This is a genomic window from Flindersiella endophytica (genome assembly GCF_054779015.1).
Genome location: NZ_BAAGYY010000024.1, coordinates 1 through 57,671, shown reverse-complemented (window position 1 = coordinate 57,671; position 57,671 = coordinate 1). Strand labels below are relative to the sequence as shown.

Here is a 57,671-nt window from a genome sequence, read left to right as displayed (position 1 = left end):
GTCTCGTCGTGGCCGAGGCCGTTGAGGAATGTCGACTTGGTGCCGTCAGAGCCGGTTTGGCCGATCAACTCGTCACCGTCGAAGCGGAAGCCCGTGGTCAGGCCGGCGACTGTTGTGGTTGTGCGGCGGCCGAGCGGGTCGTAGCGCAACGTCGAGGTGGATGCTCCTTCGTCGACTGCGACGAGTTGGCTGCGGGCGTCCCATTGGTAGGTGTTGGTGCCGTCGGAGGTGAGGTTGCCAGCCTCGTCGTAGCCTAGGGTTTGTCCGCCGAAGGTAGTGAGGCGGTTGGCGGCGTCGTAGATCATCCCGGATGCTGGTTGCGGAAGGGTCGCTTCGGCGAGTGTGCCGGCGACCTTGGTACGGCGGTCGAGCTTGTCGAAGGTGTAGGTGACGTTGCCCGTGAACGCCGCGCTCTGTTGGTAGGTGACCTCCTTCAATTGGCTGGCGTCGTCGTAGCTGGTGGTTTCGGTGACCCCGCCGGGCAGGGTCTTGGTGACCAGGCGTCCGTCAGGGTCATAGGTGTATTCGGCAGTGACGGCGCCGCGGTTGACCTTCCACAGCAGGTCGTTCGGGTAGTAGTCGAATGTGACGGGTTCTTCGCCGGACGCTGCCATGGACTTCAGGCGGCCGCCGTCGTCGTAGTCGTAGGTGATGTCGCCTTGCGGGCCGGACTCCTTGGTGACTCGGTCGAGGTCGTCGTACTCGTAGGTGATCGAACCGGCACCGGGTGTGGAGTCGGCCACGGTCTTCAGCCGGCCACGGGTGTCGTAGCCGTAGGTGAGCGTGGACTCGAAGACCTCGGGGCCGGTCTTGCCGAAACCGACGAGTTTGGTGCGTCCGAGTTCGTCGTATCGGTATTCGGTGACCTTGCCGCGGCGATCGGTGTGCAGCTTGAGCCGGCCCATGGCGTCGTACTCGTACGTCTCGTACGCGCCGAGTGGGTCGGTGCGTTTGACCAGGCGGTCGGCGTCGTCGTACTCGAAGTGTGCGGTGTGGCTGCGGGCGTCGGTGACCGACAGGACGTTGCCGTTCTCGTCGTGGTCGAAGACGAGGCTGTTGCCTTCGGCGTCGGTCGTCGACTTGACGACGTTGGCGGCGTCGTAGGTGGTTTTGGTGGAGGTGCCGTCGGGTGCGATGGTCTCGACCACGCGGCCTGCGGCGTCGTGGATGTACTTGGTTTTGCGACCCATCGGGTCGGTCGTGGCCGTGAGCTGGCCGTCGACGTAGTCGCTCTTGGTGATCAGTCCGATCGGTGTCTTCGTCTCGGTGACCTTGCCCTGGGTGTTGTACTTGGCGGTCCAGGCACTGTTCCTGGGGTCCGTCAGCTTGGTGACGTTGCCGGCGTCGTCGTACTCGAGCAGGGTGGTGTTGTTGTTGGCGTCGGTCACGGTGTCTGGGAGACCGTACGGCGTGTTGTTGTACGTCGCCCGCGCCGAGACCGACTTCGTGCCGGCGGTCGCGCCGAAGCTTTCGGGATTGCCGGCGGGGTCGTAGTCGATGCTGGTGGTCCGGCCGAAGCCGTCGGTCGCCTGCTTCGGCAGGTCGGTCGCGGGATCCCTGTTGACGGAGATGGTGTATTCGTTGGCCGTGCCGAGGGCGCGGGTGTCGGTTACGAGGTAGCCCTGGTCGTCGTAGCTGGTCTTACGTTTCACACCATCGGGTTCGGTGACGGTGGTGGACAGGACGCGTTTGCCGTCGGTGCTGAGCTGGTAGTCGAAGGTGTAGGTGCCCTCGCCCAGCAAGGTCTGCGTATGCACGCGACCGTTCGCGTCGTAGGCATTGGTGAGGTAGGTCTTGCGGCGGGCGTCGGTGATGGTGGTGATGCGGCCGGCGGTGTCGTAGCCGTACTCGGTGACTTCGCCGTGGGGGTCGGTGACGGTCTTCAGGCGGTCGCCGTCGTAGGTGTAGGACACCGAGCGGCCGATGTTGTCCTCGACCTTGAGGATCTTGGGCATGCAGTTGGTGCTGCCGCAGGATTCGTAGGTGTAGTGCAGCCAGGCGCCGTTGGTGGAGCGTACTTCGGTGATCGGGCCGTAGTAGCTGCCGTAGGTGTTCTTGTACTTGCGGATGATCTGGACACGGTTGCCCTGTGGGTCGTAGATCTCCTGCAGGGGTGCGATGTCACCGAACACGTAGGTGAAGCCGTTGCGCAGCTTGAGGTGCCATTTGCCGCCGGCGTTGCACTTGCCGACCATGGAGAACCTGGCCTTGTAGAACTCCGGCGACGCGCTCCGGGCTTCGAAGGTGGCGTCGCAGAAGCCAGTGCCGGGCGAGATGCGGACGAAGTGCACTTGGCCGCCGTCGGGGAAGTTCAGGTCGGCTTCCTGGTATTGCTGGCGTGAGGACAGGAACATGTTGTAGAAGTCGTTGCTTCCCATGCCCAGTGGGCGTTTGCGGCCGTCGCCGGAGTTGTAGCCGCGGGTGAGCTCGAGCGGGATGACGTCGTCGACGGCCAGGTCGGTCTGCTTCGTCGTGAACAGGCCGCTGGACAACTCGACTGGGTCGCCGGCCATGTTGAGGAACTTCAGCAGAAACGTGGCGAGCCCTTCGGCCATGCCTTCGACGTTGATCATCGCGCCGTCGAAGTCGTAGATGGCCGTGGAGGTGTCGGGCTTGATCTGGCGGCCGGCCTGGTCGACCTGGCCGCCGCCGTAGATGCCCCAGCCGGCGTCGTTCTTGTCGTAGTGCCAGAAGTTGACCCGCTGCCCGGCCTGCAGCTTCAGGTAGTTCGGGTACACGAGGCGGGCCGCGCCACCGACCAGTTTCCCGCCGGCGGGCTGGACGGTGAAGTACGTCGGCACCTGAACCCCGTCCGGCATCGGGATCGGTGTCCGGTTGACCGGGATCTGGGTGATGCCAACCCTCTTGGCCGGTTTGCCATCGGCATCCAGCACCGTCACGCCGGCCGGGATATGCAACTCCAGCCCGGGGATCGCTGGGTTGGTCAACACCACCGGATGCTTGGTCGGCGACTCGATGGCGACCTCATACTCGGTGTCCAGCGCCGGCAGGTACGGGGTGTAGTGCAGCCGGTTCTTCCCGGACCGCAGCCTCACCTGCACGTCGAAGACACCGTAGGTCTTCTGCTTGGTCGACGCGCTCCGGCCGTCCAGCCGCAGCACCTGCATGCCCTGCTGCAGTCCACTGAGGCTGAAGGCGCCACTGGAATCGGTACGCGTGCGCCGCGGCCCGACGCCGACCGTCACACCACTTAGCGGTTCACCGTCGGTCCGGCGCACGACACCGGTCAGTCCGGCTGTCGCCCGCTTCGGCGCCCTATACGTCGTTGCCGGCGCCCCGTGCGGGAGCTTCTTCAGCGTGGCCTTGTCGATCGACGCCTGTGAGGGCATCGGGCCTTTGCGGAACGGGTTTCCGACCATCGGCTTCTCAACCGGCGGTCGCTTCGCCGCGAGCGCGGCTTGCGTCAGCTGGAGCGTCGTGTTGCCGATGTCGTCCTGCTGCGGGTCGATCTTGATCGTGTACGTGCCGGACGCATTGAGGGTGACAGTCCTGTTCGGGGTTCCCGAGACGTTGAACAGGTAGGTACACGCACCGGAGGGCGGGCAGAGGTTCGCGATCGGTGTCGCGGTGTTTGTATAGGTCTCCGCCGTCACGGTGAACGTGACGTTCTGGCCGGCCGTGCCGGTGAACGTGATCGCGGAGTTCTGCCCAGGCCTTGTCGTGCTCACCGTCACAGGCGAGCCGCCGATGCTCGCCGAGACTGTCGAGTCCGCAGGGACACTGGTGATCGTGACCTTGAACGTGCCGACTAGTTCGGCCTTCGGGTCAAGCACCACCCGATAGGTCCCCGCCTGCGTGAGCGTCTGCGTGTCGAGGAACCCGGTCGCCGAGGTCAGACAGGTAAGTCCGACAACACGACGGTCGTCAGGAGCGAACAGGGTCGCGTCCAAGCAGACTGTTCCGGCCGTCCGCTCCACCTTGGTGAAGATCCGCTGGTTCGCCGTCGCGGTGAACGACACGATCCCGTTCTGGCCCGCCTTGGTCGTGGTGACCTGGCCGGCCGCGCCGTCGATGATCGCCGTCGCCGTCGCATCGGCTGGAACACTGGTGACAGCGATCGTGAACGTGTTGGTCTCCACATCGTTCGGGTCGACAACGAGGCGGTAGGTGCCGGCTGCTGGAAGTGTCACCGGATCGACGTAGGTCGGGCTGCTGTTGGCACAGGAGACATCGGCCAGTTCGCTGCCGTCGGGTGCGTGGAGCACCAGGCTGACGCAGCGGCTCGATGTCGTGGACTTGGTGACCTTGGTGTAGACCCGCTGGCCGGCGCTGCCGGTGAACGACACGGCTCCGTTCTGGCCTGGTTTGGTGATCGCCAGCACGCCGGTCGCGCCGTCCACCACGGCGGTCGCTGTGGCGTCGGCGGGCACAGAGTTGATCGTCGCCTTGTACGTGCCCAGGTTCAGGGCTTGGGGATCGATCAGGAGGGTGTAGGTCCCTTTCCGGGGCAGCGTCAGGGTGTCCAGCCTTCCGTCACCACTGAAGAACTGTTCGTTCACCGGTCGCCCGTCGGGAAAGAGCACCGTCACCCCGTCTGGACCGAACAAGCTGACCTCGTACGCGCCGCCGGTTCCGGTCAGCTGGGTGTAGATGCGGTCGCCCTCGTTCGCCTCGAACGTGAACCGGGCCTGCTGGCCCGGTGCCGTGGTCGTCAGCGACGCCTGTGCACCGTCCACCAGGATCGGTGTGGACAGGTCGGAGAAGACCGACGCGAGCACCTTGACACTTCCGGTACGGGAAGGCGGGCTCTGCGTGTCGACGGGATCGATGACCACCGCATACGTGCCTGGTGGGGAGCCGGCTGGCAGGTCCCAGTAACTGTTCGCACCGACCTTGGTGTCCACCGCCGCCTGCTTGGGCCCGTAGACCTTGATGTTGTAGCCATCGAGCCCGAACGTTTGGTCGGAGACGCTGACCTGGGCACGTTTGCCGGCGGGCAGGTCGAACAACGCCACGGCGATGTGCCCGGCCGTGTTGACCGGCACCGTCGTCACGGTGCCGGGTGTCAGGCGCAGGGCCTCGCCGGTGCCGATGTTGGCGGCCAGGAACTCATCCGGCGGCACGATCACATCACCCGTCGACTCGGCGGACACACCTCCCGGTGTGGTGACCTTGACGTGCCCGAATAGCGGGTCCGGTGGCAGCTTCACCGTCAGCTGGCTAGCCGTGGCGGCTGTCACCTGGACGCGTTTGCCGTTGACCGACACAAGGTTGCGGGTCTTGTCGGCGTCGAACCCGCTGCCGTTCAACGTGAACGAGCCGGCCCGGTCGAGCACGGCCAGACCCGTGTGGCTCACCGTCGGCGCGAGCGGGACGGCGGTGACGCGGAAGTCGGCCCAGCTCTTGGAGACACCCGCAACCGTGACATTCACGTTGCCGGTGGCCGCACCGGCTGGTACGGCGACGGTGATCAGGTTACGGTCGACGGAGATCGGCGTCGCGGAGACACCGTTGAACGACACCGACACCGCGCTCTTGTCGGTGCCGAAACCGGTGCCGTAGATCGACACCGTTTCACCAGTCGTGGTGCCGGCGGGCGAGACCTGAGCGACCGCCAGCGCCGTCGCGGGCATCGCGGCGACCTCGGTGATGTTGCCGGCCGGGTCGTAGCTGATCTTCGAACCGGCACCGGAGCCGTCGAAGACCGCGGTGACGCGGCCGTTGTTGTCGTGCGCGTACATCGCCCCTGGAGCCAGCGGCACGACCGGGCTGGATGCCGCCGAGGCTGCGCCTTCGCCGACGGCGTTCTTGGCTTTGACGGTGAACGTGTAGGCGGTGTTGTTGGTCAGCCCGGTCACGGTCGCCGTGGTCTGGTCGCCGTCCACGGTTGCGGTCTTGCCGCCCGGCGAGGAAGTGACGGTGTAGGAGGTGATCGGGGCGCCGCCGTCCGACGCCGGTGCGGTCCAGGTCACCGAGGCTTCGCCGTCGCTGCCACTGGCCTGGACGCTCGTCGGTGCGGCAGGTGCGGTCGGCGCTTTGAAGTAGCCGAACACGTCGACCCAGATCTTGACCGGGGCCGCCGTCGCCACGGCGCGGTTGGAAATCGAGACCTTGCCATCGCTGCCCAGCCGCGCGGTCACCGGCCCGTTGAAATACCCCTGATTCGCCTCGTAGGCGACATTCCACGGCGCTGTAGGCGCGGCCGTCCCCGACGGGTGCACAACCAGGAACGACGTCGCCGCGGTCTGTGTCCCGGAATCGGCGGAGTTCGCCGTCACCGTCATCGCCACCGCCGACACTCCGGTGTCCGGGATCTCGCTGAGGCCGAGCGGTGAAACCGTCGCCGTGGCCTGTCCTGCCAGCGAAGCGCCCGACGTGACGCGTGCCGATGTGATCGGAACGAACGTCGCGCCCGCGTTGACGGTGTTTACCGGTGTGGTGAAGTAGCCGACGACCTCGGCGACCACCGTCGCGGCCGGTGGTGTGGTCGAGGTCGAGGTGTGGTTGTGGTAGATCCGCACCTTGCCGTTGCTTCCGACCTTGCTGACCACGAGATTCGACTTGTACACGTTCGCCGTCTCGTACTGCACCATCGGCGCGGCGGGCGGGGTCGTGGTGTCGTCGGCGTACGCGGTCAGGTAGCCAGGCGCCACAGATGCCCGGCCGGACACGTTCAACACCACAGCCGACACACCACTGTCGGGGATGCCACCAACACCCAGCACGTTGAACGCGGTCGAGTTATTGTCCGGGATCGTCGCGAACTGGTTGCTGGAGTTTGGGTCGAGGTCCAGCCGCGTGGTCGTCAACGGCACGAACGTCGACTGGGCAGTGCTCGCCGCCGACGACAGCCAGTACCCCTCGACCGCCACGTCAACTGTCGCCGCCGCGGACGTCAGGTTGTAGATATCCAGTTCGCCGTTCGCGTTGGTCTTCACCACCGAGAAGGCGCGGTTGAGCTTGTTCGCCCGAAAGTGCAGGTTGGCCGTCGTCGGCCGGGTCGTCCCTGTCGGATAGGCGACAAGCTGGCCCGCCACCGTGCTCGAAGCAGACAGACTCAAGGCCACCGCGGCGACGTCCGCATCGCCCGGGATGCCACTAACGCCTCCACGAACCGACACCTTGCTCGCCTGGTTCGTCGGAATCGACCGCCCGGTCACGATCTGAGCCGGTGTCAACGGAACGAACTGCCCCGCCGACGGCATCAACCCCACCGCGGCCGGGCGAACTGGAGGCGGCGCCTCAGCCTGCGCCTGTCTTGGTGCCAGCGGTGCCGGACCATTGCTCGGCGAGACCGCCAACGCCAACGACGTGATCAAAACGATGGAGAGCAGCCAGGCAACACGACGCGATACGCGCACAGAACCCCCACTCGACGAAGACCCTCCCACAAGCCGCGCCGTGCCTCCCTGCACGCGTGACTCTCTTCGACTAGTAGAACTATCACACCGTCCGTGGACGCCGCGTGGATTCTTGACAACTTGCAGCCATCGGCCACACTTCGCTCGTGACCAACCTGAACCGACGCAGGCTCCTCGGACTCACAGGGCTCGCCACCGCCGCCGGTGCGGCAGGAGCCGCGGGCGGGTACGGCCTCGCCACCAACGCCGACCGTCAACCCACCGTTTCCACGCAAGATCCGCCCGTGCGGGACAACCCGGTCGATCAGGACGTCATACCGTTCCACGGCGTGCACCAGGCCGGCATCGCCACCCCGGTTCAGGACCGCCTGCACTTCACGGCCTTCGACGTCACCACCGACTCACGCGACCAGCTCATCACCATGCTGAAGAACTGGACCAACGCGGCCGCCTTGATGACCACCGGCAAACCAGCCGGCGAACCGCTACCCCGCAACGTCGCGGCTGCACCAGACGACGGCGGCGAAACACTCGACCTCTCACCCGCCCGGCTGACCATCACCATCGGCTTCGGACCCACGCTCTTCGAAAAGTTCGGCCGCGACCGATTCGGCATCGCCAAAGGCAAACCAGAAGCCCTTGCCGAGCTGCCCAAGTTCCCCGGCGACCACCTCAGCCCGGAACGCGGCGGCGGCGACATCGCAATCCAGGCCTGCGCCGACGACCCCCAAGTCGCCACCCACGCCATCCGCCAACTCACCCGGCTCGCCCTCGGCACTGCCATGGTCCGCTGGACCCAACTCGGCTTCGGCAAAACAGCCTCCACCACACCAGCCGAACAGACACCACGCAACCTGATGGGCTTCAAAGACGGCACCAACAACATCAACGGAACAGACACCACCGCACTGAACCGCCACGTCTGGGTCTCGAACTCCGACGGGCCGGACTGGCTGGTGGGAGGAAGCTACATCGTCGCCCGACGCATCCGCATCCACCTCGAAGCCTGGGACCAAGCCAGCATCGAAGACCAACACAACACCATCGGCCGGCTCAAAGGCACCGGCGCACCACTCGGCCGACGTGCAGAACGTGACGCCCTCAACCTGGCCGCCCTCCCCACCGACTCACACGTCCGACTCGCCCACCCAGACACCAACAACGGCACCCGCATCCTGCGCCGCAGCTACTCCTACATCGACGGCAGCGACCAACAAGGACGCCTCGACGCCGGCATCTTCTTCCTCGCCTACCAACGCGACCCCCGCACCGGCTTCATCCCACTCCAAACCAAACTCGCCACCAACGACCGGCTCAACACCTACATCCGCCACACCGCATCCGGCATCTGGGCCTGCCCACCCGGACCAAAACCCGGCCACTACTGGGGCCAAGAACTCCTGGCGTGAGAAACCGGTACATGACATGCACAAGGCCCTCACCCGACACCACGGGTAAGGGCCTCTGACCTGGTTGTGGAGCTGAGGGGATTCGAACCCCTGACCCCCTCCATGCCATTAACGGGCGTGTAGGTCGGGAACAGTCGTCCGTGCAGGTCAGGCGGCTGGCGAGGATCATCAGAGGGGTATGGAGGTCGGGCCGGTTGCTGTACTTCTGTGCTGTACTGCCGTGCCTCCTGGTGTGGCGCGTGCCGCGCGGCGGTGAGGGTTTGGCCGGTGTCCTGGCTTGGTCTGGGAGGACGGGCGCCCGTAGCCTCGACCGGCGCGGCGGGCACCTTGGTGCCTGCCGCCAACCATCCGCCGTGGGCGCTCGTCCTTCGGGTCCCAGACCAAGCGAGGTGGCTAAAGCCTCACCGCCGCCCCAGCCACCGGCGACCCAGTTTGAACCGCGGCTCGCAGAGTGTGCGACCCTGGAGATCGAACATGCGTTCGATCTCCAGGAGGTGTGGGAGGTCATGGTGGTTGCGGATGGCCGGTACGTGATGCGGGACGACCCGCCGTGGCAGATGATCTGGGACCGGATGTTGCGGCGGCCGGAGTCGAAGGGTCTGGGCAAGTGGGCGGCCGAGAAGCGGGTTGAGCAGGTCAACCGGGACAACCGCTACTACGACCCACCCAAGCGGGTCGTGATCCGCTCAGGCGACAGCTGGTGGCCGGGCACGCTGGATGCCTGGCACCGCGACAACGAGGACGCCGAGTGGTTCGGCCACGTCACCTTCGACAAGACCGGTGCCTCGAGTTGGTACCCGCCGTCTGAGCTGAGACCGGATGACAGGGCCGTTTCAACCGGCTAGCCGGCCGATTGGCCAAGCGCACCCTGTGAGGTCGTCAGAGCGTCTGCTGGCGGCCTCCACTGCTATCTATGCGCCCGTGCCGCGCCGCCGACCGGGCGCCCCTCAGGCGCCAAGGGAGAGCGGCGCCGTGATGGCCGGGCGCGCGGCCCGTGGCGGGCCGCCTTGAAGACGTAAAGAAAGTTCTCACAGGGTTGGCCGTGTAACCGTCGGAGGCGCCGTACGACATGCATGCACGTACAGCCAGAACGACGGAACGACGGAAGGCATGCGTGTCATGAAGGTGTTTATTAGTTGGTCGCAAACACGTAGTCATCAGGTAGCGATAGCCATCAGAAGTTGGCTTCCGCAGGTTCTGCAGAGCGTTGAGCCGTTTGTCTCATCGGAGGACCTTCGTACTGGAGGGCGCTGGTTAATTGAGTTGGCAGGCGGATTGGAGTCATATAGCTTTGGAATTATCTGTGTTACGCGGTCTAATCAAACATCTCCGTGGTTAAACTTTGAGGCGGGAGCCTTAGCGAAGCATGTGAGTAGTAGTCATGTAATTCCTTTGGCCATTGATTTGGACCTAGCCGATATCAGTCTTCCTTTGGCGCAGTTTCAGGCACAACGTGGCGATAGGGAAGGAATCTACAAGATTGTTGAGGCAGTGAACTCAGCGAACGATCTGCCGCTAGCGAAGGACGCTCTTGAGAGAAGCTTTGCGAAGTGGTGGCCTGATCTAGACCAAGAGCTTACCAACATACGATCCTCTGATACTAATACCGCGAACCCAAAACCACGCTCCGACCGGGACCTTTTAGAGGAGTTGCTAGGCTTAACTAGATCGTTTGCAAGGTCCAGTAGCCTTCAGCTTTCAAACGCCCGAACGATATCCGCCGACCAGGTAATGGCCCAGGTGTATGAAATACTACATCGCACGTTCGACTTTCAGTCAAGAGTCCAATATGGGCGTCAGCTCTACTTAGTCAAACTGGATACGCTCGCCAAGTCCGAAAGGGATAGGCTCTATGAACTCTCAGAGAGCATCGGAGTTCCCATAGTGGTTGAGTTGACGGATGAGAAGTATCTATCGGCGCATACGCATCATATTGACCTCATACCACTTGAGGATGCTCCTCCTTCCGAACGGGACCTGGTGTGACTTCGAGGCATAGGGGGAAGTCGGAGGAGGTGTTTAAAGTCGCATGTTGTTAGCGCTCATCATCAAGGAGATTTGGAACCTCTTAAAGATGATCGGCCATGCCTTCTTCGGTGGACAGATCACGGTCATTCAAGCAGTCGCAAAGGCAATGGCACCCATACTCGGCTACGAGCTCAAGGGTAATGATAAGCATGCACTGACGTATGATGAAAGACTGGAGGAGTTGGCATCCAAGTTGCGTCATTCGGCGGGCGAGGCCCAGTCGTTGCTCGTCGAGATGGAGCGTGACTTCAGCGAACGTGTCCGTGTATTGGCGGACGTTGAGGCGAAGGTCGCTGAGCTTGAAGACGAAGAACGTGACCTAGCGGAGCGGTTAGAGATCCTGCGTACTGTAAGGCCTGATGTAGGTGAAGCGTTGGCCTCCATCGTTGACCAATCGCTTGACAGGCGCGAGAAGGCGAGCAGCAGGCGGGATTATGTTATCTTCTTGATCGGAGTGGTCATCACTGCCGTCACGTTTATCCTCGGCATCTGGTTGACCTAGCCATCCGGTTCTAGATTCCCATCGTTTTCGGACTCTGACGTGCCGAGGTCATCTCGCATGGCTCTCTCAAGTTTATCGAGTGCTTGAAATGTGAGGTTGATTGTTGGATCGAGTTCGTTATCTGGTGTCGACGAGTCTTCCTGGAGAATTCTTTGCCATTGATGCAGAAGTTTATTGAGGGGCGTGATTAGGTGAGTGATCTTCGGGTTTAGGATGATGGTTTCTGAATAAAGATGGTCGACGTCTTCGAAGAATTCGTTGAGGGTCGAGTAATCGACGGCTTCGTCGAATTCGTCGGTAGCTTGTCGAGGGTGGTTGAGCAAAAAGCGAAGAGCCGTATTAATAGTCATAAGTAGGCGTGCGTAGATTTCACGCTTGGCGACGACGAACTGCCGCTCACGTTCCACCTGACGCCGTTCCTGTTCGAGCTTCTCATCCCACGCTAACTTTTTGTTCTCGCGCCTCGCAGTAAAAATAGCGCTTACAACTTGCGCGGCAACCGCACCTCCGGCTCCAACTGCGCCGCTGATGACTGGTATCCACATTGGGTTCACTTGGCCAGTGCCGCCTTTCCTGACAGTCGTCGTATTGCTCGATTGGTCGCACGAGAGGGCTCGACGGTTACGCCGGATTCAGCTTCTGAAGTAGGTAGACATGTGCCGGTGAGAACAAGCTGGGGTGTAGGTTCCCGGGCTTTGCCTAGGCGCCAAGGCAAGGACGAACGACGCGAACCGAAGCGGCGGCGCTGCTGTGGCATCGGCCGTTGTTGCGACCAGCGGTTGTCCCGGACCAGTATCGAAAGTACACGAGCCGTACTCCGACGTGCGCTCAACAACGCCATCGCTGACGAACTGATCAGCAAGAACCCGGTAGCACTTGTCCGGGTACCCTCTGCGGCCGCCAGGAGGAAGCGCAAGGTCAAGCCATGGTCGGTTGAAGAGGCACGGCGCTTCTTGGAGTCCGCCAAGGCCGATCGTGACCCGATGTACGCGGCCTACGTCCTTGTCCTGATCACCGGCCTTCGACGCGGTGAGGTGCTCGGCATGACGTGGGATCGTGTGGACTTCGACCGCCAGGAGATGACACCTTCCATGGCACTCCAGCGAGTCAACCGGAGACTCATCCTCGACGAAGCCAAGACAGAGGCATCCGAGGAACCCGTTCCGCTCCCGGATATCTGCGCCACGGCGCTCCAGTCCCGGCAGGTCGAACAGGACAGGCACAAGAAGGCACTCAAGGGGCGCTGGCCAGACCGCGCGAACCTTGTGTTCACCAGCCGCTACGGCAAACCGATCGAACCCCGCAACTTCAACCGAAGCTTCTCGGCGCGCTGCGAGAAAGCCGGCGTTCGCCGGATCCGGCTCCATGACACACGTCACACCTGCGGTTCGATGCTTGCTGCGCTCGACGTGCACCCACGCGTTGCTATGCAGATTCTTCGGCATAGCAAGATCAACGTCACGATGGAGATCTACACCCATGTCCCGGATGCAGTGACCCGAGACGCGCTCAAGAAACTCGCCGACAGTATCCAGGGTGAGGGGCAGGCGTGACCGAGCAACTGCTGTACTTCGCTGCTGTACTGAGTCAGAAAGGGCCCCTCGCTTACTGGAGCGAAGGGCCTTTGACCTGGGGTGGAGCTGAGGGGATTCGAACCCCTGACCCCCTCCATGCCATGGAGGTGCGCTACCAACTGCGCTACAGCCCCTACACACGCCTCCCGCCTGCATCAAGCAGGAAGCGCAGCGAGTGTATCGGGTGGCCGGCATCGGGTCCAACAGTGGGGTCAGGTGTTCCATTCCGTGATGGTCCAGCCGCGCCGGCGTTGTTCCAGGGTGATCCAGCCGCAGTTGCGGAGACCGCCGAAGATGCCCCATTGCTCGTACGGGAGGCCCAGGAAGCGAGCCACACCGATCCGGCCCGCGAGGCCGTGCGAGGTGGCCACGACGGTTTCGTTGTCGGCTACGAGGTCGAGGGCGCGGCGGAGGGCTTTCTCCGTGCGCTCGGCGACCTCGAGGAGCGTCTCCCCGTCGCCGCCGCGGCGGAAGTTGGGGTCGGTCTCGAGCTTGACTTGGATGCCGGGGTGCTGGGCGTGGATCTCCGACACCAACAGCCCCGCCCACGAGCCCACGTCGATCTCGCGGAGGTCGGGGTCGTATGTCACGGACAGGCCGGTCAGCGAGGCCAGCGCATCGGCCGTTTGCGATGCTCGTGAGAGGTCGCTGGCCACGATCGCGGTGGGGGAGTACGAGGCAAGTCGCGCGGCAGCCTCGGCTGCCTGGGCGACGCCTACCTCGTCGAGCGGGATGTCGGTTTGGCCCTGGAACCGTTCTTCGTGGTTCCAGGTCGTCCGACCGTGCCGCCACACCACCAAGCGGGTGCCGGTCATGCCTCCGGCTCCGCCGGCTCGCCCTGGCCATGGTGTACGGCCGCCGGCAGCGGAATCTCAGGACAGTCCCGCCACAGCCGTTCCAGCGCGTAGAACTCGCGCTCCTCGGTGTGCTGGACGTGCACGATCAGGTCGCCGTAGTCGATCAGGACCCACCGGTTTTCGCGGTCGCCCTCGCGACGGACCGGTTTCTCGCCGGAAGCGGCGAGCCGGTCCTGGATCTCGTCGACGATCGAGCCGACTTGGCGTTCGTTGGGTGCTGAGCACAGCAGGAACGCATCCGCGATGGCGAGCCGCTCGGAGACGTCGTACGCCACGATGTCTCGGGCCAGTTTGTCGGACGCGGCCAGTGCGGCGAGCTCGGCCAGTTCGACGGCGTGAGATGTTGCGGGCACCCAGGCCCCTTCTCCTCGGGGACAACTTCTGCTACCCCCATAGTCTCACGCCGCGCGATACATGTCCCTCTTGTTGATGTACTGCACGATTCCGTCGGGCACGAGGTACCAGATCGGCTTGCCCTCGAGCACCCGCTGGCGGCACTCGGTCGAGGAGATCGCCAGCGCCGGAACCTCCAGCAGCTTCACCGAGCCGTTGGGCAGGTGATCAGTACGAATCCGGTGGCCAGGGCGAGTGCATCCCACGAAGTGGGCAAGCGCGAACAGCTCGTCGACGTCGCGCCAGGTGAGGATCTGCTCCAGTGCGTCGGCACCGGTGATGAAGTAGAAGTCGGCGTCTTCGCCATACTCTTTGCGCAGGTCGGCCAGCGTGTCGACGGTGTACGTCGGCCCGTCGCGGTCGATGTCGACGCGGCTCACCGAGAACCGGGGGTTGGAGGCGGTGGCGATCACCGTCATGAGGTAGCGGTCCTCGGCTCGTGACACCACGCGCTCGGTCTTCTGCCACGGCTGGCCCGTGGGTACGAAGACGACTTCGTCGAGGTCGAACTCCGCCTGTGCCTCACTGGCCGCGACCAGGTGGCCGTGGTGAATGGGGTCGAACGTGCCGCCCATCACTCCGACACGTCGTTTGGCAACCATCGTTCAGCAGTTCGCGCAGCAGGCCGGTCAGGCGTGCGGGCGGCCCTTGCCGAAGGCGAGTGTGAAGGCGAGCAGCAGGAGCAGGAGGATGAACGCGCCGATGCCGATGACGATCGGCGGGACCGGCAGCTCAGTGTGCTCGGCCTGCGCAAGTACGACGAACGTGCCCATGGGCGAAGAGCCTACCGGTCCGTACCAGCCCGGCGACGGCGGCGGCCGTCACTCCGGTTCGAACGAGGGCGGCAGCTGCGGCGAGCCGAGGATTTCCGCGTGCGGCAGCTGCGCCAGCGTGCCGATCGCTCGCAGGAAGGCCGCCCGGTCGGCCGGCGGCAGTTCGGCCAGCAGGCGTTCCTCGTTCGCCTGGATCTCCGTCTGTACGGCCCGCCGCATCCGGCGGCCGGCCTCGGTGATCGACAGCACGCGGGCCCGGCGGTCGTCGGGGTCGGGGGTGCGGGTGATCAGCCCGTCCTCCTGCAGGCGGTCGAGCGTGCTGATGATCCGGGTCTTGTCGGCGCCGATCGCCTCGGCGAGGGCGGCCTGGGTGCGGATCGGACGGTCGTCGAGCGTGCACAGGACGGAGTAACCCCACATCGAGACGCCGTGCTCGTCGAGGATCGGCAGCTCGGCCGCCATCAGCGAACGCATCAACGGGTACAGCATCGCCGCGAGATCCGCGCGCTCGCCGTCCCGTTCTGTCACGAGCCAGAAGATACCAGTTGACAAATCATAAGCTCAAGTAGATGATATGCGTATGCCTACTAATTATCCGGCAAGCCAGGACCTCGTAGACCTCGATGCCAAGGCCGTCCGCACCAGCGTCGACCTGGTGGCCAAGATCACCGACCAGGACCTCGACCGGCTGACGCCGTGCCGCGGCTGGACGCTGTACGGACTGCTCGCCCACATGACGACCCAGCACCACGGCTTCGCGTCGTCGGCTCGCGGCGAGGCGGACCTGGCGCTGTGGCGGACGCGCTCCCTCGGCGACGATCCGGTGGCGACCTACCGCGCCGCGGCCCACGACGTGCTGGCCGCCTTCGCCGCCGACGACCTGGCCGATCGCAAGGTCGTGTTGCCGGAGTTCAGCCTCACGATGACGTTGCCGGCGCTGCAGGCGGTCGGCTTCCATCTCGTCGACTACGTGGTGCACGCCTGGGACGTCGCGCGGGCGCTCGACCTTCCAGTGGACTTCGACGACGACGTACTCGAGGCCGCGCTCGGCATCGCCAAAGCCGTCCCCAACGACGACGCGAGCCGGCTCGCTCCAGGCGCGGCGTTCGCGCCGGCGGTCGAGTCGTCCGGCGGTTCGACGCTCGACGAGATCGTGGCGCTGCTGGGGCGGTCGCCGGCCTGGCCGCGCTGAGGTCCGGACCAGACCCACATGCCGTCCGGGCCGATCACCCGTGCCGGAGAAACACTCGATCGCGGCCGTTCCAGGGTTGGATGAGGTCCGGTACGAGGGTGTAGTCGTGGCGGCGGTACAGCGCGATCGCCGGAGCGTTGGACGCCAGCGTGCGTACGACGCAGGCCGTCGTCTGCGGGGGCAGGCCGGCGTGGACGTCCTCCAGCAGTCGCCTGGCGATGCCGAGCCTGCGCGCGTGGGCGGCCACTCCGAGCTCGGCGACGTACGTCGTGGTCGCGGGGTCGACGCCGAGTCGGTGATCTCGCCTGGAGCGGGCACTGGCCGTCAACACACACGCTCATGCCAACTGGGCGTTCGAGGCCGCGGGCACCTACGCCGCGGTCTTCCAAGCCACGGCCACCAAGGCCGACGGCACCGCGGTGACCACTGGGCAGCAGACCTACACCTTCACCGTCCAGTCCTGATCCGGTGAACGCCGGGCGGCACGCTGCGTTCGTACGTGCGTCGTGCCGCCCGGCGGCTGATCGTCTAGGCGGCGTCGCCGAACCAGGTGGGCAGGTGGGCGAGCAGGTCCTGCTGGTCGTCGCCGACCCAGGCGACGTGGCCGTCAGGGCGGAGCAAAATCGCGGGCACGTCGAGCTCGTCGCTTTCGTCGACGACGTGATCGATCCGGTCGGCCCAGCCGTCGATCGAGAGCCGGCCGGTCTGGTCGAGCAGCAGCCCGCGACCCTTGTGCAGCAAGGCGTAGAGGCGGCCCTGCTTCAGCTCGACGTCCCGCAACCGCCGGCCGAGGAGCTCATGGCCTTCGCCGAAGTCGTAACGGATGCTGACCGCGGTGATCTTCTCGATCAGGTAGCGGTTCACCTCCGGGAAGTCCATCAGCTCGGCCAGGAGCCCGCGCACGGCGTCCGGGCCCGGCGCGTGGGTCAGCAGCTCGCCCTGCGCACGGGTGTTGTTCAGGACGTCGGCCGCCACCGGGTGCCGTTCGGTGAAGTAGCTGTCCAGCAGGCCTTCCGGTGCCCAGCCGGCGACCTCGGCGGCGAGCTTCCAGCCGAGGTTGAACGCGTCCTGGATGCCGAGGTTGAGCCCCTGTCCGCCCAGCGGCGGATGGACGTGTGCGGCGTCGCCGGCCAGCACGACCCGGCCGACGCGGTACTGGTCGGCCAGCCGGGTGGCGTCGCCGAAGCGGGACAGCCAGCGCGGCGAGTGCACGCCGAAGTCGGTGCCGCCGAACGCTCGCAGCTGTTGCCTGACCTCCTCGATCGTCACCGGCACGGCACGGTCGTCGGCCACTCCGGCGGCGGGCACGACGACGCGGTACAGCCCGTTCCCGATCGGACCGGCCCCGAACCCGTGCTGGGTCTTGGCGACCTCGGTCATCACGGCGACGAGCTCCTCCTGCGTCGCGGTGAGCTCCAGCTCGCCCAGCAGCCACTCGTTCCTGCTCGGTTCGCCGGGGAAGCCGACGCCGAGCAGCTTGCGTACCGTGCTGCGTCCGCCGTCACAGCCGGCGAGATAACGCGAGCGCAGCTGGGTGCCGTCGGCCAGTTCGACGGTCACGCCGTCGTCGTCCTGGCTCAGCCCGACCAGCTCGGTGCCGAGCCGGATCTCGGCGCCGAGCTCGGCCGCGTGCTCGGCCAGCAGGCGATCGGTGACGGTCTGCGGAATGCCGAGGGTGTAGCCGTGCGCGGTGTCGATGGTCTCCGGCCACCCCTTCTGGATGCCGGCGAAGGAGCTGGGACGCCTGTCGTACTTCGTGCCAAGCTCGAGGAAACGCTCCAGCAGGCCGCGCTGGTCCATCACCTCGACGCTGCGAATGTGCAACCCCAGCGAGCGGACCAGTCCGGCCGGCTCGGCGTCTTTTTCCAATACCAGCACGTCTACGCCGTGCAGCCGGAGCTCGCTCGCCAGCATCATCCCGGTCGGCCCGCCCCCGGCGATGATCACGTCAGTCATGCGGCCCCCAGTTCGTCGACGACACACACATTTCGGCAACCCTCTTTCGGTGGGGTTCTGGTGTCGGACGGTAATTCTGCAACACGGGCAGGGCCTTCGAAGCCACCCCGGTGGTGCATCTGGCCGAGGGTGCTGTTATATAGATTGACAGTGGAGGAGCGATGGACGGGCTCGCACGACGAGCTTGCCGCTCCCAAGCCGGTGCCGATGGCTCGAGAAGCGGCAAGCTCGCGTTGACGTCCGGGTCTACTCGATCGCGGCGAGGTCGATCAGCTCGTAGCGGTCGTTCTTGACGTAGCTGTAGTGCAGCCGATCGTCGTTCGGTATCCGGAAACCCTCTTCCTTGTCGTGCGAAAGGCGGCCGGTCTTCCCGGTGTGCACGTCGGAGATCGTCAGCCCGTCGACGTAGAACCGGTCCCGTAGCGGCATCGGCCGCATGGCGAAGAGATCCATGAAAGCGCCGGCACCGGTGCTCTTGCGGCCGCTGCCGTCGCGTTGCTGGGCGTACATCTTGTCGTCCGAGGCGCCCACACACCATGTGAGGCCACAACTCCAGAGGCCCTTCAGATCGACCGTGGTCCGGCTCTCGCCGGTCTCGACGTTTCGCAACGTGCTGTAGAGCACCTGCTGTTCAGGGATCGGGCCGCTCTTCTGCTCGTCACCGGGCGAGCCGATCCACGGCCACGACACGATGTGGTAGCCCTTGGAACCGGGGATCGCCCGTGGCTTTCCATCGCCGGTCAGCGGCGCGGAGTAGACCTCGTTCTTGTTTCCGCGGTACGACCAGTGCACCTCGCCGCCACCGACCGCCAGGAAGTCGATCCCGGCGCCCGGAGCGACCACCAGGCGGCGTGCCTGTCCGCCGGCGACAGGGACGCCCCAGATCTCGGTGCCGGGTTGCTTGGACTTCTCGTCGTATGCCGACCACACGACCCAGCCGTCGCTGAGCGTGATGTTGTTGGCGTATCCCGGCGAGTCGACCTTCGCGACTTCCTCCGTGGCCTGGGTCTTCAGGTCGTACCGCACCAACGCGTCGGTCTTCTCGAAGCTCGACTGCGTGGTGATGAGGAGCGTGTCGGCGTCGAGGAACGTCAGCGGGAAGATCGTCCGGCCGTCCGGCAGCTTCCGTGGAATCTGGTGGACCGCCTGCGGCCAGAGGCTCTTGGCGAGAGGGACACTCGTCTTCTTCGCGGGCTTCTCCTGCTTCTGCTTCGGCAGCGGCGCTGTCTCGATGGTGGTGCCGTCGGCGGGGGCGAACGTGCCGGGGCGGATGGCGTCGACGGCCAGCCCGACGACGCCGACGGTCACGATCGCCGTCCCGCACGCCACCACGGTGCGTACCTGGTTGCGGCGACGCCGGCGGCCGCGCTCGCCGATCTGGTCCACCAGGTTCAGCTCCGGCCGCGGTGCGGACTCGCCCGCGGAGCGCAGCACGCGCTCGAGCTCTTCCTCCAGATTGTGGCTCACAATGTCTTCCCTTTCACCGCGATGTCGGCAGGAACCGGCTCGTTCGTGGTCGACCACGCGCCGCGTAGTTTCTCCAGCGCACGTGAAGCCTGGCTGCGTACGGTGCCGCGTGAGATGCCGAGGACGTCGGCGATCTCGTCGTCGCTCAGCGACTCGTAGTAGCGCAGCACCAGCACCGCACGCTGGCGGCGCGGCAACGTCTCCAGCAACCGCCACAGCCCCTGCTCCGACTCGACGCGAGTCAGCGAGTCGTCCGGCGCTGCGTGGTCGGGCACCGCCGAGACCAGCCGTTCGCGTCTTCGCCGGCGCCAGACACTGATGTGCAGGCGAGCCATGGTGGTGCGGGCGTACGCCTCGGGTGCCTCCTGTGCGACGCGAGCCCACACGTTCCGCAGCTTGAGCAGGGCTTCCTGCATCAGGTCGGCGGCGTCGTGTGGATTGCCGGTCAGTACGTAGCCGTAGCGCAGCAGCGCCTGCGCGCGGGACGCGACGAACTCCTCGAAGCTGACGCTGCTGCTCAAGGCTCCCCCTCAGCCGTCCGGTTCTCCCAGTTGTCTTTCTCTCGCCCCCTGAACGCGGTTACCCGCCCAACTGTTGCATGGGCCGGCTTGCCGGCTCGGGCGGCTGGTGCTATTAATAGATTGACAGTCGGTCTATTAATTGGAGGTGGCCGTGGCGAGGACGGTCGACCCGGCGGCGCATGCCGCGCGGCGGGCCGAGTTTCTCGACGGGTTCCAGCGGCTGCTGGCGACCAAGGGGTACGAGCAGCTGAGCACGCAGGACGTCCTGGACGAGGTAGGTGTGTCCAGGGGCCTGCTCTACCACTACTTCGGGTCGAAGCGAGGGCTGCTGGAAGCGCTCGCGGAGCGCAGCGTCGCCGTGTCGGTCGCGCAGCTGGAGGCGCTGGCCGCCGAGACCGGACCGGCCGCGATCGACAAGCTGAACGGCTTCTTCCGTTCGCTGGCGGAGTGGAAGACCCTGCGCCGCGACGCGGTGGTGGAGGCCATGCGGATCCGCGCGTCCGACGACAACGCGCTGGTCAGTCAGGTGATGCGAAGCATGGTCGTCGAGCGGGTCGCGCCGTTGCTGGGCCGGCTCGTCGCGCAGGGGGTACGCGAGCAGGCGCTCGGCTGCCCGTATCCCGCGCAGGCCGGGCGGATCCTGGTCGCGCTGATCGGCGACCTCGACACCGCCTTGTTCGACCTGTTCTTCGCGGTGGAGTCGGGTACGGCGCGGCCGGAGGAGGCGGAGGCGACCGTCGCCGCGTACACCGGCGCGATCGAACGCGTTCTCGGAGCGGACGAAGGGGCGATCACGCTCGTCACCCCGGCTGTGCTTCGGGCTTGGTTCGATCCGAAGCCGGATGCGGATTCACGTACAGACACAGATTCGGATTCAGGAAGGTGAGTCGTGGTGAGTGAGTCGATGCTCGACGGGCAACAGTTCGTCTACCCACCTGGCGTACGCGTCGAGCAGGTGGCGTTCCCGGCCGGCGGCGCGGAAGGCGGGATGGCGGAGTGCGCCGGCACGCTGTACTTCTCCGATGCGATCGACGATCCCGCGCCGCGGCCGGGCATCGTGCTCGCGTGGAGCGGGATCACGCCCAAGGAGGCCAACACCGGCGTCGCGTGGTACCTCGCGCGGGCAGGGTACGTCTGCCTGGCGTTCGACTACCGCACGTCGGGCGCGAGTACGGGAAAGCCGCGCGGGCAGGTCTACTTCGCCAACAACGTGCAGGACATGCGCAGCGCTCTGCTCTACCTGCGTTCGCGTCCCGAGGTCGACCCGGAGGCGATCGGCCTGCACGGCGTGAGCCCCAGCGGCGCGATCGCGATGCGTCTGGCCGCCCGGGACCGGCGGGTGAAGTGCGTGTCGGCGCTCTACCCGAGCACGCTGTTCGGCTACGGCGACCTGCTGCCCCAGAGCCTCATCGAAGCCGACTTCGACCGGCGGTTCGCCACCGGCGAAGGGGCGACCATGCCGTACCTCAACGTCGACGGCTGGCCCGAGCCCGGCAAGGGCTACGCCCGGCTGAGCCTCGAGATGTACCCGGGTTTCGACAACCAGATGCTGGTCGAGTCTCTGGAGAAGTTCGACGACTGGTACCCCGCGCGGTTCGCCGAGTGGGTGTCGCCCACGCCGCTGCAGTTCGTCGGCGCCAACGGCTCGGACATCTACCACGACCTGGAGCAGATGACCCGGGCGATGGAGCTGGTCAAGGAGCCGAAGCGGCTCGTCGTCCTTGGGTACGACGGCATGGGCATGTACGTCGAACCCGGCCTCGGCGACGCCATGCGCGCGACGATCGGCTGGTTCGACCACCACCTCCGCGGCCGGTCACTGGAACCCGTACCCCCACCGGGCGAAACGGTCACCACGCCGCTGGCACCCGAAGCCGTACGGGCCGGCATCGTCCCCGGAACGTCCAACTGGCAACCCAGCTGGGATCCGGGTGCCTAGTCCGCCTTCGACGGTGGACGGCACAGGCCGGGTCGGGAGGTTTCCTCCCGGACCCGGCCCTTGCCCGCACACGCCGGACAGGCCGCCGTCGTCATCGTTCGAGCGGATCACGGCAGCCGGTCGTCGATCAGAGCCGGCGCAGGTTCCACAGCTGGAGCGCCGCGGCCGCGCTGCCCTCGTTCGTCGCCTTGGTCGAGCTCAGTACCGGAACGGCGCTGCCGAAGATCGGCGCCCGGCTCAGCACGCGCCCGGAGTTTCGGTTGAACAGGAACTGGTACGCATTCCCGTTCACCGTCCGGTCGATCGCGGTGTGGTGCTGCCAGAGCTGTGCCGACTTCGGAGCCGGGTTGGCCAGGCAGGTCACCTCGACGACCTGCTGGTCCTTGCCGGCGTCCTGCACGCACTTCTGCGTGGCGCGGTTCTTCAGCTGGAACGCCGACCCGAAGCTCGGCTCGCTGCTTCCCGCGCTGCCGGGGAAGAGCAGCTCCCACTGCTGCAGTGTGCTGCCCGTCGGGTTGACGACGACGATCCCCCCGCTGAGGTTGGAGGCCAGGGCCTGCCCGCCGTTGAGCACGGTGAGCTCCCTGAACTGGGGCGCCGCCTCCGCCGGAGCAGCGACGGCAGCAGCGCCCACCGCCAGGGTGGCGGCAGCCAGCAGGCTCCCCGCGATCGTTCGGGCCGAGCTGGAAAGAGTACGCATGAAAGGGTTCCTCCCGTGGATTCGAAAAGGCGCCGAGCTTCGGCGCCCTGACAAAGAATCCGCGGAAACCAGCCGTACGGAATCGGCAAGTGCTGCCTAGATCACGGTCCGGGCCTGCCCATCCGGCCGCCGGAGCTACGTGCGCGGCGCGGCCGGCAGCGCGCCGCTGAGCAGACCTCGGACGGTGTGGGTGGCCGCGGTGAGCCAGGCGGCCACGAGCACCAGGTACAACGCGATCGCCAGCCCGTCGTACGCCACGAGCCCGGTGTGCCGCGCCAGCGCCTCGGCACCGGTGACGCATGTGCCGACGGGGAACGTGAACGCCCACCAGGTCATCGCGAAACCCATTCCCTGCCGCCGCGCCCGCACCACGTACGCCGTCGCCAGCGCGAACCACAGCAGCGCGAAGCCCATGACCGGTACGCCGTAGAGCACGGCGAGCACGCCGAAGCCCTCGCTGTACGGCGCCGGCACGACTCCGGGCGCGACGTCCGCGAACTTGCCGACCGCGGTGGTCGACTGGCCGAGCGGCCCCAGCACCAGGAACAGCGACGGCGCGAGCGCGAGGGGCAGCGGTCCGCCGGTCACGAGCCGGGCGAAGATGACCGGCAGCATGACGAGCGTGGCGAGCAGGCTCACCCCGAACATCGCCACGCTCGCGAGCAGCAGCGTCTCCTGCGCCTGGCCCGCCGGAACGTACGGCACGAGGAGCGGCCCGAGTGCCGCCGACACCATCGGCGCGACGACCGGCAGCAGCCACACCGGCGTCGCCTGGCCGGGCGAGATCTCGTGGCGTACCGCCATGAGGTACGGAATCGCGACCGCCGCGACCAACCCGACGACGGTGCCGACGGTGAACAGCACGGCGTCGAGTACGACGGCCGCCTCCAGCCCGATCCAGTCCTGGCCCACGGTCAGCGCGCCGCCGCCCACGGCCAGCAAGGCCATCGCCAGGCAACCGTAGAAGGGCGCGGCCGCCGCATCGAGCAGGTGCGCTCGCGCCTGGTCGCGGTGGTACATCCAGTGCAGCGCGCGAGCACCGAGCAGGACCACCAGCGCCAGCAGGGAGAGCGCCCACACGCCCGTACACAAGGCCCGCGGCAGGTGTACGGGCAGCGCGGCACCGGCGGTGCCCACGATCGCGGTGCCCATGACGGCCGCGTACCAGTTCGGACCGAGGTGGCGGACGGCGGCGGCGCGCGGCGATCGGCCGGAGGCGGCAAGGGGCAGGGAGTCCGCGGCGGTGACCATGCCTCCACCGTCCACCCGCGGTTGCGCCGCGACCAGGGAGGTCGTTTCTATGGGGGCATAAGCTGGACTTATGGCATCGCGTGCGGAGGAAGGCGGGTCGCTGACCCACCGCGTACCCGACCTCGGTGCCCTGGAGCTCCTCCTCGCCGTCGCCCGGCTCGGCAGCCTGGGCGCGGCGGCCAGGGAGCTCGGCATCACGCAGCCGGCCGCCAGCAGCCGGATCCGTTCGATGGAACGCCAGTTGGGCGTCGCGCTGGTCGACCGGTCACCGCGCGGCTCCCGGCTCACCGACGCCGGTGCGCTGGTCACCGACTGGGCCCGCCGGGTCGTGGAGGCCGCCGAGGTGTTCGACGCCGGGGCCAAGGCGTTACGCGTCCGGCGCGACTCGCGGCTACGAATCGCGGCGAGCATGACGATCGCGGAATACCTCCTGCCGGGCTGGCTGCTCGCCCTGCGGGCGCGGCGCCCCGACACGGCGGTGTCGCTGCACGCCGGCAACTCCACGGCCGTCGCCGAGTCGCTCCTAGCGGACGAGGCGGACCTCGGCTTCGTCGAGGGGCTCAACGTGCCGGCGGGCCTCGACTCCGTCGTCATCGCCCACGACCGCCTGATCGTCGTCACCGCACCCACCCATCCGTGGGCCCGCCGCCGGAGGTCGCTGTCCGCGGTGGAGCTGTCGGAGACCCCGCTCGTCCTTCGCGAAGAGGGTTCGGGCACCCGCCAGGTACTCGACGCGGCCCTCGGCGACCTGGCCCGACCACTGTTCGAGCTCTCCTCGACCACAGCGGTGAAAGCCGCGGCCGTCAGCGGTGCGGGCCCGGCCGTACTCAGCGAACTGGCAGTCCGCGACGAACTCGCCATGCGCCGCCTGGTGCAGGTCCCCGTCGACGCCCTGGAGCTGAAGCGCGACCTCCGCGCGATCTGGCCCACCGGCCACCGGCCGGCCGGTCCCGCCCGCGACCTGCTGTCGTTGACGCGGAGCTAGCAGGAGGGACCTGGGCCCGGCTGGGGCGCGAGATCGCTCCTGGCGACTGTGCCGCAGCCCCTGGCCAAGTACGCCGAGATCCGTGGCAACGAGGCCGCCGCCGCGGCTGGTTGCGCAAGGCTCGGGCGTGTCACCAGCCCGCCGGCCTCGCCGCCTGCGGCCGAGCCAGGCCCCGACCAGGGCTTTCCGTGACATTCTTGGCTTCGGAGGGGTGTGGGGGTGAGATGCAGCATCACGATCGACTGCCGCTGCTGCGTGGCGCCGCGGCCGGGCTCGTCGTGCTGGGGGCGGGAGTCCTGCTGGCCGCGGGACTGTTGCCGGCCCGTCCGGCCGTTCCGGAGCCGCCGGCATGGGCCGGCTGGACGTGGTGGGTGCTGCCCGTCCTGCTGGTGTGGCTGGCGGTGCTGGCGATCAGTGCCTTCTCCGGAGCGAGCCGGGCCGCGGTCGCCTTCCGGGTCAGCTGCTTCTTGCTCGCCGTGCTCGCCGCCTGGCCGGCGTGGTGGTCGGTGCCGTACGCCGAAGCCGCCTTGCGTGGTGGGGCTCCCGCGGTCGGGCCGGCGTTGTTCGCGGTCGGATTCGGGGGCGTTCTCGTCGGAGCGGTGGGCCTGGCGGCCGTCGGCGCGATCGTGTGGCCGTTGCACCAACCCGATCTGCGGTGGCGTCCACTCCGATCCGTCGCCGGGGTCGCGGCCAGCGCGCTCCTCGTGGGCGCCGCGGTCGCGGGCCTGGTCTGGTGGGTCGGATCCGGCTCGGTGGAGGCGACGACCACCACCCGGGCTGCCCGGCCGGCGGTGCCGGCGGAGGTCGGCGCTGTGCGCTGGACCTGGAAGCCGGCGCCGGGGCGGGCGGTACGCGACGCGGTGGCCGCGGGTCCGGGTGTCGTGGTGCGCGTGGACGACGGCATCGTGGCGCTGGACGGGCGTACCGGCAAGGAACGCTGGCACTACCGCTGGCGCGGCGCCAACGCCTCGGAGCTGGTCGCGAGCCCTGACGGCGGACGGATCGCGGTCCGGTTCGCGTCCACCCAGCCGCGAGTCGTCGGGGTACGCGTGGTCGGGTTCGACGCGATGACCGGCGCGGTCGGCTTCGACGACGTACTCGATCTGGTCGCGTCCGACGACCCTCGCCTGCTCCTCACCGACCACGTTCTGCTGGTCGACCACGAGGACGAGTACGTGGGATACGACGTCCGCACCGGCAAGCGGTTGTGGACCTACGACAAGCCCGGCAGGTGCTGGCGGATCGGCGAAGCGGACGCGCCCGTACCCGCCCACGACGCGGTCCTGCTCCGCCAGCCGTGCGGGCCGGCGCAGTCGTCCCGCCGGGATGTCGTGCTCACGGGAGGCTTGCTGGCGCTGGACGACCGGACCGGCAAGGTGCGCTGGCGGCTGGGGCGGACCGTTCCCGCCCTCGGCAGCCAGTACGTCTGGGCGGATGCCGGCGGTCACGTGACCTGGGTGGGCCGGGACGCCACGGACACCGACACCCGATGGTCGTACGCCCTGGCCGCCAAGGACGGAACGGTGCTCGCCGAGCGCAGGCCGCGTTCCGGAACGGTCGCGGACGTCAGCGCCACGTTGCCGCCGGTGTGCGACCGGCACGAGCCCGGCGAGCTCTACGAGGCGCTGGCCCTGGACACCGCGTCGACGGGTGCCCGGCTCGCGCGCAGCTGGATCTGCCTTACCGGAAAGGCGTTGATCGGTCTCGACGCACCACGCGACTCCGGACCCGATGGCCGCGGGACGGTGACGGTGCTGCCGCGCGACGGTGCTTCGGCGCGTACGTTCGAGGTCGATCCTGGCGCCGGCCTGGTGCTCGCGCCCGGCGCGGTCGTCGCGTGGGGGCAGGCGGGGGTTGCGGGCCTGGCCTGAGCGGGTCAGGTCGCGGGGATGATCGGGAGCGTGACGTGCGAGGGGTGGGTCGCGTTGTGGTGGATGGTGTTGTGTGCGATGCGCAGGCACCGGTGCGTCCACAGCGGGTCGCCGGTGTTGGGGTTGACGTCGAAGCGCGGGAAGTTGGAGCTGGACACGTCGAGCCGGATCCGGTGGCCGGCTGCGAACAGGTTGCTGGTGGGGTAGAGCGTGATCCGCACCGGCACGATCGTGCCGGGCTCGTAGGGCTGTGCGGTGTCGGAGTCGCGATAGCGCAACCGGACGATCGAGTCGGTGAGGTTGAGGGCGTAGCTGTGGGGATACCACGGGCTCGGCGGATAGACGTCGATCAGCTTCGCGGTGAAGTCGGTGTCGGGCGCGTCCGACGACACCCACAGCTCTACAGTGATCGGACCGGTCACCTCCACGGGCTCTTCCAGTGCAGGCGTTTCGAACACGACCACGTCGGCGCGGGTGCGCAGCGGGAGGTACGGCTCCCGCGCTCCGAAGACCTCGGGCCGCTCGGACTGGTTCCACCCGCCGGCCTCGACGATCGGCGCCAGCCGCTCGCCGAACGGCTCGTACTCGACGCCGGCCACGCCCGAGTCCATCGGCAACAGCTCGGTGAGCGACGACAGGTTGCCGCCGATCGTCGGCACCGGCCGCGCCGGGTCGAAGTCGTAACTGGTACGTGAGCCGGTCTCGGCCGGTGGGTCGGCGCTCAGCGTGCCGCCGCCGTGGAGGTACATCGGCGTGAACCGCGTGCGGGCCGGCGGCCACTCGTGCTCGTCGCGCCACCGGCCGCCGTGGTCGAGCCTCCCGGCCGCGGTCTTGCGGCCGCTGCCGCCGCCCATCACGAACAGCCGGATCGGCGCGGCGGATCGTAGCCCGCGCTCCTCGTGCCGGACGAACTCGTCGTACCAGTCGAGGTGGAGTCGCGCGAACGACGGCAACGCCGCGTCCGGACCGAACTCCACGTCGCCCGCGAAGGTCGTCTCCGGCTGCGCGGTGCCGTGCGTCCACGGCCCCATCAGCACGCGGGTCAGGCCGTACGCGGCGAGTCCTTCGTAGAGCTGGAAGGTCGCCCGGGCGTAGGAGTCGTACCACCCGCCGACGAGGAGGGTCGCGGCTCCGGCGAACCGGTCGGCGTAGTCGATCGGGTTCACGCTCGGATGCGCCCAGCGTTCGTCGAAGTCCGAACGCGTGGCGAGGTCGAGCAGCCAGCGCTCGTACGGCTCGATCAGCTGGAGCTGGCTGTCGCCGCGGCGCAGCGGGAGCGCGCCCAGCCAGTCGGTGACCGACGGGCTCGCGCTGTTGAGCGCCGCGTCGACCCACGGCGGCTTGCGGCTCGGCCCGGCATGCAGCGCCGAGTGCCAGAACGCCCATGCCATGAACCGCAGCTCGAGGGCGCCGTGATGGCGTACGGAGGTCTGGTGCGCCCGCGCGCCACTCATCGTCACGACCATCGCCGTCATGCCCTCGGCGCCACCCGCGGCCGCCGCGGTCTGGGTCCAGCCACACCACGACGTGCCGTGCGTCGCGACCCGGCCGTCGCACCACTCCTGCGACCGGATCCACGCGATCGTGTCGACACCGTCGTCGGACTCCGGCCATAGGAAGTCGACCTCACCCTCCGAGCGGTGGCAGCCGCGGCAGTCCTGGACCACGGCGGCGTAACCATGCGAGGCGAAGTAGGACGACCACCGGTTGCTCTCCTCGGTGAGGTGCTTGCCGTACGGCGTGCGCAACAGCACGACGGGCAGGGGTTCGGCAAGGTTCGAAGGTTGGTAGATGTCGGTGGCCAGGGACACGCCGTCTCGCATCGGCACCATTACGTCCGCTGTCACTGTTACGTCATGAGGTCCGCGCTCCATACCAGAACGCTACCGGGAACATTGTTCCCTGGAAGGACCGAAGACGGCAGCAAACCGCCGGGCGTATCCCCAAGCCAGCCTGCACATGTTCGACCGCGGTGGCCAGTTCCCTATGTGGAGGAACCCGACGCCTTCGCCAAACGTGCTTGACGTGGCGGCTCTGGTCGGGAGTGTCATGGCGCTCGGCTGAACTCAGCCTTCTGAAATGACTTCGTAGATCCCGGGGTGTGCCGTGATCCCGTTCATTTCGGGCCGGGTTACCAGCTCCCGGAAGTGCTCATCGTGAGCAGCCTCGATGTGCTCGGCTGATTCCCACAAGGTGACGTTGACGAAGCGGAACCGCGCATCGGCTGAGGCGGCTCGGTGCATCCTGTAGCTCAGAAAGCCTGGCTTCGCACTGAAATGTGGGGCGAAGACCTCGTGCCAGATGGTGGAGAACTCGTCCTCACGGTCTGCGGGTACGTCGAAGACGTTGATCCAGGTCACGGGCTGCATCGTCGGCCTTTCCTGTTGGGTCGTGCCTTCGGTTGACGGAGGTGCGGGGACACGGCACCAGCCCTTGACGGGGAGGCGATCTCCGCCCCAATGGCGCGGGCTCGCCGGCGTACATATCTGAGCTCATGCCGTGGGTGGGATCGTCGCCGGCGTGGGCCGCAGCGTGCGCGGGTGTTCGGCCAGGGCCCAGATGCTGGCCAGGAGAGCGAGAGCACCCAGTGCACCACGGATGTAGAGGCCCCAGAAGGTGAACTGCTCGAACGCGTTCTGCAGGGCGGTCGGGTCGTTCGCGTCGAGCTGGTTGAGACTCAGCATGAACGGTGCAGCCTTGATGGTGGTCACGACAACGCCGAGCGCGCCCAGGGCCGCGAGGTAGACCGGCAGGCCGGCAGCGCGAGGAGCGTCAGGGTCGAGGCGGTAGCTGATGGCTGCGGCGATCGCCAGGAGGACGAGGCCGATGCCGTAGATCGGGTAGACGATCAGCCCGTTGCCGAGGTCGGCGTGGCGACTGTAGGTGGCCCAGGCGGCAGCCCCGATCTGGTTCCAGGCCGGCGTGGCAACCACAGCGCGGTCGAGGGTGGCGGCGCCGAACGAGCCCACCACAACCGTCCCGATGAGGAGTGCGCGGGTGATCGTCCCATGAGATCTCGCTGAGAGCGGCGGCATGTCGGCCTCCTTGTCGCGCGGATCCTGGCACCCGCCCCAGCCACCGCGATCACAGTGAGCCCGGGTCGGGAGTGTAGTTGGTGATCAGCCGTTGCACGATCCATCCCAGCTGGGCAGCAACCTCGTCCGGGGATGCGGAGGCAAGCGGCTCCAGCCGGAGCACGTAGCGAGTGACGGCGATGCCGAGCAGCTGACTGCCGACCAGGCCGATCCGCTGGCTGGGCGCGGGGTCACCCAGCATCTGTGAAAGTGCGCCGCCCACGGTTTGCTGGAGGTATTCGCGCAACGCGGCAGCCCCCGCCGGATCACTGGTGGCCAGCCGGAGCAATCCGGCAAACGAAGCACCCTGCAACGGGGCGAGGTCCCACAGGTCGACAAACGCGCGTACGACCCGCTCGCCCACACCCGCGGCATCGCCGGGTAGGGCGACGGCGAGCACGTCGGTCAGGTCACGCGGCAGACCCACAGCGGCCAGGAACAACGCCTGCTTGGTGCCGAAATGCCGATGCACCATCGCTGCGTCGACGCCGGCCGCGGCCGCCACCTGCCGCATCGTCGTGCCGTCGTAGCCGGCGCCTGCGAAGCACTGCCGCGCCGCAGCCAGAACCTCCGCCCGGGTGTCGTGCTTGCCCGGCCGTCGCCCCGTTCGGGCCGCTGGCTGACCTGCCATGGAATCACCGTAGGCCGGTCCCGCCAAGAAAGTCAACAACGATGACTTTTTCCCGGATCGCTCGATGGCCCGCTAATGGCTGGGACTCGCCTGCGCCAGCAGGTCACCCTGGGCGGGACGGCAGGCCGGCGACGTCAGCGGGTCGGAGCTTCCGGTCGCGACCGCCAGTTTGTGCAGCTGATCCGTTGCCTGGTTGAGCTCCTGGCACAGCTCGTACTGCGAGCTCCCCGACAGCGTCCAGCCGGTCGGCGCGAGCACGCCGGGATGTGGAGCGTTGGCGATGCGCAGGTACGACTCCGCGCCGAAGGTCTCGTACGACCACTGCCGCGCCGCCGGCTCGAGCGCACCGGCGACGGCCAGTCTGGTGCGGGGTGGAACCAGCAGTTCGTACGGCCGGTCCGGGTTGACGCCCTGCGCGACGGCCGGGTAGCCGTTGTCGATCTGGACGAAGAGCGGCTTGATCGGACGACCGGCGCCCTTGCTCGCCTCGGCGTTGTGCGCGTCGATGTACGGCCGTACGCGCTGGTACATGTCGGTCGCCGTCATCGAGCCGCTGTTGTCCAGGTAGCCGCCGTCGACGATGTACGTCCGAGACTCCTGCCCGCACTGGGTGAGCTGGCCCGACGGTGTGACGTAGGGGAACCGCGCGGACAGCAGCGCGGCGGTGGAGCTCGCGATGTCCTGCTTGGGACACAGGAAGAGCGGCGCGAGATCGTACAGGCCGGTCGCGTCGTAGTGCGGGCCGTCGGTCTGGGTGCCGGCGGGCCGGCTGCTGGACTGGCTGTCGGGCAGCCGGCGGCATCCGAGGCTTCCTGGGCCTCTGCTGTCCAGGGCGGTGAGCTCGACGGGCGACACCAGGGCGCGGCAGCCGCTCTCGACGGCGGCGGCGTTGAGCAGCCCGATCGGCCGCCAGCTGCCGTCGCGAGGGTGGTCGTAGCTCCCGAGATAGCCGTTCGCCAACGCGGGCTGGCTGCTCTCCCAGGACTCCTCCAGCACAGCCGCCCGATCGGCGAACGGATAGCCGAACAGGTAGCGCGGCAGGTCGACGTACAGCAGGCGTGCGACCAGCGGGCTGAGGAAGTCCGCGGTGAGGGCCTTGTCGTACCACAGGCGCCGGCTGCCTTCGGCCGCGGTGCGCTGGTACGCGGGCTCGGCGGAGTTCGGCGCGTTCAGCCAGAACATGATGCCGACGCTGCCGCCGGACGCACCGCTCAGCGCGAACACCTGCTCGCGGCGTTGCACGGTGCACGTGCCGGTCGTCATCGTGGCGCCGAGCGGGAACACCGTGTCGAGTACGCCGGCGGTCCAGTACGCGGCGCGGATCCCGCCGCCCTCGGCCGCGACGAACACCATGGGGACGGCCTCCCGGCTGCTGGAGTCGTCCGCGCAGTTTTGTTTCGCCCAGGCGTCGAAGGCCTGCTGTAGCTGCATCGGTTCGCGCTCCGTGGCGGCCTGCTGGGTGCGGATGGTGTACGGCCCGGCCGTGTCGAACAACCGGCCGAGCACCAGCCAGACCAGAACCAGCAGCAGCATCGGGTTGCGGGTCGCGCCGATTCGCTGCAAGCCCGGCAACGGCGATGTCAACTCGACCTGGCGCTGTACCTCGTTGCCGACGACCAGGACCACTGACAGGAAGATCGCGACCAGGCTGATCGGCCCGAGGATCACCGGCACCGCCTGCCTGGTCGGCGGCAGGACGACCAGCACGTAAACGGCAGCGAGGAAAGCGGCGAGCACCCAGTAGACCCGATGCGACCTCTCCGGCCTGCCACCACGCCGCCCCAGGAACAGGACGAGGCCGACACCCACGCCCAGCATCGCCAGGCCGACGATCCAGGTGGTCAGCAGGCGCCCGCCGGGCCGGTCGGAGGTGTCGAGTGCCAGCCACGGCGGCAACGCGGCGCGGACCATCGCCACGCCGAACGCGAAGATCGGAGCCGCCGCCAGCCAGCGTGCGGCGCGGAGCGCCACGTTCCGCAGAGCCTCCGGATTCGTCGGCCCGGCACTGGGCATCCACGGCCGCAGCGGCGGAAGTGCGTTGCCCAGTTTCGCTACGACACAGATGGCGAGCAGGACTGCTGCGAGTCCCCAGAGGTTCCGCAACCACCAGCCCGCGACGGCGAAGACCCCGGCCAGGGCCAGAAAGACCCACAACGGCGGAGGCCGCCACCGGCTCTTGCCGGCGGCCTTGAACTCCAACCGGAACGCGCTCAGCCAGGTCAGCAGCGCCAGGCAACCCATCGCGACCAGGGTGGCGGCGATCTGGGCCGCGCCGAGCCACCAGCGGTTGTCGAGGTCGACCAGCCGTAGCAGTGCGTCCGCGACCTGGTTCTGCCCGATGCCGGCCATGATCAGAACGAACACGGCCACGACCACGAGTTGAATCCGCAGCGCGCTCACGAGCTGCCTGAGACTGACTCCTGCCGGCAACCGCCTGCGCACTTCGTCCAGGAGCAGGCGAAGGACGACAAGTCCCGCAACGCCGAGACCGATCAGCTGCAGGACCGGCGCGATCGCCAGCACCCGTCCAACGGCATCGACCTGACTCGCGTTCGCACCCGGCCAGGCCAGCATCCAGTAGCCGGCATCCTTCGCACCGGCGGCGAGCAGGCCGAGAACGAGGCTCGTTCCGAGAACCACGCCGACCCATCCGTCGGCCTGCTTGTCGCACATGCGACGGAAGCAGTACCAACTCAGGACGAGATAGAGAAGCACGAACCCGAGGTCGATTCCGGTGTACGCGCGGACGATCCACTTCGTCGCCGAGCTACCGGAGACCGGCAGCTGGTCGCCGGTTCCGAACGCACGCACGCAGGTGAGCGCCTTGCTCCCCGACGGCGCCGCTGTGTTTGGTTCCTGGTTTGGATCCTGGCCGTAGGCCGGCAGCAGCGTCTGGGTGGGCTCGGCCTGGATCGGCCCGCTGTCGTAGGTGTTCCAGAGACACCACGCCTCACGGGCCTGGCCGACCGCCTTGCCGACGTCGAACGTGCTGCGCGTGGAGTCGATCGAGCGGGCCGGCAGATCCGACACCTGGATGCGGCCGAGGCTGTTACTCAGGTCGCCGAGCACCAGAAAGGCCAGAACGAGCAGGAGGGCGGGCACCAGCAGGCGCCCGAGCCAGACCCTTTTGGCAGCCACCAGATCCCCCTGGAGGTACTTCGGAGCAAACCAACAGCATCCCGCGCCGGCTCCGATGTGAGAACGCCTTCCGGGGCAGCCTCACGTGACCATCCGGATGCCCGAACAGGCAAGCCATCGGCCCAGGCACATGGCCCGGGCCGAAACGTCAGCCCTGCATGCCCTGCTCGATCGCCTTGATGATCCGGGGACGCATCTCGGCGGCGCTGATGATGGCGTCGACCGACCCGACCTCCACCGCGCGCTCGATGCTGTGCACCTGGTCGAACTCGGCGGCGACCTCGCCGACCTTCTCCGCGCGGACGGCCGACTGTACCTCCGCCAGCTGGATGTTCAGGGCCGCTCGTTCGGCACCGCTGGCCGCCGTCACCCGGGCTTGCAGCTCGGCCACCCGCGGATCGGTCGTCGTGCGGTTGTTGACCTCGCTGGAGAACACCACGGCGGCGGCCGGCGCGCCACCGAGTACCGAGGCGTACGACCCCTCCAGTGCGAGCACCGTCAAGTTGGGGTTGAGCGCCTTGGAGAACACCACGAACGCGCCGCCGTGATAGCGCGAGATCACGCAGAACACGATCGGCCCCTCGAAGTTGACGATCGCCCGCCCGATCTCCGCGCCGTACTCCAGCTGCAGGTTGCGCAGCGACTCCGGCGACCCGTCGAAGCCGGACAGGTTGGCCAGGATCACCAGTGGCCGGTTGCCCGACGCCGCGTTGATGGCCCGCGCGGTCTTCTTCGACGAACGGGGAAAGAGCGTCCCGGCGGTGAACGTGTCGGGCCCGTCGGTGGGCGGGTAACCCTTCCGCGGCACCGACCGCGACTCGATCCCCACCAGGCAGACCGGCCAGCCGCCGATTCGCGCGTCCTGTACGACCGAGGTGTCGGCGTTCGCCATGCCCGCCCAGCGTTCGAGCACCGGGAAGTCCTGGTCGGACAGGGCGCGCATCACCGTACGAATGTCGAACGGCTTCTTCCGGTCGGGGTTGTGCGCGGAGGTGAAGATCTGGCCGACAGTGGTGAACTCGGTGCCGGCGACCACGTGCGGGAAGTCGGAGACGTCACGGTCGGCCGGGTCGGTCGTCGGCGCGACCCGTGGCGCGCGTTCGCCCGGTGCGACGTAGGTGTTGTCGTAGTGCGCCATGAGCACGTTGATGGCGGCCGGCAGGTCGGGCGCCCAGTACTGCGCCTCGCCGTTGGGTCCCATCACGCGTTCGTAGCCGCCGATGCCGAAGTTGTCCTCGGCCGACACGCCACCGGAGAAGTCCAGCGCCTGCTTGCCGGTGAGCACCATCGCGGAGTCCGGCGTCATCACCAGGATGCCCTTGGTGTGCATGAGCATCGTGGCCTCGGCGTTCCAGTAGGGCTGGGCGCCGACGTTGATGCCGGCGACCACGACGTTGATCTCGCCGCCGTCCTGGGTGAACTGGACGATCCGCTTGAGCGCGGCCGCCACCCAGTCCATGTTCTCGGTGCCGGACGTCATCGAGATCTTCGCGCCCGCCGACAGCGCGAACCACTCCACCGGCACCCGCAGGCGATCGGCGAGGTCGAGGGCGGCGATCACCCGTGAGCACTCCGGCTCCGCCAGCGAGCCGAGCGCCTTCGTCGGGTCGCCGAGCAGCACGACGCGCTGGATGCCCTCGGGATACAGGGCCGTCGGTGTCGTGACCACGCCGGCCACGATCGCCGCGGTGTTCTTGCCCTTCGGCCGATCCACCGGCGCGAACGTGCCCTGCGCGTCGAGGTCGTACTCGACGAAGCTGCCGTTCGACCCGGCGAGCCGGCTCGTCAGCTCGTACGGATAGACGGTGCCGCGCCGGGCCGCGCGCAGCACCTTCTGGCGATAGTCGTCGATCGGGCGGACAGGCTCGGTCGACGGCGCGCCGACGTGCAACCGGGCGCCGTGGCCGGGGTCGAACGTGATTCGTGCGGAGACCTCGGTCAGCTCACCGGCGGCCGTCCGCTGGCGGGCGACGAAGTGGACCTCCTCCAGCCCGGCGTTCGCCGTCGTCGGCAGGATGCGTTGCGCCATGGCGTTCAGCTCGTCGACGGTCAGTTCGGTCGTCGGCCACGCGGGCCAGACGTACATCATGATGCGGTTGGTGTCGTACCGCTTGTTCTGCGGCCGCTGCACCTGGATGTCGCGGATCGCGTCGAGGCCCGCGGTGATCGCGTCCTCCACCGCCGGCAACGCGATCAGCCGGCCGTCGGACTCGCGCAGCGGGGTGAGGTCGCGGACCTGGCCCATCGCGATGATCCGCTCGTCGGCCGGGTTGCTGCGTGCCACCGCCTTGAAGAGGTAGACCTCCTCGTCGACCGACGGCAGCCGGGTGAGGTCGAACTCGCGCAGCCGTTGCAGCTGCAGCCGTTCGGCGATCTGAGGGTGCAGGCCGCGGATCAGCCGGTCCTCGGTGAAGCCGCCACCGTCGCCGCCGTCGCGCCGGTACGTGAAGTGGTGGTGCATCACCGCGCCGCTCGAGCCCACGATCGACGTCGTGACCCGGCTGACGCTCGGCGGGAGCGGGTGCTCGGCGATCAGCTGCCCGAGCTGCCCGGCCATCGCGTCGGTGTCGGGCTGGCCCTCCCACCGGACGTAGAGGTCGGCGACCAGCCCACGGCCGCCGAGGCCGGTCGTGAACGAGCCGATGGCGTCGAGCGCGGCCGGCAGTGCCGCGAAGTCGACCGCCGTGGCGACCACACGCGCCGGCCCGCCGCGCCCGGCGTGACCGTTCTGGCCGGTCTGCGGGCTTCGGCCGTTCGATCCGTTCTGGCCGGCCTGGACGGTCTGGTCCGCCGAGATGAAGCGGCAGCCGTCGACGTCGGTCGCGGTGATGTCGACCAGCCCGCGGTTGCCGTAGTAGCGGCGGGTCAGCACCTCGAGCAGTGGCGCGTGGTCACGGCGGGGCCGCCCGATCCGCTGGCCGATCAGCCGGACCAGCGGCTCCGCGCTGGCCACCATCGCCTGGATGCGCTCGGCACGGTCGTGCGCGTCCGGGTTGCGGTCGAGGTAGCTGAGCTCGGCGCGCACCGCGGCGTGCACCCGGGCCCGGTTGCGACGCAGCAAAGGCTGGGCGAACCACCGGAACACCACACCGCGGGCCAGGTCGGAGACCGCGGGGAAGCGGACCTGCGACGCCTCGATCAGGTGCTCCAGCATCAGCCCGGCCTGCTCGCGCAGAGGCTCGGCCGGTGGATCGCCGGCCAGCCACGCCCGCAGCAGGTCCGACGCGATCGCGAGACCGGTCGTCGTCTGCTGTTGCGAAAGGAAGATCCGGAAGACCGCGGACTCCAGCTCCGGCGTCCGGTCGAGATCGGTGACGTCGTAGTGCCCGAGGACCTGCTTCAGCTTCGCCTCGAAACCCTTGGTGACGCTGGCGCGCTCGACGTCGAGGCTGCGGAGGTAGGAGTGGAAGTACTCCCGCGGGCTGTGCACCATGCTGCCTGGCTCGACCTCAAGCTCACCGCCGGGCCGGTTGCGGCTCAGCTCCAGCAGGTCGGCGAACACCGTGAGCAGGTCCAGTTCGCCCGGAACGATGTGGCCACCGAGTTCGGCGCGGGCCGCGAGGTAGTCGTCCAGCAGGCGCCTGCGGCCGTACGGGTCGGCGTCGAAGCCCAGCAGCAGGCCGCGCAGGTCCTGCAGGCCGCGCTCCACCCGCGCCTGTGCCGGCAGGTCGGCCGGCACAGCCGGCAGGCTGATCTCGACGGCTCCGCCCTCGTCGTCGGACACGTCGGTGACCTCGTCGGTGAGCGGCTCCAGCCGCATCAACGGCGCGCCGGCCTCGACCTGGCTGCCTACCGACACCGCGCACTCGCGTACCCGGGCCCGGAACGGTGCACGCAGCACCGTCTCCATCTTCATGCTCTCGAGGACGAGGATCGAGGCGCCGGCCTCCACCTCGTCGCCGACCGACAACGGTGTCGCGACCACCAGCGCCGGCGCGGGGGAGCGGACCACGCCGCCCTCGTCGCGGCTGATCCGGTGGGCGACGCCGTCGACCTCGACCAGGTGGATCGGCCCGTGCGTCGACGACACCTGCCGGAAGCGGTGCCCGTTGACCACGATCTGGCCACTGTGCTCGTCGAACCGCTCGATCTCGACGTCGGCCGTGTGCATGTCGCCGCCGGCCGAGAGGCCGACGCGGAACCGCTTCGGCCCGACCCGGGCCACGGTCAGGCGGTAGCCGACGCCGCGGAGCTTGAGGTCCAGCGGTCGGCTCGTGTCGTGGCGTACCTGCGGCCGGCCGCCGTAAGCGGTGGACAGCAGCCGCTGCCGGCTGACCTCCTCCTGGTCCTCATACGCCTCGATCGCCGCCGTGAGCAGCGCGATCTCGGAGTGCCGGTGGCTGACCAGCCGGCCCTCCGCTCGTACCCGGTCGATCCACGCGGTGTCGGCGGTCGCGTCGATGACCTCGGGCTGGTCGAGCAGGTCGAGGACGAAGCTCTTGTTGGTGGCGCCGCCCTCGATGATCACCGTGGTCTCGGCCATCGCCCGGCGCAGGCGTCCCAAGGCATGGGCACGGTCGCGACCGGACGCGATGATCTTGGCGATCATCGAGTCGAAGTCGGCCGGGATGGTGTCGCCCTCGCTGACGCCGGTGTCGACGCGGATGCCGGGCCCGGTGGGCAGGATCAGGCGCGCGATCCGGCCCGGCGCCGGCGCGAAGTCGCGGTCGGGGTCCTCGGCGTTGAGCCGTGCCTCGATGGCGTGGCCTGTCTCCTGTGGCTGGTCGCCCTCGAGCTTGCCGCCGCCAGCGACGTGCAGCTGCAGGCGTACGAGGTCGGTGCCGGTGGTGATCTCGGTGATGGGGTGCTCGACCTGGAGTCGGGTGTTGACCTCGAGGAACGCGAACAGCTTCTCGCCGGGGTGGTAGAGGAACTCGACGGTGCAGGCGCCGCGGTAGCCGACCGCTACGGCGAGCCGCTCGGCCGAGGCCTTCAGCTCGGCGGCCTGTGCCGCGGCCAGGACGGGGGAGGCGGACTCCTCGATGATCTTCTGGTTGCGGCGCTGCACGGAGCAGTCGCGGACGCCCAGCGCCCATGCGGTGCCCTGCCCGTCGGCGATGACCTGCACCTCGACGTGCCGCGCGCCGGTGACCAGGCGTTCGAGGAAGACAACGCCGGAGCCGAACGCGCGCAGCGCCTCCTGGCTGGTGCGTTCGTAGGCGTCGGTAAGGTCGGCTCGCGAGGCCACCATCCGGATGCCGCGCCCGCCGCCGCCCGCTGTCGCCTTGAGCATCAACGGGTAGCCGATCTGGTCGCCGGCACGCAGGGCGTCGTCGAGCGTGGCGACCTCGCCGCGGCTCCACGGTGCGACCGGGACGCCGACCTCCTCGGCGATCAGCTTCGCGCCGATCTTGTCGCCGAGCTTGCGCATCGCGTCGGCGCTCGGGCCGACGAACGTCACACCGATCCGCTCGCACAGCTCGGCGAACGCCGGATCCTCGGCGACGAACCCCCAGCCGACCCAGGCGGCGTCGGCGCCGGTCTCCTCGAGCGCCCGCTCCAGGACGGCGTGGTCGAGGTAGGGCCGCGCCGAGGCGGGTCCCAGGGGATAGGCGATGTCGGCCTCGCGTACGAACGTCGCGTTGCGGTCGGCGTCGGTGTAGAGCGCGACTGTCTCGACCCGCTCACCGGTCTCCGCCGAAAGATCCCGAACGGCATGGATGAGCCGCATCGCGGCCTCTCCACGGTTGACGATCGCCACACGTCGAAACACCGACCGAGCCTCCTAGCTAACGCCCTCGAAGAGCCACCCTGGGGTCGCCAGGGCATCGACTGCCTTTCCACCCTGCTTGATCGACGGCGAGCGGGGCAATGCGCCCATCGTGCATACCGGAGCTGTCACGTTGTTGAGATCCCACAAACCCGCAACCGATGACGCGGGGTGGGCACCGGAACAATATCCCTGAAAGTGTCGATTGGCAGGCGATGTTCGACGATTCGGCACGGGCCGGATACAGAGTGCGAGCAGTATCGGCCGTCCGTTTGTTCGTTGTCGCACTCAGGCGTCGTAGCGAGTGGTGTGGTGATTTGTGCTCCGGTGGACGAACGGGGCCAAGCTCGGGAACTCCGGCTGCAGCGGCGGCAGGTGCTCGGACTCCCTCGCGCCGGTGACCCGTAGATCGGCGCAGCTCGGGCACGGCTGTCCGGCACTTGGAGCGGTGCTCGGCAGGCCGCCGCGGAGCCAGAGGCAGACCTCGCCGTCGCTGCCGTCATCGGCGTGCCGGGCTTCGTAGCCGACCTTCCAGCTGTGACCGCAGCCGAGGCACGTGAACAGCCAGACTTCCTTCGTCACATGTGTCATGTGCATTGCCATCACCTGATTCGGACGGTACGCCGCGAGGCTTGAAGTCGAGGTCAGCCGCATACCAAGACATTTCAAAGCTTCGATGATGGTTGGGTCACGTCGAGCGGGCGCGATCGGCTCCGACTATCTCTGTGAGCGGCGATCAGAGGTTCGCCGCGCGGAGAAACAGGAGCGCCCATGACACGTGTGACCGCGCAGATGTCGATCTCGCTGGACGGCTTCTACGCCGGGCCGAAGGACGAGAGCGGCAAGGGACCGGATGGCTGGACGTCCAGCCCGGAATCGCTCGGCTTCTACCGGATCACCCGCTGGGTGACCGACGTCTTCGCCTGGCGGGAACGCCAGGGCATCGTCGGCGGCGAGCACGACGTCAGCTCGGAGCTGGTCGAGGAGTCCTTCGCCTCGGCCGGGGCGTACGTCATGGGCCGCCGGATGGCCGACGGCGGCGAGATCCCGTGGGGCGAGGAGCCGCCGTTCCACGCACCGGTCTTCGTCGTGACCAACCGGCCGAGGAAGCGGCTCGACCGCGAGGGTGGCACTAGTTTCACCTACGTCACAGAGGGTCTCGAGAGCGCCGTGGCGCAGGCGAAGGCCGCGGCCTCGGCCGTCGGTAAGGACGTCGCGGTCGCCGGAGGTGGCAGCCTGCTGGTCCAGGTGATCGAGGCCGGCCTGCTCGACCAGCTCGACCTGCACGTCGCCCCGGTGCTCCTGGGCGACGGCATGCGCTTGTTCGACCCGGCCAGGCTCGGCCTGCCGTACGACGAAGCGATCGAGCTCACGCCGGTGCGCACGATCCAGACCCCGAAGGTCACGCACGTGCGCTACACCGTCAACGGCCGCTCGCGTCTCACCGTTGACAGCCGAGGGCGGGAGGAGCCGGCCGGCTGAGCCGAGGGCGGTGAGCTGTCAGCGCGCCATTCTTGATTGATTCCAGAAAACGTGCCAGACTCGGCCATGTGCCGGCTGCTTCGAACCTCGACCGCGATCGGTTCGCGCGCAAAGCCCATGTTGGCAGCTGCTGCGCCGCGCCGCGGGCAGGTTCGTGAGCACACTCTGATTCTCTGGAAGGAATCCCGTTGTCTGACAGTCCTGACGCCGTTGTCGGCGAGATGAACGACGAGAGTGCGGGCGGGTGCCCCGTGTCCACCGGGCGCCGGAACCACCCGACCGAGGGCGCGGGGAACCGCGACTGGTGGCCGAACCAGCTCAACCTGAAGATCCTGCGCAAGCACTCGCCCGTCGCGAACCCGATGGGTGAGGACTTCGACTACGCCGAGTCGTTCAAGACCGTCGATCTCGACGAGCTGGCGGCCGATGTCGACGCGGTGCTCACGACCTCACAGGACTGGTGGCCGGCCGACTTCGGGCACTACGGCGGCCTGATGATCCGGATGGCCTGGCACAGCGCCGGAACGTACCGCATCGACGACGGCCGCGGGGGTGCCGGCGCCGGTATGCAGCGGTTCGCTCCGCTGAACAGTTGGCCCGACAACGGCAACCTCGACAAGGCGCGCCGGCTGCTGTGGCCTGTCAAGCAGAAGTACGGCCGCCGGATCTCGTGGGCCGACCTGATGATCTTCACCGGCAACCGCGCGCTCGAGACGATGGGCTTCAAGACGTTCGGCTTCGCCGGCGGCCGCGCCGACGTGTGGGAGCCCGACGAGGACGTCTACTGGGGCCCGGAACGCACCTGGCTCGGCGACGAGCGTTACTCCGGCGACCGCGAGCTCGAGGCGCCGCTGGCCGCTGTCCAGATGGGCTTGATCTACGTCAACCCGGAGGGACCGAACGGCAACCCCGACCCACTGGCCTCCGCCCGCGACATCCGCGAGACGTTCCGCCGGATGGCGATGAACGACGAGGAGACCGTCGCGCTGATCGCCGGTGGGCACTCGTTCGGCAAGACTCACGGCGCCGCTCCCGACACGGACTACGTCGGTGCCGAGCCGGAGGGTGCGCCGCTTTCGGAGCAGGGCCTGGGCTGGAAGAACAGCTTCGGCAGCGGCAAGGGCCGCGACGCGATCACGAGCGGCCTCGAGGTCACCTGGACCTCCACGCCGACGCGGTGGGGCAACGGGTTCTTCGACAACCTCTTCAAGTACGAGTGGGAGCTGACCCAGAGCCCGGCCGGCGCCAACCAGTGGGTGGCCAAGGACGGTGCCGGGGCCAACACCATCCCCGACCCGGAGACCGGCGAGCTGACCCGGCCTCCGACAATGCTGACGACGGACCTCGCGCTCCGGTTCGACCCGATCTACGAGCCGATCTCGCGGCGGTTCTACGAGAACCCGGATCAGTTCGCCGACGCGTTCGCGCGTGCCTGGTTCAAGCTGACCCACCGCGACATGGGTCCGATCCAGCGTTACCTCGGGCCGCTGGTCCCGCAGGAGGAGCTGATCTGGCAGGACCGCGTGCCCGCGGTCGACCACGAGCTCGTCGACGACTCCGACGTCGCGGCACTGAAGCAGCAACTCCTCGGCTCGGGCCTGTCGGTGTCTCAACTGGTCACGACGGCGTGGGCCGCGGCCTCCTCGTTCCGGATCAGCGACAAGCGTGGTGGCGCGAACGGTGCACGTATCCGGCTGGAGCCGCAGCGGGGCTGGGAAGTCAACGAGCCCGACGCGCTGTCGCAGGTGCTGCGGACACTCGAGGGCGTCCAGGAGACGTTCAACAGCGCCCAGACCGGCGGCAAGCGGGTCTCACTCGCCGACCTGATCGTGCTGGGCGGGTGCGCGGCGGTCGAGCAGGCGGCCAAGGCCTCCGGCCACGACGTGCAGGTGCCCTTCACGCCGGGTCGTACGGACGCCTCGCAGGACCAGACCGACGCCGACTCGTTCGCCGCGATGGAGCCGGCGGCGGACGGCTTCCGCAACTACCGCGCGAAGAACGGCAACCCGCTGCCGAGCGAGTTCTTGCTGGTCGACAAGGCCAACCTGCTCAACCTCAGCGCACCTGAGATGACCGTCCTGGTGGGCGGCCTGCGCGTGCTGGGCGCCAACTACAAGCAGTCGCAGCAGGGCGTCTTCACCTCCACGCCGCAGTCGCTGACCAACGACTTCTTCGTGAACCTGCTCGACATGCGCACCGAGTGGACCTCCGCCAACGGCGACGGCGAGTCCTACGAAGGCCGCGACCGCGCCACCGGTGAGCTCAAGTGGACCGGCAGCCGCGTCGACCTCCTGTTCGGCTCGAACTCCGAGCTACGCGCCGTCGCCGAGGTCTACGCCTCCGACGACGCCAAGACCAAGTTCGTCGACGACTTCGTGGCCGCCTGGACCAAGGTCGTGAACCTCGACCGCTACGACCTGGCCTGACCCAACCCAACCAAAACCAGACCGAACGGCGCGGCCCTCTGAGAAGAGGACCGCGCCGTTCGGTGTTCCGAGCGCAGTGCGCAGCACAGTCTGATTCCTGGCTTCCCGGAACCTCACCCGTCGGACGCGACATGCTTGCATTTGGCCGGCGCTGCCCAGGGGTGCAAGGCCAAAACCAAAGCAGACCGAAGGCCGGCAGCCTTGCGGCCCTGGGCAGCGCCGGCTAAACCTTCGGTGGCGCGTCCGGCGGGTGAGGGGCCGGGAAGCCCCCGGTTCCGAGCCCTGAGTGTCCGACCCGCCGGAGGCAACCCACAACGGCAAAGCCGCCACGAAACAACCCAAGCCCCGAAGAAACCAACCGCCACCCACCAAGGCACCGGCACAGCAACCAGAGCACCAGCAGACCGTGCGAAAACCCGATTGCGCCGACCAGAAGTGGTCCGTAACGTCCCGTACATCGTGCGCATCCCCCTCGCCCAGTACTGGAACCTGCTCGCCCGATACCTCAAACCCCACCGCCGCCTGCTCGTCCTGCTAGCAGCACTCATCTACGCAGCCGTCGCCGCGCGCCTCCTGACACCATGGTTCGCGGCAAAGTTCCTCGACACCGTCACAACCGTGACGACCACGCCCGCGCCCCTCCGCCACCTGACCCTGCTCGCCACCGCATTCTGCGCCGCCGGCATCGCGGACCAGGCCCTGTCCGTCCTCGCCACGCGAATCGGCGCCGCCATCTCCTGGCAGGCGACCAACGAGCTGCGCACCGATCTGGTCGCCCACTGCCTGCGCCTGGACGAGGACTTCCACCACCGCAACCCACCGGGCACGATGGTCGAGCGGATCGACGGAGACGTACGCCAGCTCAACAACTTCTTCTCACACTTCAGCCTTCGCCTGCTCGCCAACCTGTCGCTCGTCGCCGGCATCCTGGGCGTGACCCTGTGGGTGGACTGGCGCCTCGGCCTGGTGTTCGTCGCCTTCGCAGCCGCCGCGCTGTGGACGTTCGCGAGAATCCGCGGCCTGGCCGCACCACGCTGGGAACGAGCCAGGCAGGCGAGCGCCGACCTCTACGGCGAGGTCGAGGAGCGCTTCGGCGGCCTGCCGGACATCCGGGCCAACGGCGCCGTCGGCTACGTCGAGCGCCGGTTCGCGACAGCGCTGCGCACGATGGTCCGGCGCGAGCGGCAGGCCACCGGTCTCAGCGCCGTGATCGGCTCGGCGACCAATCTCACGATGGTGCTCGGCGGAATCCTCTTGCTGGCAACGGCCGTCGTGCTCTACCGCGCCGGCGCGATCTCGATCGGCACGGTGTTCGCGATGTCGATGTACGTCGCGCTGATCGGCGGGCCGCTGCGCCAGATCCTCCGCGAGCTGGACGACCTGCAGCAGGCGACCGCCGGCATCACCCGCGTACAGGAACTGCTCGGCACCCGCCCGGCGATCGTCTCGGGACCGGGCGCCGACCTCGGGTCGGGCGCGCCGCACATCAGGTTCGACCACGTCTCGTTCGGCTATCCGGCGAGCGCGGGCCGGCCGGCGCTGAGCGACCTCTCGTTCGACCTGCCGCCGGGTGAAGTCCTCGGCCTGGTCGGCCGGACGGGCGCGGGCAAGAGCACGATCGCCCGCCTGCTGGTGCGCCTCTACGACCCCACCGAAGGCCGGATCACGTTCAACGGCGTGGATCTGCGACAGGCGACGCTGTCCCAGCTGCGGGCGCGGATCGGAGTCGTGTCGCAGGACGTCCAGCTGTTCCACGCCACCATCCGGGACAACCTGACGTTGTTCGCGGGCGGAGTGAGCGACCAGAAGCTGGTCGAGCTGCTGTGCGACATCGGGCTCGGTGGCTGGTACGAACGGCAGCCGGACGGGCTCGACACCGTGCTCACGCAGGCGGGCCGCGAGCTGTCGGCCGGCCAGGCCCAGTTGCTGGCCGTGGCCAGGGTGTTCGTCGCGGATCCCGGGCTGGTCATCCTGGACGAGCCGACCTCGCGCCTCGACCCGGCGGCGGAAGCCCTGGTCCAGCAGGCGTTCAACCGGCTCTTCGAACGGCGGACGGGCGTCGTCATCGCGCACCGCCGGCACACGTTGCGGCGGGCAGACACGATCCTCGACCTGGACGCCCGATGCTGAGCAGGCTCTTCACGTACCGGCCGGGCCTGCTGCTCGCCTCCACCCTGCTGTGGACGGCCGGGTTCTGCATGCCGATCCTCACCGGCCTGGTCAACCAGGCCGTCTTCGACGAGCTCCAGCCGGACACCTCGACCGGACGCAGCCTCGGCCTGCTGTTCGCCGCGCTCGTGGTCGTCGCGGTCGCCGAGCCGGTCCTGATGGTGTGCTGGCAGTGGACGCACGTCACGCTGGAGGCCGTCGTCGACGCGCTGGTACGGACGAACCTGTTCGCCTGGATCGTCGCCAGGTCGGGCCGCAACGCCCGGGCGGCGGCCGGCCCGGTCACCGCGCTCGGCAACCTGCGCGACGACGTTCCCGGCTACACCGGGCTCGTCAACGAGTGGTACCGCATCGTCGGCGAGGCCGCGTTCGTCGTGGTCGCGCTCGTCATCCTGATCCGGATCGATCCGCTGGTGACGCTCGTGACGTTCGTTCCTCTCTGCGCCGTGGTCGCGGGCACACACTGGATGCGTTCCCGCCTGCCGCGCCTTTGGGGACAGGCCCGCGACGCGACCAACGACGTGACGACGCTGGTCGCCGACACGTTCGCGGGCGTGCAGACGGTGAAGGCGGCAGGTGCCGAGGCGGCGGTCGCTTGCAGGCTGGCGGAGGTCAACAACGTTCGCATGCACGCCGAGATTCGCAGCCTGGTCGCCGGCGCCCGCATCGACGCGGTCAGCCAGGCCGCGATCCTGACCGGGCAGGGCCTGGTGCTGCTCGTCGGCGCCGGGGCGATGCTCGCCGGGCGCTTCACGATCGGCGACTTCGTGGTCTTCGGGATCTACCTCGACTGGATGCTGGAGCTGCCCCGCCGTGTCGGCCGGTTGCTCAGCCAGCGCAGGACCAGCCGGCAGTCGCTCGTCCGCCTGCAGGACACGATGAACGACGGCACGCCGGTCACCACGCTGGCCCGCCACCGGCCGTTCCATCCTCGCGAGCCCGCCGAGCCGGCGGGCGATCGTCCAGGCGGCGACGCGGACGAGCCCGGTGAGCGGCTGGAGGAGCTCGAGCTCGACGGCATCTCGTACACGCACGAGAGCTCCGGCCAGGGCATCTCGAACGTCAGCCTGCGTTTGCGTCGTGGCACGATCACGGTCGTCGCCGGCGGCGTGGGAGCGGGCAAGTCCACGCTGCTCGAGGTCCTGCTGGGCCTGCGCGCCGCGGCCGCGGGCCGGATCCGCTGGAACGGCGAGATGGTGGACGAGCCGGCAGACTTCATGCGCCCGCCCAGGGTCGCGTACAAGCCGCAGGCGCCGAGGCTGTTCAGCGACACCTTGCGGGAGAACGTGCTGCTGGGCCTGCGGGCGGACGACGCCCGGCTGACGGCGGCTCTCCGCGACGCGGCATTGACGTACGACCTCCGGCACCTCGGCGACGGCCTCGACACCCTCGTCGGAGGCAGGGGAGTGCGGTTGTCCGGCGGCCAGCAGCAACGGGCGGCTGCCGCGCGCATGTTGTACCGGCAGGCCGAGCTGTATGTCATCGACGACTTGTCCAGTGCTCTGGACGACCGGACCGAGAACGAGATCTGGCAGCGGCTCTCCGCGGCCCGCCGAGCGGGCGCGACGTTCGTGGTCGTGTCACACCACCCGGCCGCGCTGAAGCACGCCGACCAGGTGGTGCGACTCGAGGCCGGCCGGTTGACGAACATGCGATAGCCGGGGCTGATCGGCCCTAAGCTGTCGGCCATGTCGACCAGCGAGCTGGGCAGGGCAAGCGCGTTCACGACGTTCGTACGTTGCTGTGTGGCCGTCGCGGCAACTCCGTGGCGGTTGGCGCGGCCTCGCCGGCTCGACCCCGGCGTGCTCGCCCGGATCCGCGACGCCTGCGTACCGGCTCCGCCCGCGCAGGCGACGGTCCGGCTCGTGGCGCTGACGCAGGCTCTCCAGACCGCGCCCACGGCCGCCGTCGCGGAAGGCGCGTTCCGGCCGCGTCGGCTGGAGCTGGGCATGACCACGTTCCTGGTCGAGCATCCTCAGGCTCGCTTCCTCGTCGACCCCTCGATGTGCGCCGACGTCCACGGGGTCGTGCTGCCGCAGCTGCCCGCCCCGATGCGTTCGTTCGTCGCGCCGGACCGGCCGGTCACCGGGCTCCCCGACATCCTCGCGCGGGAAGGCCTCACGGGCGCCGACCTCGACTTCGCGTTGCCCACGCATCTGCACTGGGACCACGTGTCCGGACTGCTCGAGCTTCCGGCGGAACTGGCCGTCCAGGTGCCTGCCATCGAGCTGCGGTGGGCGCTGGAGGGGCCGGTCGCGCCGCTCGGTGTCGCCCGCTCACCGCTGCTGGGCCGCACGTGCACGCCGCTGGAACTGGACGGGCCGCCGGTGCTGACGTTCGAGCGCAGCCACGACCTGTTCGGCGACGGTTCGGTCGTACTTCTGGACCTCGCCGGGCACACGCCGGGCAGCCTCGGCGTCCTCCTCGCAGTGGACGACGGCAGCCGCGTATTGCTGGCAGGCGACGCCGTCTGGCACGGCCTGCAGGTCGAGCTGGGCCGGGAGAAAGCCCCGTTCCCCGGCCGCCTCATCGACGCCGACCGCGACGCCGCCTTCACGACAGTGCACCGCCTGCACGCCCTGCCACCCGACATCGAGGTCGTCGCCAGCCACGACCGCGCAGCCGCCGCAAAACACTGGCCGAAGCCCCGCTGACCGCTAGACGATCTGTTCCAAGGGGTCGCCTGACGCGCGACGCCTGGCATCCGCGCTGGCTGTGTTGTCGTCGATCGTCGGAGGCCCCCTCCTGGCTCCTCCTCCGGGTGTGCCCACCCCCATGAACGGCGCCGTGCGCCGCGCGCCTGACCGGCGACCCCTTGGAACAGATCGTCTAGCCCGTCGTGCGGGGGCGGACGGAGTCGCGGACGGCGAGGTGGGTGGCGAGCCCGCGGCGAAGCGCTGGCCGGACTCCGCTGGTGGTGACTGACCTTGGCCGGCGCTGTGGCTGGCCTGAGCGCGGATGGCGAAGTTAGTGACGAGCAGGCGGGCGAAGGGCCGGCCGGCGCCGGCAGCTGCGGCTGGCCGCTGTCCTGTGGCCCGCAGTCTGGGCCGGTCGCGGGTGGCGAGGTGGGTGGCGAGCACGGCCTGGACTGCGACCGGGTTGGTGGTCGCGGTCGTCGCCAGCCATGATCGGCTGCTGCGGCGAAGTGCTGGCGGGACTCCGCTGGTGGCGGCCGACCGCTTTGCCGGCGCGCGTGGCCGGGCCGAGTCGCGGATGACGAGGTGGCGGCACGTTCGCGGCGAAGTGCCGGGCAGCTTCCGACAGCAGCGGCTGACCGCTAGCCAATCGCACGGGGTCGAACCGAGTCGCGGATGACGAGGTGGGTGCCGAGGACGCGGTGGATCGACGTCTGGTCGTGGTCGCGGGTGTCGCGTTGGTGGAGGGCGAGGCGCACGGCGGTTCGGCCGAGTTCCTCGTACGGGATGTGGACGCTGGTCAGCCCCAGGTCGCCGGCTACGGCGAGGTCGTCGTAGCCGACCATCGACAGGTCGTCGGGGATCCGCAGCCCAACCTCGCGCAGTGCGTGCCGCGCGCCCACCGCCACCGGGTCGTCGCCGGCGAGGATGGCGGTGAAGTCCGGCGGCTCCTCGCGGGCCAGTCGTTCGCGCATCATCCGGTAGCCCGACGGCCGGGAGAACTCGCCCTCCACGACCAGTGACTCGTCGTAGGCGACGCCATGGTCGGCGAGCCCGCGCCGATATCCCTCCAGCCGCGCCGAGGCCGCCGTGTGCCCGGGCCTGGCGCCGAGATAGAGGATCCGCCGGTGGCCGTGCGAGAGCAGGTAGTTGGTCGCCGCCTGCGCACCGCCGGCGTTGTCGTACTCGACGGTGATCGCGGGTACGTCCGGGCCGAGCGGCGGCCGCCCGACCAGCACGAGCCGGGAGCCGGCGGCGGCCAGCGCGTGTGCGTGCTGCCGCATCCGGGTGTCGTACTCAGGATCGAGTGGAACGCCGCCGACCAGGATCACCGCGTCGGCGCGTTGCTCGCGCATCAGCCGGATCACGGCGAGCTCGCGATCAGGGTCGTACGACGTGTTGCTCAGGAGGCAGATCCGGCCCTCGTCGACGCACTGCTCGTCGATGCCCTGCGCGACGTACGATCCGAAGTCGTTGCCGCCGACCAGCGGAACGAGCACCGCGATCAGCTTCGTCCCGCCCCCGGCCAGCGCCCTGGCCTGGGCGTTCGCCACGTAGTCGAGCTCCTCGACCGCCTGCATCACACGCGCCCGCGTCGCCGCCGCGGCGGGGTAGCTGCCGCCCAGCACGCGGGAGACGGTCGAGATCGACACGCCGGCCCGCTCCGCGACGTCGCGAAGCGTGGCACCCCCTTCGGCGGTGAGCTTCGCGCGATCAGCCATCCGGCCAGCCTAGCAACGCCGGTCGCAAGCGCTTGCCATCTCGACAACCACCAGACCACACATCGGACGCAGGAGAGCTGTCCGGTTCCTGCCAAAGCAACGCTTGCCCACGCTCTTGACGACAGGTAGCAAGCGCTTTAACTTCCGTTTCATATAGGATATTGCCTTGCGAGGCCCGCATCCCCGAGGTGATCGACCGTGATCTCCGCTCACCGTCCCCGCGTCCTGGCCGCCCTCCTCGCCACGAGTGCGCTGGTCGCAGGCGCGCTCGCTACCTTCGCCGGTGCCGGCACCGCACTCGGCGCCGACGAGGAGGCGTTCCTCACTCCCGAGCAGATGCTGACCGAGACCAGCGCCGGGATCTACGCGCCGATCCGCCAGACCGGCGGCATCGACCTGGCGGGCGACTTCGGCCAGTGGGAGCAGTACACCGGCATCGCGCTGCCGGCCAAGGACAGCCAGAACAAGGTGAACGGCTGGACCGGCCCTGCGGACCTGTCGGCGAAGGCGTACTTCGCGCACGACGCCGCCAACTTCTACCTCGGCGTCCAGGTCACCGACGACACTCACCACCCACTGCCCGGCGGCAACAACTGGCAGGGCGACGGCATCCAGTTCGCCTTCGGGGACACGGCGTTCGGTTCGTTCCGCACGGAGTACGGCGTCGCGCTCGGCGACGACGGGCAGCCCGACATCGCCCGCTACTCCGACGGCCAGGCCAGCGATCCGCCGAGCGCGATCCAGATGAGCCTCCGCCAGGACGGCAACGTGACGACGTACGCGCTGCGGATCCCCTGGACCGCCGCCATGCAGGGGGCGCCCGCGGCCGGGCAGCTGGTGCCGTTCACGCTGCTGGTCAACGACAACGACGGCAGCGGCCGCGACGGCTACATCGAGTGGACCCGCGGCATCGGCGACACCAAGGACATCGGGCTGTTCGCGCGCACCGAGCGCCTGGCCGCGAGCGACACCTGGACGGCCTGGCTCGCCGGACCGGCTCAGGTCGACGCCGGGACGTCGGCCCAGTTGACGCTGCTGGTGCCGAACTACGCCGACACAAGCCTGCCCGTGACGATCGACATCCCTGCCGCGGGAGTGGCTGGCGAGCAGGTCACCGTTCCGGCGAACCAGGCACTGCGCAAGACGTTCACGGTCACCGTCGCCGAGACCACCGACATCCGCGCGACGATCGCCGCCGGCGGCCGGACCCGTGAGCTCACTCAGCACGTCGTCGCGCTGAAGACGGCGGAGGAGCTGCGCGCGATGTTCGACCAGCTCGAGAACACCGCGCTGCCTCGCCTGCGGGGCAAGCTGGCAGCCGCGCACGACAAGGGGATCGCCACCGACTACGAGACGGTCGACGCCGCCACGATCGAGGAGTTCGTACCGCACGGCCGCGACGACATCGACCACAGCCGGCTGGACCGCGCGGAATACATCGCCGACAGTCTCCAGACGCTCGACCAGCAAGCCGAAACGGCGCTCGACGCCTACCTCGACGGCAGCCGCAAGCCGCTGCGCGCACCGCGGTACGTGACCGGCAAGGCGAAGCCGCAGGGCTACTCCATGCTCGGCACCACGACCTCCGGTGAGAACCAGCCGATCCTGTTCACCGGCTACGGCATGTTCGACCGGGTACGCCGCGATGTCGCGAAGTTCCCGAAGCTCGGCACCAACCTGGTCGACTACAACTTCGGTCCGGTCAGCGTCATCAAGCCGCCCGTGCCGATCGCCAACTGGTACACCTGGACGGGCGGCAGCGCGACGTTCACCGCCGACACCGCGAGCCCGCACGCCGGCTCGTACGCCTTCAAGTTCGCCAACGTCTCCGGCCCCGGCTACGCCACGCAGAGCGTGCCCGTGACGCCGAACCAGACGTACACCTTCTCCGCCTGGGTGAAGGGCGAGGGCCTCGAAGGCGCGACGATCGTGTCGAAGAACTGGGGCTTCGTGTACGGCCTGCCGACCGGCACGTACGACTGGCAGCACGTCACGTTCGAGGTGCCCGCGGGCTCCGACAGCAGCCTGGAGTTCCTGGTCTTCACCGAGAAGCCGGGCACGCTGTGGCTCGACGACGCGTCGATAACGGCTCCCGGCTCGACGACGAACCTCCTGAAGAACGGCGACTTCGAGGCCGGCCTGTCCGACGAGCCGTTCTCCGTCGACAAATCCGAGATCGAGAACGTGCTGCTGCCGATGCTCGAGGAGGCGGAGGAGAACAACGTCGCCGTCAACCTCGACCTGTCGCCGCACTACTGGCCGAGCTGGACGTTCGACACGTGGCCGGACCTGCGCAACCCCGACAACCTGTTCGCCAACACCTTCGACATCGAGCACCCGATGACGAAACAGATCGTCGATGCATTCCTCGACGCGGTGATCCCCGCCGTCAAGGACTCGCCCGCACTGCAGTCGGTCACGCTCACCAGCGAGCCGATCTACGTCAAGAACAACGGCGCCTATCACCGGCAGGCCTGGCACGACTGGCTGGCGAAGGAGTTCGACAGCGTCGCCCAGCTGAACGCGCGCTACGACACGTCGTACGACAGCATCGCCGACGTGCCGGTGCCGAACGTCGACGACGCGACCGGAAACGCCTTGTCCTACGACTACCTGACGTTCAAGAGCGGCCGGTTCCAGGCATACCACCAGGCGCTCGCGGACCGGATCCACACCTGGGCGCCCGACCTGCCCACGCACGCCAAGATCATGGGCTGGGGTGCCCGCAACCGTAGCCCGTTGCTGACCTGGGGCATCGATGTCGAGGACTTCTCCAACACCACGGAGATCAGCGGTAACGACTCGGGTAACGCACAGGAGTCCGGCCCCGCAGGCTACCTCGACTACCTGATGTTGTACGACCAGCAGGCCTCGTTCGCCAAGCAGCCGGTCTTCAACTCCGAGGACCACGTCATCACCGATGGCGATGAACGGTACATCCCGGAGATCGCCACCTCGGCCGGCAACGGCCTGTGGGCCGGCGCGCTGCACGGGCGCACGCTGTCGTCGCTGTGGGTCTGGGACCGGTCGTACGACACGGTGAACCAGGGCTACCTGATGGGCAGCATCCTCAACCGCCCGGACGCCGTGTCGAACGTGGGCCGCGTGAGCCTCGATCTCAACCGGCTGGCCAAGCAGGTCACGGCGTTCCAGAACGCGCCCGCCTCGGTGGCCGTGCTCTACGGCTTCACGCCGAACCTCTACTCCGGCAGCTATCTGAGCGCCATGCGGCAGAGCTATGGAGCGCTGAGCTACACCGGGCAGAAGGTCGGCTTCGTGACCGAGGACCAGATCGGCAGGCGTGGGCTGGACAAGTACAAGCTGCTCGTGCTGCCCGAGGTCACCAACCTGTCGACCTCGACGCTGGCCGCGATCCGTGACTGGGAACGCGACGGCGGCCGCGTCGTGACGATCGGCGGTACCGCACAGCTGCTGACGGGCGACGAGTACGACCGCGCGCAGCCGGCGGCGCTGCGTGGTGCCGTGCTGAACCACCCGCGAACCGTCAAGCTGGCAAGCAATCCGAGCGAGTCCGAGCTCAGAGAGGTCTGCTTCGATCAGTTACACCGCCTGCACCTCGACGGCGTGATCGTCGTCGACGCCGCGACCGGCGAGCCGGCGACCAACGTCGAGTGGCGGATGGCGACGCAGGGGCGACAGCGCCTGCTGAGCCTGATCAACTTCGGCGAGGACGCCAAGCAGGTCTACGTCACGGTGGACGGCCGCCGCGTCACGCCCAGGCAGGAACTCATCTCCACAACGTCTCCTGGCTCGTCCACGCTCGCAGTCGACGGACTCGGGCACTACCTCTACGTCCTCCCGTAGGTCAGGGAACGTAGCCCAAGCACGGGGCCCAGCCACCGTAGGAGCAGCATCATGCCGATTTCAAAGATCCCGAGAATCCTCATCGCCGTGCCGACGTTAGCGATCGGCATGCTCGCCGCGGCGCCGGCAGCCAACGCCGCCGGCACCACCTACTACGTCAGCGCCGCCGGCAACGACGGCAACAGCGGGACGAGCACGTCCGCCCCGTGGCAGTCACTGTCGAAGATCAACAGCACGACGTTCGCGCCCGGAGACCAGATCCGGTTGCGATCCGGCGACACCTGGTCGGGCGGCATCGTGCTCACCGAGTCCGGAGCCGCCGGCGCGCCGATCACGCTCGGCGCGTACGGCACGGGCAACAAGCCGCTGATCAACGGCGGCGGCGTCGACGCGACAGTTCACCTCAACGGCGCGAGCTACGTCACGGTCGACGGCCTGGCGGTCACCAACCACGACGGCGCCGACGTATACGACGGTGCGGAAGGCAACCGCGCCGGCATCAAGCTCTCGAACGCCACCAGCGAGATCCGCCTCGCGAACAACGAGATCTACTACATCGAGGGCTTCAGCAACAACTCGAGCATCGGCTCGCCGCGCGGCACCACGCTGCCGCCCGACCAGAACAACCTCTACACCAACGGCGCGATCTACCAGTACGGCTCGGGATCCAACGTCACGGTCGAGAACAACTACAGCCACGACAACACCAACAACGGCATGCTGTTCACGACGATCGGCTCCGGGCTCGTCATCCGTAACAACACCGTGAACAACGTCGGCGCGGACGGCATCGAGTACTGGAACACCACCTCGCCGATCGTCGAGCACAACTCCGTCATCGACGTCGGCAACAACAGCGGCACCGCGACGCCGGGACCGGGTGAGATCGGCGCCAACGGCGCGGCGGTCGCGGGGATCTGGGGCATCAACCACACCGGCCAGGTGGCGCAGTTCAACTACGCCGCCGAAACCCACCGCATCCTGTGGGACGGGCAGGCGTGGGACTTCGACCTCGGAACCTCCGGCGGTGTCTATCAGTACAACTTCAGCCGGGACAACGAAGGCGGCTTCACGCTGGGCGGCGGCCCGGGCCAGGTCTACCGCTACAACATCAGCTACAACGACGGCGGCGACCAGCTGTACGCGGACCAGGGTTTCATCAACGCCAACTCGGAGTTCTACAACAACGTCTTCTACCAGAACAACGGCAAGGGCTTCGGCATCGCCAAGCTGACCGACGCCCGGTTCACCAACAACATCTTCCACACCAACGCCACCTCCGCCACGTCGTACGCGAAGAGCGGTGTGACGTTCACCAACAACTGCTTCAGCGGCACGCAGAACGCCGTCAACCCGGGCACGAACGCCGTGATCGGTGACGCGAAGTTCGTCAGTCCCGGTTCGGTCGGGACGAACATCGACGCGGTGGCCGGCATGAAGCTGCAGCCCGACTCGCCCTGCGTCAACGCGGGCGTGGCGGTCTCGGGCAACGGCGGGCGCGACTACTGGGGCAACCCGCTGTACGACGGGCTGCCGGACATCGGGGCGTACGAGCACACGCCGGCGACGCTGGACGACGCGCACAGTGGTTCGTGGGCGCTGCGGCAGGCCAGCACCGGCACACCGTCGATGACCGGCTCGTTCCAGACCGTCGACGTGGCAGCCGGCCAGACCTACTCCTTCAGCGCCTGGGTGAAGGGCGCCGGCCAGCAGGGCAAACTGGTCGTCTACGACGGTTCGTGGTCGGTGATCGCGGAGTCGGCGCCGCACACGTCCAGCGGTACGTGGACAAAGGTGAGCACGCCGGCCTTCAACACCGGCAACCGGTCGACGCTGATCGTGCAGTTCATCGATCTCGGGACGACCGCCGGGACGACGTATCTCGACGACGCCTTCCTCGGTGTGTCCGGGGGCGTGAACCAGCTGGCCGATGCCGGCTTCGAGAACGGCGGCACCGGCTGGAACGCCGGTGCGCCGTTCAGCGCCCAGCACCTGGTCACGGCGCACGGCGGGTCGTGGGCGTTGCGGCAGCTCAACAGCGGCACGGCGACCATGACCGGCTCGTTCCAGTCCGTCGCCGTGGACTCGAACAGCACGTACACGTTCAGCGCCTGGGTGCGCGGCGCCGGGCAGCAGGGCAAGCTCGTCGTCTACAACAGCTCGTGGTCGGTGATCGCCGAGTCGGCGCCCCACACCTCGAACGGGACGTGGACGCAGGTGGCCACGCCGGCGTTCAACACCGGCGGCAACACGTCGTTGAACGTGCAGTTCATCGACCTCGGAACGACCGCGGGCGCGACGTACCTCGACGACGTGTTCCTCGGCTCGTCCGGTGGGGCCAACAAGCTGGCCAACCCGGGCTTCGAGAGCGGAGCCGCGGGCTGGTTCGCGGGCTCGCCGTTCGTCGTCGACCAGCTGTGAGCCCGACGTGCGAGTGAGGTTGGCTGTCGCGCTGGGGTCGGGAGTGCTGGCCGTGCTGGTCGTGGCCGGCACCGCCGGCCTCCTGATCCCGCGCCTGCTACCCCGTGACGCTGGAGTCGCCGCCGGCACGGACCGTTTCGAGGTGGTCGCGACCGTCGACGGCGAGCCGATCGTCTACGGCGAGCTGCGGAGTCGGACGCCGGCGGCGCTGGAGCAGAGCGTGCGCGCGAAGCTCCAGCAGATCGAGGCCCGGCGGCAGGGGCTGACCGGCGACATCGGCTACCGGGCGGCGCTCGCCGAGCTGGAGCGCGTCAACCGGGCGCGCTCGGCGAAGGTACGAAACGGCGGCGTCGTCTACGGGCCGGTCACCTACGACGAGACGCGGTTCCTCGACGAGCGCCTACGGCAGCTGCGCGACGGCTTGCGGGCGCGGCTGACGGTCTCGGACGCGGAGGTCGCGCGCTACTACGCCGACAACAAGCAGCGGTTCTCACTCGGCGACTCCCGGAAGGTGATCGGCATCTCGGCCGGGACGCAGGACGGCGTGAGCCGGCTGGCCGAGCTCGAACGGCGGCTGGCGGCGGGCGAGTCGTTCGACACCGTCTACGCCGAGCTGCGGCATGCCGGTGCCGGCGGCCTGACGGTGGAGGAGCGGAGCTTCGACTACCGGACGTTCCGCAAGGACTCGATCACCAGCCCGGTCCTGCTGCGCGCGGTGGACGAGCTCGACGCCGGCCAGGTGACGGGCGTCGTGGCGGACGCTCGTTCGGCCGGCATCTACAAGTGCGTGGCGAGGCGGTCGCTGGGCTACGCGCCGCTCGAGCAGGTCAGGCCCGGCATCGTCGACGACCTGCGAGCACGGAAGTACGACGCACTGGTCGGGCGGTGGCGGGCGGACGCGGAAGTCGAGGTCACCCCGGCGGGCGCCACTCTAGGCTTGTCGGCTGATGGAGCTGCCGGCTGATCCCAAGGACTACGTGCGCCGGGCGTACGACCAGATCTCGTACCTCTACCGCGCCGACGACGCGGCCGTCGGGAAGTACGAGCCGTGGCTCGCCGGCCTGCAGGCGCGGCTGCCCGCCAGGGCCGACGTGCTCGACCTCGGCTGCGGCTGTGGCATACCCGTGTCTCGCGAGCTGGCCCGCGCCGGGCACACGGTGACCGGTGTCGACCTGAGCGCGGTCCAGGTCGAGCGGGCCCGCGCGCTGGTGCCGAACGCGCGGTTCGTCCGCGCCGACGCCGGGACGGTCGAGTTCGCCGCCGGATCGTTCGACGCGGTGGCCTGCCTCTACCTGCTGATCCACCTGCCACCGGAGGAGCAGCCGCGGCTGCTCCGGCGGATCGCCGGATGGGTGCGGCCGGGCGGCTGGCTGGTGGCGCTGACCGGCTACCACGCCTGGACGGGGTACGAGCCGGGCTGGCTCGGCGGCCAGGCCACGATGTGGTGGTGCAACGCGGGCGCCGGCACCTACCGCCGGTGGATCCGCGCGGCGGGCTTGGACCTCGTCGACGAGGAGGACGTCACCGTAGGCCGTAGCGGCCTGGCCGTGTTCTGGGCCAGGCGCCCTGAGCAGCTCTGAGAGAGCCGGACAGACCTAGGCCGTGTTTCGAAGTCGGGCGTGTCGTGATCGTCGACAAGTGAGGTCTCCGGTAGAGGGGTTCATCGACCAAGACGAACCTCATACGCGGAGACCTCGT

The 57,671-nt window shown here is 68.3% G+C and carries 41 protein-coding genes and 1 tRNA gene (1 of these 42 running past the window's edge); 20 read left to right on the top strand and 22 right to left on the bottom strand.

What is annotated here, in order from left to right; all coding sequences use genetic code 11:
* A protein-coding gene (locus ACYVF6_RS28105; protein ID WP_460525602.1) for an RHS repeat-associated core domain-containing protein crosses the window boundary here: on the bottom strand, window positions 1–7,166 show its 5' portion. It extends 832 nt beyond the left edge of the window; only the first 7,166 of its 7,998 coding nucleotides appear in the window; its start codon is at window positions 7,164–7,166; its stop codon lies beyond the left edge, outside the window.
* Between the two features lie 302 nt (window positions 7,167–7,468).
* Here ACYVF6_RS28105 and efeB point away from each other — a divergent pair, with 302 nt between their 5' ends.
* From efeB to ACYVF6_RS28085, 4 genes are all read left to right on the top strand, one after another.
* Window positions 7,469–8,731, top strand: coding sequence for a Dyp-type peroxidase (gene efeB / locus ACYVF6_RS28100; protein WP_460525601.1), 1,263 nt, complete (start codon window positions 7,469–7,471; stop codon window positions 8,729–8,731).
* Between the two features lie 506 nt (window positions 8,732–9,237).
* Complete coding sequence (locus ACYVF6_RS28095) at window positions 9,238–9,576, top strand: hypothetical protein (RefSeq protein ID WP_460525600.1); 339 nt, start codon at window positions 9,238–9,240, stop codon at window positions 9,574–9,576.
* Window positions 9,577–9,841: 265 nt separating this feature from the next.
* A complete protein-coding gene (locus ACYVF6_RS28090; RefSeq protein ID WP_460525599.1) occupies window positions 9,842–10,717 on the top strand; it encodes a toll/interleukin-1 receptor domain-containing protein in 876 nt (291 codons plus the stop codon).
* A gap of 43 nt (window positions 10,718–10,760) precedes the next feature.
* Window positions 10,761–11,261, top strand: coding sequence for a hypothetical protein (locus ACYVF6_RS28085; protein WP_460525598.1), 501 nt, complete (start codon window positions 10,761–10,763; stop codon window positions 11,259–11,261).
* Here ACYVF6_RS28085 and ACYVF6_RS28080 read toward each other — a convergent pair.
* Window positions 11,258–11,815 carry a hypothetical protein gene (locus ACYVF6_RS28080; protein WP_460525597.1) on the bottom strand — a complete coding sequence of 186 codons (558 nt, stop codon included), beginning with the start codon at window positions 11,813–11,815 and terminating at the stop codon, window positions 11,258–11,260. The genes ACYVF6_RS28085 and ACYVF6_RS28080 overlap by 4 nt on opposite strands.
* A 102-nt stretch (window positions 11,816–11,917) precedes the next feature.
* On the opposite strand from ACYVF6_RS28080, the gene ACYVF6_RS28075 reads away from it, so the two are divergent.
* Window positions 11,918–12,814, top strand: coding sequence for a tyrosine-type recombinase/integrase (locus ACYVF6_RS28075; protein ID WP_460525596.1), 897 nt, complete (start codon window positions 11,918–11,920; stop codon window positions 12,812–12,814).
* 82 nt (window positions 12,815–12,896) lie between these two features.
* Here the strand turns inward: ACYVF6_RS28075 and ACYVF6_RS28070 are convergent.
* The 6 genes from ACYVF6_RS28070 to ACYVF6_RS28045 all read right to left on the bottom strand — a co-directional run bounded on the left by ACYVF6_RS28070 (window position 12,897) and on the right by ACYVF6_RS28045 (window position 15,386).
* A tRNA-Ala gene (locus ACYVF6_RS28070) sits at window positions 12,897–12,969 on the bottom strand.
* 78 nt (window positions 12,970–13,047) lie between these two features.
* The gene (locus ACYVF6_RS28065; protein ID WP_460525595.1) at window positions 13,048–13,650 is read right to left on the bottom strand and encodes a histidine phosphatase family protein; all 603 of its coding nucleotides are present in this window, start codon (window positions 13,648–13,650) and stop codon (window positions 13,048–13,050) included.
* Window positions 13,647–14,045 carry an RsfS/YbeB/iojap family protein gene (gene rsfS, locus ACYVF6_RS28060; RefSeq protein ID WP_460525594.1) on the bottom strand — a complete coding sequence of 133 codons (399 nt, stop codon included), beginning with the start codon at window positions 14,043–14,045 and terminating at the stop codon, window positions 13,647–13,649. Before rsfS ends, ACYVF6_RS28065 begins: the two co-directional genes overlap by 4 nt.
* A 45-nt stretch (window positions 14,046–14,090) precedes the next feature.
* Window positions 14,091–14,687, bottom strand: coding sequence for a nicotinate-nucleotide adenylyltransferase (gene nadD / locus ACYVF6_RS28055; protein WP_460525593.1), 597 nt, complete (start codon window positions 14,685–14,687; stop codon window positions 14,091–14,093).
* A 27-nt stretch (window positions 14,688–14,714) separates the two neighbouring features.
* On the bottom strand, window positions 14,715–14,858 hold the full coding sequence (locus ACYVF6_RS28050) for a hypothetical protein (RefSeq protein WP_460525591.1): 144 nt from the start codon (window positions 14,856–14,858) through the stop codon (window positions 14,715–14,717).
* 48 nt (window positions 14,859–14,906) lie between these two features.
* Window positions 14,907–15,386, bottom strand: coding sequence for a MarR family winged helix-turn-helix transcriptional regulator (locus tag ACYVF6_RS28045; RefSeq protein ID WP_460525590.1), 480 nt, complete (start codon window positions 15,384–15,386; stop codon window positions 14,907–14,909).
* Window positions 15,387–15,438: 52 nt separating this feature from the next.
* On the opposite strand from ACYVF6_RS28045, the gene ACYVF6_RS28040 reads away from it, so the two are divergent.
* A complete protein-coding gene (locus ACYVF6_RS28040; protein ID WP_460525589.1) occupies window positions 15,439–16,050 on the top strand; it encodes a TIGR03086 family metal-binding protein in 612 nt (203 codons plus the stop codon).
* Between the two features lie 34 nt (window positions 16,051–16,084).
* On the opposite strand, the gene ACYVF6_RS28035 is transcribed toward ACYVF6_RS28040, so the two are convergent.
* Window positions 16,085–16,381 carry a GNAT family N-acetyltransferase gene (locus ACYVF6_RS28035; RefSeq protein WP_460525588.1) on the bottom strand — a complete coding sequence of 99 codons (297 nt, stop codon included), beginning with the start codon at window positions 16,379–16,381 and terminating at the stop codon, window positions 16,085–16,087.
* On the opposite strand from ACYVF6_RS28035, the gene ACYVF6_RS28030 reads away from it, so the two are divergent.
* Window positions 16,356–16,514, top strand: coding sequence for a TIGR03769 domain-containing protein (locus ACYVF6_RS28030; RefSeq protein WP_460526570.1), 159 nt, complete (start codon window positions 16,356–16,358; stop codon window positions 16,512–16,514). The genes ACYVF6_RS28035 and ACYVF6_RS28030 overlap by 26 nt on opposite strands.
* A gap of 64 nt (window positions 16,515–16,578) precedes the next feature.
* Here the strand turns inward: ACYVF6_RS28030 and rox are convergent, their stop codons facing one another.
* The 3 genes from rox to ACYVF6_RS28015 all read right to left on the bottom strand — a co-directional run bounded on the left by rox (window position 16,579) and on the right by ACYVF6_RS28015 (window position 19,994).
* Window positions 16,579–18,006: a rifampin monooxygenase gene (gene rox, locus ACYVF6_RS28025; RefSeq protein ID WP_460525587.1), complete on the bottom strand. Its 1,428-nt coding sequence runs from the start codon at window positions 18,004–18,006 to the stop codon at window positions 16,579–16,581.
* Window positions 18,007–18,252: 246 nt separating this feature from the next.
* Window positions 18,253–19,473 carry a hypothetical protein gene (locus tag ACYVF6_RS28020; protein ID WP_460525586.1) on the bottom strand — a complete coding sequence of 407 codons (1,221 nt, stop codon included), beginning with the start codon at window positions 19,471–19,473 and terminating at the stop codon, window positions 18,253–18,255.
* Window positions 19,470–19,994, bottom strand: coding sequence for a SigE family RNA polymerase sigma factor (locus ACYVF6_RS28015; RefSeq protein WP_460525585.1), 525 nt, complete (start codon window positions 19,992–19,994; stop codon window positions 19,470–19,472). The genes ACYVF6_RS28020 and ACYVF6_RS28015 overlap by 4 nt, the downstream gene beginning before the upstream one ends.
* 151 nt (window positions 19,995–20,145) lie before the next feature.
* On the opposite strand from ACYVF6_RS28015, the gene ACYVF6_RS28010 reads away from it, so the two are divergent.
* Together ACYVF6_RS28010 and ACYVF6_RS28005 are read left to right on the top strand one after the other, a co-directional pair.
* A complete protein-coding gene (locus ACYVF6_RS28010) occupies window positions 20,146–20,880 on the top strand; it encodes a TetR/AcrR family transcriptional regulator (RefSeq protein WP_460525584.1) in 735 nt (244 codons plus the stop codon).
* 6 nt (window positions 20,881–20,886) lie between these two features.
* Entirely contained in the window at window positions 20,887–21,933 is a 1,047-nt protein-coding gene (locus tag ACYVF6_RS28005) for an alpha/beta hydrolase (protein WP_460525583.1), read from the top strand.
* A gap of 127 nt (window positions 21,934–22,060) precedes the next feature.
* On the opposite strand, the gene ACYVF6_RS28000 is transcribed toward ACYVF6_RS28005, so the two are convergent.
* Window positions 22,061–22,633 carry a hypothetical protein gene (locus ACYVF6_RS28000; protein WP_460525582.1) on the bottom strand — a complete coding sequence of 191 codons (573 nt, stop codon included), beginning with the start codon at window positions 22,631–22,633 and terminating at the stop codon, window positions 22,061–22,063.
* A 135-nt stretch (window positions 22,634–22,768) separates the two neighbouring features.
* Window positions 22,769–23,884 carry a TDT family transporter gene (locus ACYVF6_RS27995; RefSeq protein WP_460525581.1) on the bottom strand — a complete coding sequence of 372 codons (1,116 nt, stop codon included), beginning with the start codon at window positions 23,882–23,884 and terminating at the stop codon, window positions 22,769–22,771.
* A 70-nt stretch (window positions 23,885–23,954) separates the two neighbouring features.
* Between ACYVF6_RS27995 and ACYVF6_RS27990 the strand changes: the two genes are divergently transcribed.
* Window positions 23,955–24,869 (top strand): LysR family transcriptional regulator, encoded by a 915-nt coding sequence (locus ACYVF6_RS27990; protein WP_460525580.1) that lies wholly within the window; start codon window positions 23,955–23,957, stop codon window positions 24,867–24,869.
* 224 nt (window positions 24,870–25,093) lie between these two features.
* The gene (locus tag ACYVF6_RS27985) at window positions 25,094–26,740 is read left to right on the top strand and encodes an outer membrane protein assembly factor BamB family protein (protein ID WP_460525578.1); all 1,647 of its coding nucleotides are present in this window, start codon (window positions 25,094–25,096) and stop codon (window positions 26,738–26,740) included.
* Between the two features lie 5 nt (window positions 26,741–26,745).
* On the opposite strand, the gene ACYVF6_RS27980 is transcribed toward ACYVF6_RS27985, so the two are convergent.
* From ACYVF6_RS27980 to ACYVF6_RS27950, 7 genes are all read right to left on the bottom strand, one after another.
* Window positions 26,746–28,563, bottom strand: a complete 1,818-nt coding sequence (locus ACYVF6_RS27980) for a CocE/NonD family hydrolase (protein WP_460525577.1) — start codon at window positions 28,561–28,563, stop codon at window positions 26,746–26,748.
* Window positions 28,564–28,806: 243 nt separating this feature from the next.
* Window positions 28,807–29,100: an antibiotic biosynthesis monooxygenase family protein gene (locus ACYVF6_RS27975; protein ID WP_460525576.1), complete on the bottom strand. Its 294-nt coding sequence runs from the start codon at window positions 29,098–29,100 to the stop codon at window positions 28,807–28,809.
* A 132-nt stretch (window positions 29,101–29,232) separates the two neighbouring features.
* Window positions 29,233–29,775 carry a hypothetical protein gene (locus ACYVF6_RS27970; RefSeq protein ID WP_460525574.1) on the bottom strand — a complete coding sequence of 181 codons (543 nt, stop codon included), beginning with the start codon at window positions 29,773–29,775 and terminating at the stop codon, window positions 29,233–29,235.
* A 49-nt stretch (window positions 29,776–29,824) separates the two neighbouring features.
* Window positions 29,825–30,445, bottom strand: coding sequence for a TetR/AcrR family transcriptional regulator (locus ACYVF6_RS27965; protein WP_460525573.1), 621 nt, complete (start codon window positions 30,443–30,445; stop codon window positions 29,825–29,827).
* Between the two features lie 72 nt (window positions 30,446–30,517).
* Window positions 30,518–33,583 (bottom strand): hypothetical protein, encoded by a 3,066-nt coding sequence (locus ACYVF6_RS27960; protein WP_460525572.1) that lies wholly within the window; start codon window positions 33,581–33,583, stop codon window positions 30,518–30,520.
* 148 nt (window positions 33,584–33,731) lie between these two features.
* A complete protein-coding gene (locus tag ACYVF6_RS27955) occupies window positions 33,732–39,296 on the bottom strand; it encodes an ATP-binding protein (protein WP_460525571.1) in 5,565 nt (1,854 codons plus the stop codon).
* A gap of 285 nt (window positions 39,297–39,581) precedes the next feature.
* A complete protein-coding gene (locus tag ACYVF6_RS27950) occupies window positions 39,582–39,890 on the bottom strand; it encodes a hypothetical protein (protein ID WP_460525570.1) in 309 nt (102 codons plus the stop codon).
* A 174-nt stretch (window positions 39,891–40,064) separates the two neighbouring features.
* Here ACYVF6_RS27950 and ACYVF6_RS27945 point away from each other — a divergent pair, with 174 nt between their 5' ends.
* From ACYVF6_RS27945 to ACYVF6_RS27925, 5 genes are all read left to right on the top strand, one after another.
* Window positions 40,065–40,775 (top strand): dihydrofolate reductase family protein, encoded by a 711-nt coding sequence (locus tag ACYVF6_RS27945; RefSeq protein WP_460525569.1) that lies wholly within the window; start codon window positions 40,065–40,067, stop codon window positions 40,773–40,775.
* 221 nt (window positions 40,776–40,996) lie between these two features.
* Window positions 40,997–43,201: a catalase/peroxidase HPI gene (katG, locus tag ACYVF6_RS27940; RefSeq protein WP_460526568.1), complete on the top strand. Its 2,205-nt coding sequence runs from the start codon at window positions 40,997–40,999 to the stop codon at window positions 43,199–43,201.
* A 459-nt stretch (window positions 43,202–43,660) separates the two neighbouring features.
* On the top strand, window positions 43,661–45,331 hold the full coding sequence (locus ACYVF6_RS27935) for an ABC transporter ATP-binding protein (protein WP_460525568.1): 1,671 nt from the start codon (window positions 43,661–43,663) through the stop codon (window positions 45,329–45,331).
* Window positions 45,325–47,028 carry an ABC transporter ATP-binding protein gene (locus tag ACYVF6_RS27930; RefSeq protein WP_460525567.1) on the top strand — a complete coding sequence of 568 codons (1,704 nt, stop codon included), beginning with the start codon at window positions 45,325–45,327 and terminating at the stop codon, window positions 47,026–47,028. Before ACYVF6_RS27935 ends, ACYVF6_RS27930 begins: the two co-directional genes overlap by 7 nt.
* Window positions 47,029–47,058: 30 nt before the next feature.
* Entirely contained in the window at window positions 47,059–48,024 is a 966-nt protein-coding gene (locus ACYVF6_RS27925) for an MBL fold metallo-hydrolase (RefSeq protein ID WP_460525566.1), read from the top strand.
* Between the two features lie 623 nt (window positions 48,025–48,647).
* On the opposite strand, the gene ACYVF6_RS27920 is transcribed toward ACYVF6_RS27925, so the two are convergent.
* Entirely contained in the window at window positions 48,648–49,727 is a 1,080-nt protein-coding gene (locus ACYVF6_RS27920) for a LacI family DNA-binding transcriptional regulator (protein ID WP_460525565.1), read from the bottom strand.
* A gap of 198 nt (window positions 49,728–49,925) precedes the next feature.
* Here ACYVF6_RS27920 and ACYVF6_RS27915 point away from each other — a divergent pair, with 198 nt between their 5' ends.
* The 4 genes from ACYVF6_RS27915 to ACYVF6_RS27900 are packed head-to-tail and all read left to right on the top strand — an operon-like array spanning window position 49,926 to window position 57,553.
* Complete coding sequence (locus ACYVF6_RS27915) at window positions 49,926–53,552, top strand: sugar-binding protein (protein ID WP_460525564.1); 3,627 nt, start codon at window positions 49,926–49,928, stop codon at window positions 53,550–53,552.
* Between the two features lie 51 nt (window positions 53,553–53,603).
* Window positions 53,604–55,973, top strand: coding sequence for a right-handed parallel beta-helix repeat-containing protein (locus tag ACYVF6_RS27910; protein ID WP_460525563.1), 2,370 nt, complete (start codon window positions 53,604–53,606; stop codon window positions 55,971–55,973).
* Window positions 55,974–55,980: 7 nt separating this feature from the next.
* Window positions 55,981–56,937 (top strand): peptidyl-prolyl cis-trans isomerase, encoded by a 957-nt coding sequence (locus ACYVF6_RS27905; RefSeq protein ID WP_460525562.1) that lies wholly within the window; start codon window positions 55,981–55,983, stop codon window positions 56,935–56,937.
* Entirely contained in the window at window positions 56,921–57,553 is a 633-nt protein-coding gene (locus tag ACYVF6_RS27900) for a class I SAM-dependent methyltransferase (protein ID WP_460525561.1), read from the top strand. The genes ACYVF6_RS27905 and ACYVF6_RS27900 overlap by 17 nt, the downstream gene beginning before the upstream one ends.
* Window positions 57,554–57,671: the final 118 nt, after the last annotated feature.

Excerpts from the sequence above, each read along its gene's own strand:
- ACYVF6_RS28095 (WP_460525600.1), top strand. The coding sequence starts at position 9,238 with ATGGTGGTTGCGGATGGCCGGTACGTGATGCGGGACGACCCGCCGTGG.
- ACYVF6_RS28090 (WP_460525599.1), top strand. The coding sequence starts at position 9,842 with ATGCGTGTCATGAAGGTGTTTATTAGTTGGTCGCAAACACGTAGTCAT.
- ACYVF6_RS28085 (WP_460525598.1), top strand. The coding sequence starts at position 10,761 with ATGTTGTTAGCGCTCATCATCAAGGAGATTTGGAACCTCTTAAAGATG.
- ACYVF6_RS28065 (WP_460525595.1), bottom strand. The coding sequence starts at position 13,650 with ATGACCGGCACCCGCTTGGTGGTGTGGCGGCACGGTCGGACGACCTGG.
- nadD (WP_460525593.1), bottom strand. The coding sequence starts at position 14,687 with ATGGTTGCCAAACGACGTGTCGGAGTGATGGGCGGCACGTTCGACCCC.
- ACYVF6_RS28050 (WP_460525591.1), bottom strand. The coding sequence starts at position 14,858 with ATGGGCACGTTCGTCGTACTTGCGCAGGCCGAGCACACTGAGCTGCCG.
- ACYVF6_RS28040 (WP_460525589.1), top strand. The coding sequence starts at position 15,439 with ATGCCTACTAATTATCCGGCAAGCCAGGACCTCGTAGACCTCGATGCC.
- rox (WP_460525587.1), bottom strand. The coding sequence starts at position 18,006 with ATGACTGACGTGATCATCGCCGGGGGCGGGCCGACCGGGATGATGCTG.
- ACYVF6_RS28000 (WP_460525582.1), bottom strand. The coding sequence starts at position 22,633 with ATGCGTACTCTTTCCAGCTCGGCCCGAACGATCGCGGGGAGCCTGCTG.
- ACYVF6_RS27995 (WP_460525581.1), bottom strand. The coding sequence starts at position 23,884 with ATGGTCACCGCCGCGGACTCCCTGCCCCTTGCCGCCTCCGGCCGATCG.
- ACYVF6_RS27990 (WP_460525580.1), top strand. The coding sequence starts at position 23,955 with ATGGCATCGCGTGCGGAGGAAGGCGGGTCGCTGACCCACCGCGTACCC.
- ACYVF6_RS27985 (WP_460525578.1), top strand. The coding sequence starts at position 25,094 with ATGCAGCATCACGATCGACTGCCGCTGCTGCGTGGCGCCGCGGCCGGG.
- ACYVF6_RS27980 (WP_460525577.1), bottom strand. The coding sequence starts at position 28,563 with ATGCGAGACGGCGTGTCCCTGGCCACCGACATCTACCAACCTTCGAAC.
- ACYVF6_RS27970 (WP_460525574.1), bottom strand. The coding sequence starts at position 29,775 with ATGCCGCCGCTCTCAGCGAGATCTCATGGGACGATCACCCGCGCACTC.
- ACYVF6_RS27965 (WP_460525573.1), bottom strand. The coding sequence starts at position 30,445 with ATGGCAGGTCAGCCAGCGGCCCGAACGGGGCGACGGCCGGGCAAGCAC.
- ACYVF6_RS27950 (WP_460525570.1), bottom strand. The coding sequence starts at position 39,890 with ATGCACATGACACATGTGACGAAGGAAGTCTGGCTGTTCACGTGCCTC.
- ACYVF6_RS27945 (WP_460525569.1), top strand. The coding sequence starts at position 40,065 with ATGACACGTGTGACCGCGCAGATGTCGATCTCGCTGGACGGCTTCTAC.
- katG (WP_460526568.1), top strand. The coding sequence starts at position 40,997 with ATGAACGACGAGAGTGCGGGCGGGTGCCCCGTGTCCACCGGGCGCCGG.
- ACYVF6_RS27930 (WP_460525567.1), top strand. The coding sequence starts at position 45,325 with ATGCTGAGCAGGCTCTTCACGTACCGGCCGGGCCTGCTGCTCGCCTCC.
- ACYVF6_RS27925 (WP_460525566.1), top strand. The coding sequence starts at position 47,059 with ATGTCGACCAGCGAGCTGGGCAGGGCAAGCGCGTTCACGACGTTCGTA.
- ACYVF6_RS27920 (WP_460525565.1), bottom strand. The coding sequence starts at position 49,727 with ATGGCTGATCGCGCGAAGCTCACCGCCGAAGGGGGTGCCACGCTTCGC.
- ACYVF6_RS27910 (WP_460525563.1), top strand. The coding sequence starts at position 53,604 with ATGCCGATTTCAAAGATCCCGAGAATCCTCATCGCCGTGCCGACGTTA.
- ACYVF6_RS27900 (WP_460525561.1), top strand. The coding sequence starts at position 56,921 with ATGGAGCTGCCGGCTGATCCCAAGGACTACGTGCGCCGGGCGTACGAC.